General features: G+C 37.8%; 52 protein-coding genes, 1 tRNA gene, 1 riboswitch and 1 other annotated feature (1 of these 55 running past the window's edge). Of the genes, 30 read left to right on the forward strand and 23 right to left on the reverse strand.

Annotated elements, in window-relative coordinates; translation table 11 throughout:
- The first annotated feature begins 16 nt into the window (after positions 1–16).
- The 6 genes from ACIQ1H_RS00005 to ACIQ1H_RS00030 all read left to right on the forward strand — a co-directional run bounded on the left by ACIQ1H_RS00005 (position 17) and on the right by ACIQ1H_RS00030 (position 4,456).
- Positions 17–88, forward strand: a tRNA-Glu gene (locus ACIQ1H_RS00005).
- 188 nt (positions 89–276) lie between these two features.
- A complete protein-coding gene (locus tag ACIQ1H_RS00010; RefSeq protein ID WP_402885466.1) occupies positions 277–1,488 on the forward strand; it encodes a diaminopropionate ammonia-lyase in 1,212 nt (403 codons plus the stop codon).
- A 243-nt stretch (positions 1,489–1,731) separates the two neighbouring features.
- Positions 1,732–2,070 (forward strand): DUF7683 domain-containing protein, encoded by a 339-nt coding sequence (locus tag ACIQ1H_RS00015; protein ID WP_402885469.1) that lies wholly within the window; start codon positions 1,732–1,734, stop codon positions 2,068–2,070.
- Between the two features lie 110 nt (positions 2,071–2,180).
- On the forward strand, positions 2,181–2,942 hold the full coding sequence (locus ACIQ1H_RS00020) for a MerR family transcriptional regulator (RefSeq protein ID WP_402885470.1): 762 nt from the start codon (positions 2,181–2,183) through the stop codon (positions 2,940–2,942).
- A 73-nt stretch (positions 2,943–3,015) separates the two neighbouring features.
- Entirely contained in the window at positions 3,016–3,465 is a 450-nt protein-coding gene (locus ACIQ1H_RS00025) for a TraR/DksA C4-type zinc finger protein (RefSeq protein WP_173477637.1), read from the forward strand.
- Positions 3,466–3,529: 64 nt separating this feature from the next.
- Complete coding sequence (locus ACIQ1H_RS00030) at positions 3,530–4,456, forward strand: dipeptidase (RefSeq protein ID WP_173477636.1); 927 nt, start codon at positions 3,530–3,532, stop codon at positions 4,454–4,456.
- Between the two features lie 340 nt (positions 4,457–4,796).
- Here ACIQ1H_RS00030 and ACIQ1H_RS00035 read toward each other — a convergent pair whose 3' ends face one another.
- Positions 4,797–5,717: a 1,4-dihydroxy-2-naphthoate polyprenyltransferase gene (locus ACIQ1H_RS00035; protein WP_173477635.1), complete on the reverse strand. Its 921-nt coding sequence runs from the start codon at positions 5,715–5,717 to the stop codon at positions 4,797–4,799.
- 363 nt (positions 5,718–6,080) lie between these two features.
- Here ACIQ1H_RS00035 and ACIQ1H_RS00040 point away from each other — a divergent pair, with 363 nt between their 5' ends.
- The 6 genes from ACIQ1H_RS00040 (at position 6,081) to ACIQ1H_RS00065 (ending at position 14,117) form a co-directional block, all read left to right on the forward strand.
- Positions 6,081–7,466 carry an isochorismate synthase gene (locus tag ACIQ1H_RS00040; RefSeq protein ID WP_402885474.1) on the forward strand — a complete coding sequence of 462 codons (1,386 nt, stop codon included), beginning with the start codon at positions 6,081–6,083 and terminating at the stop codon, positions 7,464–7,466.
- Positions 7,459–9,183: a 2-succinyl-5-enolpyruvyl-6-hydroxy-3-cyclohexene-1-carboxylic-acid synthase gene (menD, locus tag ACIQ1H_RS00045; protein ID WP_402885477.1), complete on the forward strand. Its 1,725-nt coding sequence runs from the start codon at positions 7,459–7,461 to the stop codon at positions 9,181–9,183. Before ACIQ1H_RS00040 ends, menD begins: the two co-directional genes overlap by 8 nt.
- A complete protein-coding gene (gene menH / locus ACIQ1H_RS00050; protein ID WP_402885478.1) occupies positions 9,171–9,980 on the forward strand; it encodes a 2-succinyl-6-hydroxy-2,4-cyclohexadiene-1-carboxylate synthase in 810 nt (269 codons plus the stop codon). Before menD ends, menH begins: the two co-directional genes overlap by 13 nt.
- Positions 9,981–10,040: 60 nt before the next feature.
- Positions 10,041–10,859 (forward strand): 1,4-dihydroxy-2-naphthoyl-CoA synthase, encoded by an 819-nt coding sequence (menB, locus tag ACIQ1H_RS00055; protein WP_173477631.1) that lies wholly within the window; start codon positions 10,041–10,043, stop codon positions 10,857–10,859.
- A 134-nt stretch (positions 10,860–10,993) separates the two neighbouring features.
- The gene (locus ACIQ1H_RS00060) at positions 10,994–12,433 is read left to right on the forward strand and encodes an o-succinylbenzoate--CoA ligase (RefSeq protein ID WP_402885483.1); all 1,440 of its coding nucleotides are present in this window, start codon (positions 10,994–10,996) and stop codon (positions 12,431–12,433) included.
- 535 nt (positions 12,434–12,968) lie between these two features.
- Positions 12,969–14,117, forward strand: a complete 1,149-nt coding sequence (locus tag ACIQ1H_RS00065; RefSeq protein WP_402885485.1) for a transglutaminase domain-containing protein — start codon at positions 12,969–12,971, stop codon at positions 14,115–14,117.
- Between the two features lie 44 nt (positions 14,118–14,161).
- Here ACIQ1H_RS00065 and ACIQ1H_RS00070 read toward each other — a convergent pair whose 3' ends face one another.
- The 4 genes from ACIQ1H_RS00070 to ytzI all read right to left on the reverse strand — a co-directional run bounded on the left by ACIQ1H_RS00070 (position 14,162) and on the right by ytzI (position 16,070).
- Positions 14,162–15,217, reverse strand: coding sequence for a metal ABC transporter solute-binding protein, Zn/Mn family (locus ACIQ1H_RS00070; protein WP_402885487.1), 1,056 nt, complete (start codon positions 15,215–15,217; stop codon positions 14,162–14,164).
- Between the two features lie 107 nt (positions 15,218–15,324).
- Positions 15,325–15,558 (reverse strand): membrane protein insertion efficiency factor YidD, encoded by a 234-nt coding sequence (yidD, locus tag ACIQ1H_RS00075; RefSeq protein ID WP_402885490.1) that lies wholly within the window; start codon positions 15,556–15,558, stop codon positions 15,325–15,327.
- Positions 15,555–15,716 (reverse strand): hypothetical protein, encoded by a 162-nt coding sequence (locus ACIQ1H_RS00080; protein ID WP_173477629.1) that lies wholly within the window; start codon positions 15,714–15,716, stop codon positions 15,555–15,557. Before ACIQ1H_RS00080 ends, yidD begins: the two co-directional genes overlap by 4 nt.
- Positions 15,717–15,929: 213 nt before the next feature.
- Entirely contained in the window at positions 15,930–16,070 is a 141-nt protein-coding gene (gene ytzI / locus ACIQ1H_RS00085; protein ID WP_402885494.1) for a YtzI protein, read from the reverse strand.
- 133 nt (positions 16,071–16,203) lie between these two features.
- Between ytzI and ACIQ1H_RS00090 the strand changes: the two genes are divergently transcribed.
- On the forward strand, positions 16,204–16,521 hold the full coding sequence (locus tag ACIQ1H_RS00090; protein ID WP_401009140.1) for a transposase: 318 nt from the start codon (positions 16,204–16,206) through the stop codon (positions 16,519–16,521).
- A 34-nt stretch (positions 16,522–16,555) separates the two neighbouring features.
- Here the strand turns inward: ACIQ1H_RS00090 and ACIQ1H_RS00095 are convergent, their stop codons facing one another.
- Positions 16,556–18,025, reverse strand: coding sequence for an L-lactate permease (locus tag ACIQ1H_RS00095; RefSeq protein ID WP_402885496.1), 1,470 nt, complete (start codon positions 18,023–18,025; stop codon positions 16,556–16,558).
- A gap of 257 nt (positions 18,026–18,282) precedes the next feature.
- Here ACIQ1H_RS00095 and ACIQ1H_RS00100 point away from each other — a divergent pair, with 257 nt between their 5' ends.
- From ACIQ1H_RS00100 to ACIQ1H_RS00110, 3 genes are read left to right on the forward strand one after another with little or no spacing between them, the layout of a single operon-like run.
- Positions 18,283–18,843, forward strand: coding sequence for a helix-turn-helix domain-containing protein (locus ACIQ1H_RS00100; RefSeq protein ID WP_402885498.1), 561 nt, complete (start codon positions 18,283–18,285; stop codon positions 18,841–18,843).
- 59 nt (positions 18,844–18,902) lie between these two features.
- The gene (locus ACIQ1H_RS00105; RefSeq protein ID WP_402885499.1) at positions 18,903–19,370 is read left to right on the forward strand and encodes an NUDIX domain-containing protein; all 468 of its coding nucleotides are present in this window, start codon (positions 18,903–18,905) and stop codon (positions 19,368–19,370) included.
- Positions 19,354–20,130 carry an alpha/beta hydrolase family protein gene (locus tag ACIQ1H_RS00110; protein ID WP_402885502.1) on the forward strand — a complete coding sequence of 259 codons (777 nt, stop codon included), beginning with the start codon at positions 19,354–19,356 and terminating at the stop codon, positions 20,128–20,130. Before ACIQ1H_RS00105 ends, ACIQ1H_RS00110 begins: the two co-directional genes overlap by 17 nt.
- 259 nt (positions 20,131–20,389) lie before the next feature.
- Here the strand turns inward: ACIQ1H_RS00110 and ACIQ1H_RS00115 are convergent, their stop codons facing one another.
- Both ACIQ1H_RS00115 and pckA read right to left on the reverse strand, forming a co-directional pair.
- Positions 20,390–21,349 (reverse strand): alpha/beta hydrolase, encoded by a 960-nt coding sequence (locus ACIQ1H_RS00115; protein WP_402885503.1) that lies wholly within the window; start codon positions 21,347–21,349, stop codon positions 20,390–20,392.
- Between the two features lie 103 nt (positions 21,350–21,452).
- A complete protein-coding gene (gene pckA, locus ACIQ1H_RS00120; RefSeq protein WP_173477622.1) occupies positions 21,453–23,039 on the reverse strand; it encodes a phosphoenolpyruvate carboxykinase (ATP) in 1,587 nt (528 codons plus the stop codon).
- 202 nt (positions 23,040–23,241) lie between these two features.
- Positions 23,242–23,360, forward strand: a riboswitch (SAM riboswitch).
- A 253-nt stretch (positions 23,361–23,613) separates the two neighbouring features.
- On the opposite strand from pckA, the gene metK reads away from it, so the two are divergent.
- A complete protein-coding gene (gene metK / locus ACIQ1H_RS00125) occupies positions 23,614–24,810 on the forward strand; it encodes a methionine adenosyltransferase (RefSeq protein WP_402885506.1) in 1,197 nt (398 codons plus the stop codon).
- A gap of 293 nt (positions 24,811–25,103) precedes the next feature.
- Here metK and ACIQ1H_RS00130 read toward each other — a convergent pair whose 3' ends face one another.
- On the reverse strand, positions 25,104–25,616 hold the full coding sequence (locus ACIQ1H_RS00130) for a gamma carbonic anhydrase (RefSeq protein WP_139860748.1): 513 nt from the start codon (positions 25,614–25,616) through the stop codon (positions 25,104–25,106).
- 135 nt (positions 25,617–25,751) lie between these two features.
- On the opposite strand from ACIQ1H_RS00130, the gene ACIQ1H_RS00135 reads away from it, so the two are divergent.
- Positions 25,752–26,558, forward strand: coding sequence for an alpha/beta hydrolase (locus tag ACIQ1H_RS00135; RefSeq protein ID WP_402885509.1), 807 nt, complete (start codon positions 25,752–25,754; stop codon positions 26,556–26,558).
- Between the two features lie 129 nt (positions 26,559–26,687).
- Positions 26,688–28,196 carry an alanine/glycine:cation symporter family protein gene (locus ACIQ1H_RS00140; RefSeq protein ID WP_402885512.1) on the forward strand — a complete coding sequence of 503 codons (1,509 nt, stop codon included), beginning with the start codon at positions 26,688–26,690 and terminating at the stop codon, positions 28,194–28,196.
- A gap of 439 nt (positions 28,197–28,635) precedes the next feature.
- On the opposite strand, the gene mnmM is transcribed toward ACIQ1H_RS00140, so the two are convergent.
- Together mnmM and mnmL are read right to left on the reverse strand one after the other, a co-directional pair.
- Positions 28,636–29,214, reverse strand: coding sequence for a tRNA 5-(aminomethyl)-2-thiouridylate-methyltransferase MnmM (mnmM, locus tag ACIQ1H_RS00145; RefSeq protein WP_402885515.1), 579 nt, complete (start codon positions 29,212–29,214; stop codon positions 28,636–28,638).
- Positions 29,211–30,167 carry a tRNA modification radical SAM protein MnmL/YtqA gene (gene mnmL / locus ACIQ1H_RS00150; RefSeq protein WP_173477618.1) on the reverse strand — a complete coding sequence of 319 codons (957 nt, stop codon included), beginning with the start codon at positions 30,165–30,167 and terminating at the stop codon, positions 29,211–29,213. Before mnmL ends, mnmM begins: the two co-directional genes overlap by 4 nt.
- Before the next feature lie 294 nt (positions 30,168–30,461).
- On the opposite strand from mnmL, the gene ACIQ1H_RS00155 reads away from it, so the two are divergent.
- From ACIQ1H_RS00155 to ACIQ1H_RS00165, 3 genes are all read left to right on the forward strand, one after another.
- Positions 30,462–31,652 carry an MDR family MFS transporter gene (locus tag ACIQ1H_RS00155; protein ID WP_173477617.1) on the forward strand — a complete coding sequence of 397 codons (1,191 nt, stop codon included), beginning with the start codon at positions 30,462–30,464 and terminating at the stop codon, positions 31,650–31,652.
- 131 nt (positions 31,653–31,783) lie between these two features.
- Positions 31,784–32,131: an ArsR/SmtB family transcription factor gene (locus ACIQ1H_RS00160; RefSeq protein ID WP_173477616.1), complete on the forward strand. Its 348-nt coding sequence runs from the start codon at positions 31,784–31,786 to the stop codon at positions 32,129–32,131.
- A 95-nt stretch (positions 32,132–32,226) separates the two neighbouring features.
- The gene (locus ACIQ1H_RS00165; RefSeq protein ID WP_402885521.1) at positions 32,227–34,008 is read left to right on the forward strand and encodes a SulP family inorganic anion transporter; all 1,782 of its coding nucleotides are present in this window, start codon (positions 32,227–32,229) and stop codon (positions 34,006–34,008) included.
- A 44-nt stretch (positions 34,009–34,052) separates the two neighbouring features.
- Here the strand turns inward: ACIQ1H_RS00165 and ACIQ1H_RS00170 are convergent, their stop codons facing one another.
- Positions 34,053–34,616 (reverse strand): transposase, encoded by a 564-nt coding sequence (locus tag ACIQ1H_RS00170; protein WP_402885524.1) that lies wholly within the window; start codon positions 34,614–34,616, stop codon positions 34,053–34,055.
- A gap of 252 nt (positions 34,617–34,868) precedes the next feature.
- Positions 34,869–35,082 (forward strand) — a binding site (T-box leader).
- Positions 35,083–35,173: 91 nt separating this feature from the next.
- On the opposite strand from ACIQ1H_RS00170, the gene leuS reads away from it, so the two are divergent.
- From leuS to ACIQ1H_RS00195, 4 genes are all read left to right on the forward strand, one after another.
- Entirely contained in the window at positions 35,174–37,591 is a 2,418-nt protein-coding gene (gene leuS / locus ACIQ1H_RS00175) for a leucine--tRNA ligase (protein ID WP_402885526.1), read from the forward strand.
- A 228-nt stretch (positions 37,592–37,819) separates the two neighbouring features.
- The gene (locus ACIQ1H_RS23010; protein ID WP_483869764.1) at positions 37,820–39,571 is read left to right on the forward strand and encodes a methyl-accepting chemotaxis protein; all 1,752 of its coding nucleotides are present in this window, start codon (positions 37,820–37,822) and stop codon (positions 39,569–39,571) included.
- 139 nt (positions 39,572–39,710) lie between these two features.
- Entirely contained in the window at positions 39,711–40,232 is a 522-nt protein-coding gene (locus tag ACIQ1H_RS00190; RefSeq protein WP_402885529.1) for a sigma-70 family RNA polymerase sigma factor, read from the forward strand.
- The gene (locus ACIQ1H_RS00195; protein WP_402885531.1) at positions 40,219–41,157 is read left to right on the forward strand and encodes a hypothetical protein; all 939 of its coding nucleotides are present in this window, start codon (positions 40,219–40,221) and stop codon (positions 41,155–41,157) included. Before ACIQ1H_RS00190 ends, ACIQ1H_RS00195 begins: the two co-directional genes overlap by 14 nt.
- A gap of 384 nt (positions 41,158–41,541) precedes the next feature.
- On the opposite strand, the gene ACIQ1H_RS00200 is transcribed toward ACIQ1H_RS00195, so the two are convergent.
- Genes ACIQ1H_RS00200 through nikC form a run of 7 tightly spaced genes read right to left on the reverse strand, consistent with a single transcriptional unit; the run spans position 41,542 to position 48,189 of the window.
- Positions 41,542–42,807 (reverse strand): permease, encoded by a 1,266-nt coding sequence (locus ACIQ1H_RS00200; protein WP_402885534.1) that lies wholly within the window; start codon positions 42,805–42,807, stop codon positions 41,542–41,544.
- A 5-nt stretch (positions 42,808–42,812) separates the two neighbouring features.
- Positions 42,813–43,511: a response regulator transcription factor gene (locus tag ACIQ1H_RS00205; protein WP_173477609.1), complete on the reverse strand. Its 699-nt coding sequence runs from the start codon at positions 43,509–43,511 to the stop codon at positions 42,813–42,815.
- Between the two features lie 38 nt (positions 43,512–43,549).
- The gene (locus ACIQ1H_RS00210) at positions 43,550–44,293 is read right to left on the reverse strand and encodes a sensor histidine kinase (protein ID WP_402885537.1); all 744 of its coding nucleotides are present in this window, start codon (positions 44,291–44,293) and stop codon (positions 43,550–43,552) included.
- A 42-nt stretch (positions 44,294–44,335) separates the two neighbouring features.
- On the reverse strand, positions 44,336–45,328 hold the full coding sequence (locus ACIQ1H_RS00215) for an ABC transporter ATP-binding protein (protein WP_173477607.1): 993 nt from the start codon (positions 45,326–45,328) through the stop codon (positions 44,336–44,338).
- Entirely contained in the window at positions 45,325–46,338 is a 1,014-nt protein-coding gene (locus ACIQ1H_RS00220; RefSeq protein WP_402885541.1) for an ABC transporter ATP-binding protein, read from the reverse strand. Before ACIQ1H_RS00220 ends, ACIQ1H_RS00215 begins: the two co-directional genes overlap by 4 nt.
- Positions 46,339–46,351: 13 nt before the next feature.
- Positions 46,352–47,272 carry a nickel ABC transporter permease gene (gene nikB / locus ACIQ1H_RS00225; RefSeq protein ID WP_173477605.1) on the reverse strand — a complete coding sequence of 307 codons (921 nt, stop codon included), beginning with the start codon at positions 47,270–47,272 and terminating at the stop codon, positions 46,352–46,354.
- 14 nt (positions 47,273–47,286) lie between these two features.
- Complete coding sequence (gene nikC / locus ACIQ1H_RS00230) at positions 47,287–48,189, reverse strand: nickel transporter permease (protein ID WP_402885545.1); 903 nt, start codon at positions 48,187–48,189, stop codon at positions 47,287–47,289.
- Between the two features lie 179 nt (positions 48,190–48,368).
- Here nikC and ACIQ1H_RS00235 point away from each other — a divergent pair, with 179 nt between their 5' ends.
- The 4 genes from ACIQ1H_RS00235 to ACIQ1H_RS00250 all read left to right on the forward strand — a co-directional run bounded on the left by ACIQ1H_RS00235 (position 48,369) and on the right by ACIQ1H_RS00250 (position 53,623).
- A complete protein-coding gene (locus ACIQ1H_RS00235; protein WP_402885547.1) occupies positions 48,369–49,928 on the forward strand; it encodes a glutathione ABC transporter substrate-binding protein in 1,560 nt (519 codons plus the stop codon).
- A gap of 58 nt (positions 49,929–49,986) precedes the next feature.
- Complete coding sequence (locus ACIQ1H_RS00240) at positions 49,987–51,237, forward strand: amidohydrolase family protein (protein ID WP_402885550.1); 1,251 nt, start codon at positions 49,987–49,989, stop codon at positions 51,235–51,237.
- Positions 51,234–52,445 (forward strand): amidohydrolase, encoded by a 1,212-nt coding sequence (locus ACIQ1H_RS00245; RefSeq protein ID WP_402885551.1) that lies wholly within the window; start codon positions 51,234–51,236, stop codon positions 52,443–52,445. The genes ACIQ1H_RS00240 and ACIQ1H_RS00245 overlap by 4 nt, the downstream gene beginning before the upstream one ends.
- 287 nt (positions 52,446–52,732) lie before the next feature.
- Positions 52,733–53,623 carry a DMT family transporter gene (locus ACIQ1H_RS00250; protein WP_402885554.1) on the forward strand — a complete coding sequence of 297 codons (891 nt, stop codon included), beginning with the start codon at positions 52,733–52,735 and terminating at the stop codon, positions 53,621–53,623.
- Positions 53,624–54,213: 590 nt separating this feature from the next.
- Here ACIQ1H_RS00250 and ACIQ1H_RS00255 read toward each other — a convergent pair.
- The 4 genes from ACIQ1H_RS00255 to ACIQ1H_RS00270 all read right to left on the reverse strand — a co-directional run.
- Positions 54,214–55,413, reverse strand: coding sequence for an MFS transporter (locus ACIQ1H_RS00255; RefSeq protein WP_402885557.1), 1,200 nt, complete (start codon positions 55,411–55,413; stop codon positions 54,214–54,216).
- A gap of 10 nt (positions 55,414–55,423) precedes the next feature.
- Entirely contained in the window at positions 55,424–56,692 is a 1,269-nt protein-coding gene (locus ACIQ1H_RS00260) for a TRAP transporter large permease (protein ID WP_402885560.1), read from the reverse strand.
- Complete coding sequence (locus ACIQ1H_RS00265) at positions 56,673–57,170, reverse strand: TRAP transporter small permease (RefSeq protein WP_402885562.1); 498 nt, start codon at positions 57,168–57,170, stop codon at positions 56,673–56,675. Before ACIQ1H_RS00265 ends, ACIQ1H_RS00260 begins: the two co-directional genes overlap by 20 nt.
- A gap of 126 nt (positions 57,171–57,296) precedes the next feature.
- Positions 57,297–57,671: the end of a DctP family TRAP transporter solute-binding subunit gene (locus ACIQ1H_RS00270; RefSeq protein ID WP_402885565.1), read on the reverse strand. The gene runs 672 nt beyond the window's last position; 375 of the gene's 1,047 nt are visible here — the last part of the coding sequence; its start codon lies beyond the right edge, outside the window; it ends in the stop codon at positions 57,297–57,299.

Genomic DNA, 57,671 nt, shown 5'->3' on the forward strand with positions numbered 1-57,671 from the left:
CTCCTTCTCCGCCATTGGCCCCTTGGTCAAGCGGTTAAGACACCGCCCTTTCACGGCGGTAACACGGGTTCGAATCCCGTAGGGGTCATACTAAAACGCAGTAAATGTGAATATCACATTTACTGCGTTTTTTTGTTAGAGTGAAAGATAGCTAATAAATAAAGCGAAATTTTACGACTTATATAGAATAGTATCTACTATAGTACATACTATTATTCTTTTTAATTGAATTTTCAGGTAATATAGTAATGAACGCTAAAATAGAGGGGGATAAGGATGAGCCATAACTTGAAATGGGTAGACAATCAACAATTTCATTTACAGGAAAACATAGAGCGAGTAGAACATGCACTACAAAGTTTTACAGTGGAACAGGTTAATCGTGTGGAACGATTTCATCGTACATATGAAGGTTTTAAACAGACACCTTTACGTAGTTTAGATTTTTTAGCATCGCATATAGGGGTCAATAAAATTTTCATAAAGGATGAGTCATTTCGATTTGGCTTAAATGCATTTAAGGTTTTAGGCGGTATTTATGCAATAGGCCAGTATGTTGCTAAATTGCTTGGTAAAAATATTGACGAACTGTCATTCGAACAATTAAAGTCGTCTGAAGTAAAAGCACAACTAGGCGATTTAACATTTATTTCAACAACAGATGGCAATCATGGACGAGGGGTTGCATGGGCAGCTAGAGAACTAGGCTGCAAGGCGCGTATTTATATGCCTGCTGGCAGCGCGGAAGAGCGTTTGCAAAATATTAAGAACGAAGGGGCATACGCAGAAATCACGACAATGAATTATGATGATACCGTGCGTTATACGTCACAGCTTGCAGATAGCAATGGCTGGGTTATTATACAGGATACGATGTGGGAAGGATACGAAGAAATTCCTTTATGGATTATGCAAGGCTATACAACATTAGCAAAAGAAATAGTCAATCAATTAGAAGAAGCACCGACACATGTATTTTTACAGGCAGGAGTAGGTTCATTTGCTGGAGCGATCGTCGCTTTTCTCCAACAATTTTATGGACGGAAGATAACATTTGTGTTGGTAGAGCCAGATGTAGCGAACTGCTTTTATGAGAGCTTTAAACTTGGCACTGACCATTTTGTTACTGTCGGTGGAGAGATGCAAACAATTATGGCAGGGCTAGCGTGTGGAGAGCCGAATCCTTTGGCCTGGGATATTTTAAAAGCGTATACGAAAGTAAGTATTTGCTGTGATGAAACGACAGCTGCAACGGGCATGCGTGTGTTAGCAAATCCACTTGGTTCGGATCATCGCATTGTTGCAGGAGAATCAGGTGCAGCACCGTTCGGATGTTTTTATGAGATAATGACGAATGAGGATTATGCAGAATTAAAGGCGAAATTACAGCTAAATGCACAATCAAATATACTCTTTGTGAATACAGAGGGAGACACGGACGTAGAAAACTACCGAAATATTGTGTGGCATGGTAAGTATGCAAAATAGTACAAGTGAGCATCTCTTTGTTGATTGAGATGCTTTTTTATATTAATTCTTGCAAATTATTTTTATTAAGTTCAAGCGTCAGTTGCTCCATTAGTTGTTGTTTTAGCTACAGTAGCTAGGTATGGTTTTACTAGAGAATAGGCGATTAATAATATACAAAATATAGAAATCTTTCAAAGGGGTTTTCTATTTTGTCATTTCATCGCTACAGATTTTTTTGTCCATTTTGGAGATGACTATTATATGTTTATTGGAACAAATCATTATCAAGAGGAACCATTACAATTTGCTCGGGAACATCATTTATTTGTAGAAGAAAAGATTTCTCCATTTTATATTCGTGAAGAGAGCATCGAAAGAATGATCATGTGGACGCCAATTCATGAAGATACCGTAGTAGGTGAGGAAATACTAACGGACATTTCACTAGAGGAATATAGGGAAATATTGCGCCTTTCCACTATTCATCCAGTTGTCGGGGTCTTTCCAATTACAGCGAGTAACCAACCATTTTTTCAAAAAAATTTAAAACATAAAATGGATATGAATAAGTATCAATATTATCTAAGTGCGGGGGATTGATGATAAGCGCTGTGGCAGGTAGTAAAGTGGCCACAGCTTTTTTTTATTTAAATAGCCCTTGACCTTAACGCAACGTCAAGGTTTACAGTATGGATATGGAGGTGAGAGCAATGGAATATACGATTCAGCAACTTGCAAAATTGTCTGGGGTCAGTACGAGAACGTTACGCTACTATGATGAAATCGACTTGCTAAAACCAGCAAGAACGAACGAGGCAGGCTATCGCTTTTATGGTCAACATGAAGTCGATATACTTCAGCAAATTTTGTTTTATAGAGCACTCGATATGAAACTAGTGACGATACACAACATTATTCATGCACCTGATTTTCAACATACGGCTGCATTAAAAACACATCGTGATGCTTTACTACAACGAAAAAAACAGCTAGATCAATTATTAAAAACAGTGGAACAAACAATTCAATCGATTGAGGGGGAACGTCCAATGACGAACGAAGAGAAATTTGATGGCTTTAAAGAGCAGCTAATTGAGGAAAATGAAAAGCAATATGGTAAAGAAATTCGTGCAAACTATGGTCAAGAAACAGTTGATGCATCGAATGCAAAATTTAGAAATTTAACAGAGGAGCAGTATAAAGCAATGCAACAATTAGAACAGCAATTATTTGAACGATTAAAAGAGGCAATGGCAATAGGAGATGTGAAAAATGATGTTTCAATGGAAGTTGCAGAGCTTCATAAGCGCTGGTTGAGCTTTTCGTGGCCGCAATATACAAAGGAAGCACATGCTGGTTTAGCACAAATGTATGTAGCAGATGACCGCTTTACAGCTTATTACGATAAGCATGTATCTGTTGGGGCTACTCAATTTCTGCATGATGTAATCAGAGAATATACACAAAACTAAAGGAATCCTTCTCATACTGATGTTTTAGAAATAAGTATTTAGGAAAAAATGAATGTATGAGGAGGAGATTTTCATGGAACAACAAATGATAGAAAAGTTTAAAAAACAATTGCAGCAGGAATTACAGGAAATAGAGCAGCAGCTAGAGGAATCAGAGCGACCACAGGCAACAGAGCTCTCCAATTATGATAATCATCCAGCTGATAATGCGAGTGATCTAACTGATCAGCTTACAGAAATGGCTATTGATGAGCATCGTAGTGACCATGCGGAGGAAATCAAAAACGCCCTGCAAGCTATTGAAGATGGAACGTACGGCAAGTGCGCAGAATGTGGGGAAGAAATTCCGCTAGGTCGATTAGAAGCGATGCCCCATGCATTGACATGTGTAGAGCATGCGGAGCAACGAGAGGAACAAATACGACCAGTAGAAGAGGATGTACTATCATCCTTACCAAAATCCGATGATTTCGAAGAACTTGAGGAATTTGGTTCGTCAGATACGCCATCAGATAAAATGTGAAAAATACGAGCATTTCTTCCTAATTATTCCCTTGAACAGTATAATAGCTTTATGGGGTGATAACATGGAAATAATTGATTTACATTGTGATGTATTGTATAAGCTAACAACGCTAGATGCGCCAAAATTTGCGGATGATGTACGATTACATGCAAGTAAAGAAAGATTACAATTAGGGCAAGTAAAGGCGCAGGTATTCGCTATTTTTATCGACCCTGCGACACCACAAAATATGCAATTTTTAGAGGTCATGCGTCAAATTGAAGCCTTTCATACACAAGTATTACAAACTGAAGGCATGGTGCATATTACAGAATGGTCACAACTAGATACTTTAGCGCCTCATGAAATTGGTGCTATTCTAAGTTTAGAAGGCTGTAGCGCAATTGGCGATGATATGACAAAGCTTTCAGCAATTTTGGATGCAGGTGTAAAGTTAGTAGGACTTACATGGAATGAAGAAAATGCTGTAGCCTATGGCGCAGAGCAGGATGCTAGTCTAGGGTTAAAACCTTTCGGTAAAGAGGTTGTCAATATGCTAAATGCGCGGGATATTATTATTGATGTATCCCACTTAAACGAGCAAGGATTCTGGGATTTGCTGCCGCTGGCAAAACATCTTGTCGCAAGTCATAGCAATGCACGTGCGATTTGTGACCATCCACGTAATTTAACAGATCAACAAGCAAAGGCACTTATAGAGCATGGGGGTCATATACATGTAGTCTACTTCCCCAAATTTATTGGTGACAATGCAACAATGGATGATTTAATTGCGCATGTAAAACATCTGGCGAGTATTGTTGGGATTGACCATCTCGGAGTAGGATCTGATTTTGATGGCATCAATGTAACAGTTAAAGGCCTAGCGCATGCAGGTGAGGCGCAAAATTTATTGGAGCAACTACGAGAGCATTTTACAGATGAAGAAGTTCGTGGAATAGCGCACAATAATTTTAGACAATATATAAAAAAAGCAGCAACCAAATAAGGTTGTTGCTTTAGAGTTTTGACAAAAGGAACAAGAATTTCGCTCTTGATGCCTTTTGTCATTTTTATTATTTGGAAATGGCATTTTGCTAACAAAGTGAATAAACTCTTCAAGCGTATCATCTCTTTTAAGTAGCTTGCCATGTTGCATCTTCTACATTTTCCATGTTCCGCATAATCACTTTATTTAGTTGATTGGAGCGGAGGGCGGCGACTCCTGCGGGAACGTACAGAACGTAAGACGCAACAAACCGCGCGCTAGCGAGGGTTGCGGCTTACGTGTGTGCCCGCGGAAAGCGTCCGCACGCAGCGGAAATCAACTGCAGTACTATTTGTGCATATTAATAAAAGAAATAATTTACTAATAATCCGAGTCCTAATAGGAAACCGAAGAATGTATTTGTTTGCGCTGTATATTTCATCGCTGGCATTACTTCCTTGGCTTCTTTTTTATCGCGGAAAATTTGGATAGCACGTAGCGGCTTCGGAATACTTAGGAAAATAATAAGCGCCCAAAAAGTAATACCGTCAATTGCTACTAATGCAATTACCCATAGGTAGGAAACGATAAAAAAGCCAGATAGTACAGAAATAGCACGGTCACGACCTACTAAGATGGCAAGCGTTTTCCGTCCACCTTCTGTATCGCCAACAATATCACGAATATTATTAGATAGCATAATGCCACCTACTAAAATCATACTCGGAACAGAGAGTAAAACCGCATCCAATGTTACAGTACGTGTTTGAATAAAAAAGGCAATTAAGACAATACCCATACCCATGACTGCCCCTGAAACAAGCTCTCCAAATGGCGAATATGCGATAGGATAAGGTCCTCCTGTATATAGAAAACCAATCAGCATACAAACTAGTCCAACTGCAGCAAGCCACCAAGAAGTTGAGGCACAAATATAAATGCCAAGAAGCATGGCTAGTGCATAAAAGCTTAAAGCAATCAACATAATTGTTCTCGGCTGTACACCGTGACGGACAATTGTGCCGCCAATGCCGACAGAATGTTCATTATCTAATCCTAGCTTGTAATCATAATATTCGTTGAACATATTCGTTGCTGCTTGAATTAGCATACTAGCTATCAGCATCGCAAAAAATAGTCCAAAATTAATTGTTTCTTTTTCAATTGCTAGAGCAATTGCTGTTCCTAAAAATACTGGAACGAATGAAGCGGTTAAAGTATGTGGGCGCGTTAAATGCCACCAAACTTTAAAACCCCTATCAGCTTCAATGACTTTGGTCATAAGGTCTTTCTCTCCTTCAACTATTGTAGACTCTTCTTATTTTATACGAAGAAAGAGAAAATGGATAGGTTCACAGCTTATTACATACAGTTATGTTTAAAAAAATGATACAATAGTACATGCATTTGAGAGATGGGAATACAAATTAAGCTAATCGTAGCAGTAGAAAGATTAAAGCCGTCAAACAAATAGGACGGCTATTTTAGCGCAACAAGTAATGCGAAAGACGGATGTCACAGGTCTTTTTGTGTGTGAAATCGAAGCGACAGACGTATGATGTTATGTACGTGGAATTTAAAGCAACACGTACAATAGCACGAAACATAATTGATTATGTACATTGCAATAACGGAGGTAATTTTCATGCAACAGAAGTGGTACCAAGCCACAGAAGTAGAAGTGGACTCTTTGGGCCAAAACCTTCATTTTTATATGGAAACAATCGAAGTAAGTCGCTTATCAGCCCTTGCATTTTATGCAGCGGGCGAGGAGCGTTATAAAGGTGAACGATTTTATTGGCAAAATAGAGAAAAAACAATGACATTAGTAGGGCTGGGACATGCCCACACAATTCAAAATAACGCAAAAAGCGACCGCTTTGATGCTGTAGAAGCTGAATGGAAAAGCTTAACGAAAAATTGCGTAAAAGGACAAGCAGAACTACAACCCATTTTATTTGGTGGTTTTACATTTGATCCGCAAAATAATGTGAATGGTGAGTGGACAGACTTCCCAGAAGCTTATTTTGCCTTGGCAACGTATCAGCTAGTATTACGTGATGACAAAGCCTATGTAAGCATAAATCTTATCGCAACAGCTACGCAGGCAGATGAACAATTAGAGGCGCTGCGTAAAGAGCGAGATCATTTAATCCATGCTGCGCAAGTAAAAGAAGTGAAAATGTATGTAAAGCCTGAAATAACGAATTATTTTGAGCCATATAAGGACCCATATTTAGCGTCAATTGACCAGGTGACTGCACTAATTAAAGCAAAGCAAGCAGATAAAGTAGTCATTGCACGTTCACTTGCACTTCAATTTAAGGAGCAAGTATCGTCACCTCAAGTATTAGCTCAAATTATTCATGAACAGCCTGAAAGTTATTTGTTTGGGCTAGAGAGGGACGATTTATTATTTTTTGGAGCATCTCCAGAGCGCCTTGTGAAGGTAGCAAATGGTCTTGCATACTCATCATGCGTCGCAGGGTCAATTCAACGAGGTAAAACAGCTGAGGAAGATGACGCTTTTGGACAAAGCTTATTAAATGATCCTAAAAATGGTGGCGAGCATCAATACGTAGTCGATATGATTGCGGATACGTTCCGTAAAAACTGTGTTGCGATGAAAATACCAGATGGACCGCGTTTATTAAAAATAAGAGATATCCAACATTTATATACACCTGTTGAAGGTCAGCTTAACAATGAGGCAACTATATTACAGTTAACGAAGCATTTGCACCCAACGCCAGCTTTAGGCGGTGTGCCAAGAAAAGAGGCCATGACTGCTATACGTAAATACGAGCCAATGAACCGTGGGCTTTATGCTGCGCCAATTGGGTGGCTAGATGCAGAAGGCAATGGGGAATTTGCGGTTGCGATTCGTTCTGCTGCGTTAATAAAAGATAAAGCTTATTTATATGCAGGTGGCGGTATTGTAGCTGATTCAGAGCCACAATCTGAATATGAGGAAACATTAGTGAAATTCCGTCCAATGCTTCGAGCGTTAGGAGGACAAGTACATGAGTGAACGAAAAATATTGACTGATTATGTTTATAAAATGGTTGCATCACTAGTGCAGGCGGGTGTCCAGCATGTTGTTGTAAGCCCTGGATCACGGTCAACACCACTAGCTTATGCTTTTGCCTCTACAAAGCAACTAACGATGTACCGTCAAGTAGATGAACGAGCTGCTGCATTTTTTGCACTAGGAATTGCTAAAGCTACTGCTAAGCCTGTTGTATTGTTATGTACATCAGGTACTGCTGCAGCCAACTATTATCCTGCGATTGTAGAAGCAAGTTATGCGCGAGTACCTTTAATTGTTATAACGGCCGATCGCCCACATGAATTACGTGAGGTAGGGGCACCACAAGCTATTAATCAGACAAATTTATATGGAGCACATGTAAAGTGGAGTGTCGATTTTCCACTTCCAGATGGTGCTGCACCGACATTGCCTTTTATTGAGCGTCATATCGCACGTGCAGTAGCCATTGCGACAAGTGCACCTTTTGGTCCAGTGCATATGAATGTACCGTTCCGTGAACCGTTACTTATTGATTTTTGTGATGAGCTTCCTGATGTTACATTTAAGCAAAGTATTATTGGACAGTTAACACCACCTAAGGATGCACAGCTAGAACTTACATCTATATTACGACAAACGAAAAAAGGGTTTGTCATTGTTGGTGAGCTTCCATTAGGGACAGATTTAACTGTTATGTGGGAGTTTGTACGCCAATTAAAATGGCCGATTATTGTTGAAAGTTTATCAAATATGCGAACTTCTGTGCCAACTGATTGCCTGCCATATGTAATTACAACCTATGATGCAATTATGAAAAACGATGACTTTAAAGTGCTTGTTGAACCTGAAACAGTTCTTCGCATAGGAGCTCAGCCTGTATCGAAGTTTATTATGCAGTTTATTACAAAATCGCAGCCACAAGCTTATATTGTTGTTGATGAAGATCCGATGTTCCGTGATTCTACAGGGGTATCAACTCATTTCTTACATGCAAGCATTGGTGAATGGCTTATTCAATTAGACCTTTCTGAAACAGCGCTCGAAGCGGCCTATTTAGCTGAATGGCAAGATGCCAATGACATTGCACTAGAGTATATTGAGCATTATGCAGAAGGCGCAATTGACGAGGGAGCAATGGTGAGTCGCTTACTTGAAGTAATTCCAAATGGTAGTGATGTATTCGTCAGCAGTAGTATGCCAATACGAGATATTGATACATTCCTTATGACAACATCAAAAGATATTCGTATTTTTGCGAACCGTGGGGCAAATGGTATTGATGGCGTTGTATCGACTGCGATGGGATTAAGTCAAGGAAATAATCGTGAAACCTATTTGCTCATTGGAGATTTAGCTTTTTTACATGATGTCAATGGGCTAATTGCTTCACGCTATCAAGCATGCAATATGACCGTTATTGTGATGAATAACGATGGTGGCGGTATTTTCTCTTATTTACCACAATCAACTGTAGAGGCTCATTATGAGAATCTATTCGGTACACCGACTGCGCTCGAATTTCAAGATATTGCTCGCATGTATGACATGGACTATATTTGTATCGAGGATATTGCACAGTTAGTACCAAAATTTAATATGGTGAAAAAAGGACCATTACGTTTAATCGAAATTTTTACAGATCGTGAAGAAAACGTTTATGCACATCGCGCTCTTTGGAATCGTATTAATGCAGGATTAAAAGCATGGCAAAGCTAATTATTCGTGGTCTTGAGACACATGTAGATATTTGGAATGAAGCTGCAGGGCAAACAATTGTTGCATTGCATGGCTTTACAGGAAGTACCGCTACATGGCAAAGTTTAGCGAAGAATCTTCCTCATATGCGAATCGTAGCAATTGATTTAATTGGTCATGGTCAAACAGCTGTGCCGGAACAAGAGAGCCGCTTTACAATGGATGAACAATTGCGTGATTTAGAGGACATTGTTAGTCAATTACAATTAGAGACATTTACATTGCTTGGCTATTCAATGGGGGGACGGATTGCATTATCCTATGCAATCGAATACCCGCATCGCGTGGAGAAGTTATTGTTAGAAAGTGCTTCTCCTGGTTTGCGAACACTCAAAGAGCGTATGGAGCGTTGTGAGCGTGATGATGCGTTAGCCACGAAAATTATGAATAATGGTGTGCTGTCTTTCGTGAATGCGTGGGAAAATATACCGTTGTTTGAATCGCAAAAGCGGTTATCTCATAATGCAAGACAAGCGGTTCGAACAGAGCGACTGGCCCAAAATGAGACGGGCTTGGCTGGCAGCTTACGTGGAATGGGAACTGGTGTACAGCCATCTAATTGGGACAAGTTAACACAATTAGAATTACCTGTGCTATTACTGACTGGTTCGTTAGATAGTAAATTTTGTAATATTGCTTTAGAAATGAAAGCGTTATTAAAAAATGGAAATCATATAACAGTAAATGACGCTGGACATGCAATTCATGTGGAAAATCCAGCTGAATTTGCTACAATAGTAAATGAGTATTTAACGTAATGATTTTTACGTTAGCGCCTCATCTAGTTATGAGGCGAATTTTAATTAGGAGGTATTTCAATGTCACGTCAATGGACTACATTACATACTTACGAAGACATTAAGTATGAGTTTTATAACGGTATCGCTAAAGTAACGATTAACCGTCCTGAAGTGCGTAATGCATTTCGACCAAAAACTGTTATGGAAATGATTGATGCATTTTCTCGTGCTCGAGATGATAAAAATGTAGGTGTTATCATTTTAACAGGTGAAGGCGAGCAAGCTTTCTGTTCAGGTGGTGACCAAAAGGTACGTGGCCATGGTGGCTATGTAGGTGATGATGAAATTCCACGCTTAAACGTACTTGATTTACAACGTTTAATCCGTGTTATTCCTAAACCAGTAGTAGCGATGGTTGCTGGTTATGCAATCGGTGGAGGACACGTATTACATGTTGTATGTGACCTTACAATTGCAGCAGACAATGCTCGTTTCGGACAAACTGGTCCAAAAGTTGGTTCATTTGATGCTGGTTACGGTTCAGGCTATCTTGCACGCATTATCGGTCATAAAAAGGCTCGTGAAATTTGGTACCTTTGCCGTCAATACGATGCACAACAAGCGCTTGATATGGGCTTAGTAAATACAGTTGTTCCTTATGCACAATTAGAAGACGAAACTGTGCAATGGTGTGAAGAAATGCTACAAATGTCTCCTACAGCTTTACGCTTCTTAAAAGCAGCTATGAATGCTGATACAGACGGCTTAGCTGGTCTTCAACAAATGGCAGGCGATGCTACACTTCTTTACTACACTACTGATGAAGCAAAAGAAGGTCGTGACGCATTTAAAGAAAAACGTCAGCCAGACTTCGGTCAATTCCCAAGATTCCCTTGATTTGAATGGTGCAGGCTCGTATCTCTTTGTAGATACGAGCTTTTTCTATTTTTATAAAAGGGGAAACAGACGAATAGACCAATGATAGAAAAAGCGGTACCATTATCATTGTAAATGATCGGAGGAAGCAAATAATGTACCCAAACTGGATTTTGCAGCGTGCGTATGTAACACCATTACGGAGCGCTCTCACATACGAAGGACAAACATGGACGTTTCAACAATTAAATGAGCTATCTTTAAAACGCGCTCGGCAATTAACAACGCTGGATATTAAGCAAGGGGAACGTATCGCGATTATGGGACCGAGTACGCCTGCACTTGTCGTTATGATGTATGCTTGTATGCATTTGCAATGTGAAATGGTCATGCTTAATCGTAGGCTTTCACAAGCCGAAATCGCTTATCAACTAGAAGATTCACAAGCAGAGGCTGTGCTCGTTGCAGATGAAGATGTAGAAAAATTACCACCACAGACGTCTTATTATTTATTTTCTGCCATTGAGAATGGGACAGAACAGCATGTTGATATTGCAAAAGAATGGTCACTCAATCAAACAACATCTATTATGTATACATCTGGGACGACTGGCTTTCCAAAGGGAGTTCGCCAAACGGTTGGCAATCACCAGGCAAGTGCAACGGCTTCTGTTCTTAACATAGGTTTACAAGCAGATGATGTTTGGTTGTGTGCAGTACCATTATTCCATATAAGTGGATTTTCTATTTTAGTGCGTTCATTACTATACGGCAATAAAGTACAGCTATACGAGCATTTTAATGTAGATGCTATTGCACAAAACATAATAGATGGCGATGTCACACATATGTCGGTAGTCGCTGTAACATTAGAACGTATTTTAAATACATTGGAGCTAAACAAGGCACAGGCGTCACCACAATTTAAATTGATGCTAGCTGGTGGTGGCCCTGTACCAGTAGATTATTTAAAACGAGCAAGTGCACTACATTTAGCTGTAGCACAAACATATGGTATGACAGAAACTTCATCGCAAACAGCTACACTAGCGAGTGAAGATGCCATGAAAAAAGTTGGTTCTGCAGGAAAGCCATTATTTTTTAATCAAATAAAAATTTTAGCCCCAAATGCGCAAGGTGAAGGTGAAATATGTATTAAAGGCCCACATGTAACACCAGGGTATATTGGACGCTTTGCTGAAAGAAGTGCAACCGAGGAGGGATGGCTTCATACTGGAGACATTGGCTACATGGATGAGGAAGGCTATTTATTTGTTGTCGATCGTCGAGCAGATTTAATTATTTCAGGTGGTGAAAATATTTATCCAGCTGAGATAGAAAATGTGTTATTGGCGCATCCTGCTGTTCAAGAAGCGGGGGTGTGTGGCATTGATGATGATAAATGGGGGCAAGTTCCAATAGCTTTTGTTGTTTTAAAGGAACAGCTAGCTATGGAAATTTTACAGCAGTATTGTGAAAACAATCTTGCTAAATATAAAGTCCCAAAACAATTCATTATAATCGATGAACTTCCGCGGAATGGAGCAAATAAGCTACTAAGAAGAAAATTATTAGATTTACTTCCAAGTGAATAACTTTCATTAAATTACAATGCCTTACAAAGGGCTTCGTTTAAAAGAAAACAGCATGCTAGAAGCGCACTTCTAGCATGCTGTTTTTGTATGTAGTGCCAGTCACTCAAACAATTTTGAATTTTATGTCATATTCGAGTAAAAATCCACGAAGACTTCTGCGGCTTACAACGTGCCTGCGGAAAGCGCAGTGGATTTTTTCGATTTGAGAAGTCGTTATTTTGATAGGTGTCTATACTATAGTGCCCGTCATTCAACACTTCGCCACAAAGCGCAGTCAATTTTTTAAGACATAGAAATTCGGGTATTATGCTGATATAGAAGTAAAGATCAATAGTCCTGTGATTTCAAGTACAGGCGACGCATTTTGCCGACATTGCTTTGCATTATTCTCCTCGTCACTGTTTTGCTACGTCCTTTTCCACCATGCTATGTCATTAAATTTTCCAATCCTCCATTTTTTTAGATTAAATTAATGATTCATTAACATAATAAGTAATGAGCGGCATAAACTATTTAGTAAAGGAGAATGACTCATATGAGAAAATATATATATAATGTTGTCATTATATTATTTGTTTTACAAATGAGTCATGTGCAAGTATTCGCAAATTATGAAAAACAAAATATAGCAACGGCTAATTCAATAGAAACATTACAACAGCAAATTCAGAATGAAGTGTTGCAACTGTCTACTGAATTTGATATTCGATACACTGGTAATATATCTGACTTAAAAGACCAACTAACAAAGCTTATTAAACATGCCATTACCGATCCATATATTTACGCCAATATTTCTAGTTTTAAATGGAAATATGATGGCTACGCAAATAATATTGTCATTCAATTTCAATTTACCTATCATATCTCACAGGAAGAGGAGGCATTTGTCGAGCAAACATTGACAACTATTGTTGGATCTATGCATGGATTAAGCAAGCTGGAGAAAATACAAGCTGCACATGATTATATCGTCTTAACTTCTGAGTATTCAAAGGATAGTGTAGGAAGTCAATATTCCCCTTACACATTGCTTACTGAACACAAAGGTGTTTGTCAGGCCTATGCTTTAGTACTATATCGGATGTTAGAGATGCTAGATTTTGAAGTACAATATGTACCAGGTAAAGTGGGAGAACAATTGCATGCATGGGTATTAGTGAAGCTAGATAATGAATGGTACCATATTGATGTTACATGGGATGATCCATTGCCAGATCATAAAGGTGAGGTTCGCTATAATTACTTTCTTGTTTCCGATAAGCAATTAGCAAAAGACCATACTTGGGATTATGCAAGTTTTCCAGCGGCAACAAGTGAAAAATATGCTGATTGGCAGCAACTAACTAAAGTTGAAGTTCTTACGAAACCTTTAACAAACCATTTTAACTTTAATAGTGGGCTCGCTATGCTAGATAAAAATACACATATTATTAAACAATTAGTAGAACCATCTCCACTACTATTGAAGCAAGACGAAAAAAGCAGCAAGTCTGTTCAAATAGTTTTCGATGCACAAAATGATAAAATTATTCTAGAGAGAAGTTTTACGCTTCGTCCAGTTGTTGCATTTGTAAAGACGAACGCTAAGAATGGACAAAAGAGCATTATTAGCGTTGACAGAACTGAGAAGAGAATGCCACAAGAAAAATACGTCATAATAAAGGAGGTGTCCCTTGTATAGTTGGGGCACCTCCTTCTTCAAATTACCATGTACGGTTGTTTGGATTACTGATGCTCATTAAGAGCTTTCTCTAATGTTTGCAAATTTTTCTTCATCAATGTAAAGTACGTTTCCTTATTTTTTACATCATCGTTTGTTAACACACTTAAATTATGAAGTACAAGTGATTGAGCACCAACTTCTTTTTGAATGACTTCTGCTAATTTTGAAGAAACATTTTGCTCGAATAAAATGTAATGAATATTTAAGTCATTTGCTTTATCGACGATAGCTGTTAGCTCTTTTTGAGATGGTTCATTTTGAGAGTTTAAGCCTGCAATTGGGACTTGTGTTAAACCATATTGGCCAGCAATGTAGCCAAATGCTGCATGCGATACAAAAAATGTTTTGTCTTGAGTTGCATCAGCCATTGCTTTATATTCACTGTCTAACTCTTGTAGCTCTTTGACTAGAGCTTCATAATTTGCTGTAAAAGTCGCTTCTTGGGCTGGCATTTTTTCAACTAATGTATTTTTAATAGATAGTGCTAAATCTTGACTAATAATAGGCGAAAGCCAAACGTGTGGATCGACACTACCATGATCATGAGCTTCATGCTCGTCATGGTGATCTTCCTCCGTTGCATCATGCTCATGGTCAGCATGATCTTCCTCCGTTGCATTGTGCTCATGCTCATGGTCAGCTTCTTCTTCTTCGTCATGCGAATGACCAGTGCTAACCGCTAATTTTTCGTCCGAAATTTGAGCTGCAGTTGCAACCATTGTTACATCTTCTTTGGCTAACGTTTTTTTAGCATTTTCAACAAAGCCCTCTAGCCCTAAGCCGATGTAAAAGAATATATTTGCATCTGCTAATTTCATCATATCTTTTTGTGTTGGCTCAAATGTATGCTCGTTTGCACCAGGAGGATAAATAGAGGACACTTCTACATATTCGCCCCCAATTCGCTCTGTAAAGTAGCTCAATGGATAGACTGTTGTATAGACAGACAACTTGTCTTTATTGTCCGCCGTCTGTTTTGCTGTTGATGATTTATCACCGCAGGCAACTGTAAATAGTGCAAGCACAGTAATCAGGAAAAATAGAAATACTTTTTTCATATAATAGATACCTCTTTCAAATAGTAATCATTACGATTTATTTTTTTTGACAGTTTCTATAATAACGTACATCGGAAAAAAGTACAAGAAAAAATGACCTTCGAAAATTAATTCTTTTTCGAAGGCCATTTATCGGGCACAGGATCAAAGCCACCAGGATGAAGTGGTTGGCATTTTAAAATGCGCATTACGGTTAGTATGAGTCCTTTAATAGCACCGTGCTTCTGAAAAGCTTCTAATCCGTAGGAGGAGCATGTTGGATAGAAACGGCACGTTGGTGGCGTCATAGGTGAGATGAATTTTCTGTAAAACTGAATGAGCCATATAAAGGGATATTTCATGCTTGACCATCCTTATGATGTGAATTTGTTTGCTCAGGCTTAGCATCGATTGTTTGGGTAAAAAAGTCGCCTTTTTTCTTAAGAATAACAATGACGGAAACTCCAAACATTAGCATCATCATAGCAATCATAATTATTATTGGTAATGGCACACCCATTGTTTTCACTCCAATTTCTTTTCGTTATTGTAATTTCAAGTTTTCGAGCAAGCTCGAAAAAATCTGGACGCAATTACGCTTTGGCGTAATTGATCAACTAGATTCATTAGGATGAATCTAGTTAATGCTTCCGGCGGATGTCACAGATTTTTAGAGGAGCAGTTCGAGCAAGCTCGAAAAAATCTGGACACAATTACGCCTTAGCGTAATTGATTAATCTTGATGAAAATTTTGTTCAGGCTTTTCATCTACCGTATGTTTAAAGGCATAGGCACGGTTGACACTTATTATCGTAGCAGTTGTAACTAAAATAACGATAATAATTGCTACCGTTAAGAGCGAGACCAAACTCATTGCAATCACTCCGTTCTTGTTCATTATACCTATTATAAAATAGATGCTCTAGTTTAGTTGTGAAGGAAGTTTGACATTCCAGCGAATAAAACAAACGCTTTACCACCATACTATGGAAAAAGGGGTGTTATAAATGGATCGTCAGCGTGTATATTTTTCCCTTGCCCATAAAACATATTATACAAATCCATATGAGGGTCAATGGAATTTCGAGCTTAATGTAGATCGACAAGCATTGGATGTTTTCGAAAAAATATTTCAACAAATGCAACTGTTAGAAATTGCGAATGGATGGCGTGCGCAATTACCTTATTTACAATATCATTTGGATAGAGAAAATGACGAATTAGATTTACGATTAAAGAAAATTTACGCACTCATTCACGAATATGGAGACGATGATACAAAGGAATTTGTTGAACAGCTCCCGTATTTTAATAAACGTGTCTAGCTTTTTGTGCTAGACATTTTTTATGTTGAATATCTCACTGTAGGAATAGTAAATGGATAACGATTTCTATAAAAATAATAGCAAGTGTGCCTAGACCAACCATAGCTAATTTTATTTGAATAGTGTTTTCAAGTGTAGTTATTTTACAAACAGAACAGCTTAAGGCGACTCGAGATGGGTTTACCATTGTCATTAAAGATGAACTAACATTTTGGATGCAAGCGAGTAAAGTGGAAGAAGCTCCAATTTGTACAGCAGTTTCTGTTTGTAAGCGAATAAACATCGTATTTGAAGCCGTATTACTGCCAGTTAAAAATCCGCCCGTAGCGCCAATTAAAGGTGTAATAAATATAAAAAGTGAACCAAAAGAGTTTGCAGCAGTTAAAGAAAGTAGTTGTATCATCTTTGCCTCCGACATCATTTCAGAAACAACAATATATAAAAAAGTAGTAAGCAATACTGGATAACATTTATTGATAGTTAACTTAATGCTATCGAGTATGGATGTTTTATTTAAACGGAAGAGTAAGCATGTAAAAAGACAAACAATGAAGAGAAAAAATCCTGGTGAATATAGAAAAGATAACTGAAAATGATACGACGGTATTGTTATCGTCAATAAATGACTTAAAAAACCTTGAATGGGTGGAATGGTTCTAGAAACAAATAATAGAACAATTAATAGCAAATAGGGAGAAATATTTTTTATAAATGCATTAGAAGGATTTTGATTGCCCCTCTTGTGTAAAGTAATCATAATAAAAATAGTTGAAACAACAGTTAAAGAGCCAACTAAACCTGCAAGCTCGACACTGATAAAACGATTACAAATCCACACGCTAAAGCCTAATAACAATCCTATCCAAAGTATTTGCACTTGTTTCTTTTTCATGGCTTTTTTTCCTACCCCAATGTAAGTAACGAGGAAGGCGAAATAAATATAAAGAGGGATGCACATTAGGGCACTACCGACACCTAGATCTTCTAATGGAATGTTTCCTAATGATGCACCAATAATTGTACCCATCGCTAGTGTACCCCAAGGAATTATACATAAACTAATTAATGCTATGAGGGAAGATTGAATAGCATTAAATTTTAAAGCTATTAAAATAGGTGCAATAACAATTACCGCTAAGCCAAACCCACTTACCGATTCAATTAAAGGTGAGAGGCCTAGAGCCAACAATAACACCTGATATGTTTTGTCATCGGTAGAGGTAGCAATGGCCGAAGCAATTTTTTGTATAGCCCCTGATTTCTCCATTAAATGAAATAATAAAATACCAAAAAATAAAATATAAATTACTGGCACTGTTGTAAGAAAACTTTTAATGAAAGGTTTAGGAAGTAACTCGACGCTTGTGTGAAAGGCAGGAGAAATAGCGATACCTGTTGTAAGCATGCAAGCTATAATACCTGTATAAATAGAAGATTTTTTTAAAATAAATATCATAAATAAAATACTAACTAAAGGTAATAGTGCTAAAATGACTTTTAACATTAAACATCACTCCTATGTATAATTAATTCACTATAGTATATTTTATTTTAACTAAAGTGTAAATATGTATTGCTAGTCATTGTTTCTAGAATAAGGGTATACATTTTATAAGTTGATTGTTGTAGAACATGTGCAATATCATAGTAGAAGGACAGTCTCTGACTAGAAAATAAATTTTCACTATAGTAAAAATAATAATAGGGCGAACTAAAATGAATAAGATCGCTTAAACTGCAGTAGTGAGAGGAGCTTTTATAATGGGATTTGGAAAGCAAGTAAATGCTATTAGGAAAAAAAATAAGATGACATTGCAGGAGCTTTCAGCAGTAAGTAATGTGAGTGCCTCGATGCTATCTCAAATTGAAAGAGAAGAAAAAAATCCAACGATTCAAGTAGCCTGTCAAATTGCAGAGGCTTTAAATACAACTCTTTCTGCATTGTTAGATCAGCAAGATAAAAGGGATATTGTCGTGATAAGAAAAGATGAACGCCCAATCTATGTCGACGAAAAATCTGGGTTTCAACGCCACTTATTATCACCTTCTGTTCCTTCTAGAGGCATTGAGTTTGTTTTAAATATCATTCCTGCAAATAAAGAATCAGGCATTTTCCCAGCTCATAAATCAGGAGTGAAAGAGTATATTTTTGTTAAAAGCGGAAAGTTACGTGTTGAATTAGGACGTGGCGCTTTTTGTGAAGAATTAGACGCAGGAGATTCCTTCTTTTTTGAAGCAGATACAGAGCATCGCTTTATTAATAAGACGAATGAAGAATGTCACTATTTCCTTGTGATTGATTCCTCGCAGTATATGAAATAATAAGTCAGCAAAATGTAATGAATACATTCGTTACAATATAATAATAGGAGTGGAATGGAATGTTTTCATTTACAGATTTAAATGGTTTTCAAGTAGATTTAAGCTTTACAAGAGGGGAGTTTGAAGTGGAGCCAAAGCATGTACTCATCTTGTTAAAGCATAAAAATAAATGGCTATGCACGATTCATAAGCGACGTGGCGTGGAAGTGCCAGGTGGTAAGGTAGAACCTGGCGAAACTTTAGAACAAGCTGCTGTTAGAGAAGTATTTGAAGAAACTGGTGTACATGTGAAAAATCTTTGTTGGTTTGCAGAATATGCTGTCCACGGAGATCAATTATTTTGTAAAACAGTATTTACTGCGCAATTTGTAAGTCAAGACAAAGTGGAGTTTGATTTGGAGACTTCAGGTATGGTTTGGCTCACAGATGATGAGTTTGCTAACCATCCAAATTTAAGCTTTCATATGAAAGATGAAGGTATGCAAAAAATGCTAGAGGAGCTGAAGCGCTATGACGATCAATGGTGAAATAGTTGAAAAACGTCCATACCCTTCACCGAATCCAGCTATTCGCTTATCCGAAATTACTTATGTATCACTTGGATTACGGGTTAAAGGCTTGCTAGCGGAGCCTAAGGCAGAAGGTACATACGATGGTTTTTTATATTTACGTGGTGGAATGCAAAGCATCGGTATGGTAAGACCAGCACGTATTGCCCAGTTCGCCGCACAAGGTTTTATCGTTTTTGCCCCTTATTATCGTGGGAACAGAGGTGGGGAAGGGCGTGATGAGTTTGCAGGTCAGGATCGTTATGATGCAGTCCATGGAGTAGATGTGCTAAAGCAATATTGTAATGATAATATTCATGTGTTTGGCTTTTCACGCGGAGGTATTATGGCACTGTGGACGGCAATTTTGCGTAAAGATATTACATCTGTTGTTACATGGGCAGGGGTGTCGGATGCGACAGCAACTTATTGGGAGCGTACGGATATGCGCCGTATGATGAAGCGTGTAATTGGAGGTACGCCTAATCGTGTACCAGAGGAATATGATGCACGTACACCATTATTTGAAGTTGAACACATTACAGCACCTGTGCTTATTATTCACGGCTATCGTGATGAAAATGTCGATATTGAACATGCAAGGCAATTAGCATTTTACTTAGAAGATGCCAATAAAACGTATGAAACATGGTATGATCATCGTTTTGCACACCAATATCCACCTGCTCAAAATCGTGAAACTGTGCGTGATTTGTGTAAATGGATGAAGAAACAATGAGAAGCAAATAAAGGGACAATTGTGCGAGATGGTGACTGGCACTAATTGTGTGTGTCTGGAATTGTTTGAGTGACAGTCACAAAATTTTTATAAAAATCCACTGTGCATTCTGTGGGCTATAGGGAAGCTGCAACCGTCGCTAGATGCGTCATGTGTTGCAGCTTGCGCTATTTGGTTACCATAGAAGCGTTCGTGGATTTTTATTATATTAGTTGTAAGAAATAGGACTAGTATAGTGAATTGTTTGAGTGACAGGCACTTATTCGTTTACGTAGGCACTTAAGAAGGTTTGAATTGTTTCCCAATATATTGCTCCTGCGACATTTTCAGCTCTACCGTGTCCAGCCCCTTCGACTAGTAATTTTTCTTTTGGCACATTGGCAGCTTCATAGACTTCATCTAGCATAGAAGAAGGCACGAATGTGTCAGTACTACCATGGATAAATAGCATCGGTGTTTGTGATTTAGCTACTTGTTTTACCGTATCGGCTTCACCAAGCGTATAGTCTGCTTTGATTTTCGTTACAGCTGAAGCAAAATTCATGATTGGAAATGCAGGCAAATGGAAGATTGCTTTAAGCTGATACGAAAATTCGCCCCAAACAGAAGAATAGCCACAATCCTCGATAATTGCCTTTACGTTTTTAGGTAATTCTTCGCCAGAGGCCATCATCACTGTGGCTCCGCCCATCGATACTCCAAAAAGGACAATTTCAGCCTCATTATTTAATTGCACCGTATTGTTAATCCATGACACGACATCTAAGCGATCATGCCAGCCCATTCCAATATAGTCTCCTTCACTTTTGCCATGGCCTCTCGCATCAGGAATAAGTATATTGTAGCCCATGTCGTAAAAGTTTTTTGCATACTTGGTCATCTGTAAACCATCACTTGAATATCCATGGAAGATGATGGCCCATTTATTTGAATCATTTTGATTTTTAATGGAATAGGCATGTAGCTTATGTTGATCGAAAGATGGAATCGTTGTTTCTTCGTAATGACTGTTGAACCATGTTTCACGAGCTTCTTTCTCTTTCACTTCATTCGGATTAGAATCAATTAAATTATGTGGGGCATCCAGAACGGCTGTTTTATCAGATTGTGGATTTAACGCCAAGTTATAAAAGTAATTGCCTGCAATAAATCCAGCTCCAATAAATAACACGACTAATGATACTAGGATGCCAACTAGTATTTTGTATTTTTTTTTCATATGTATCCTCCAATACTATCCAAAAAATGAACATTTGAAGATTATTTTTTATAGAAGTGGGTAAAAAAAAGGGAACGAATAAATCGTTCCCTTAGTCGCATTATTATTTTAATGGACCACCAAGTTTAGTGATTGCTTCAGAAACGTTTGAGAATTTCTTGAAGTTATCATTGAATAAACCAGCAAGTTCAGCAGCTTTTACATCATAAGCAGCTTTGTCTGCCCAAGCATCGCGAGGGTTAAGAACTTCTGAAGGTACACCTTCAACTGCTGTAGGGATGTGTAAGCCAAATACAGCGTCCTGTGTCGTTTCAACATTGTTCAGTTTGCCATCGATTGCAGCACGTACCATTGTACGAGTGTATGAAAGCTTCATACGGCTACCTGTACCGTATTCGCCACCAGTCCAACCAGTGTTTACAAGGAATACTTGTGCGCCATGCTCATCGATTTTTTGACCTAACATTTCAGCGTAAACAGTTGCTGGAAGTGGAAGGAATGGAGAACCGAAACATGTAGAGAATACTGGCTCTGGCTCTGTTACACCACGTTCAGTACCTGCTAGCTTCGAAGTGAAACCACTTAGGAAGTGATACATTGCTTGTTCTTTTGTTAATTTACTGATTGGAGGTAACACACCAAATGCATCAGCAGTTAAGAAGACGATTGTTTTTGGATGACCTGCAACAGATGGATCAACAATATTTTCAATAAATTGGATCGGGTAAGCAACACGTGTGTTTTCTGTTAATGAAACATCATCGTAGTCACAAACACGAGTTTCAGGATCTACAGCTACGTTTTCTAGAACAGAACCGAAGCGGATTGCGTTATAGATTTCAGGTTCTTTTTCAGCAGAAAGGTTAATTGTTTTTGCATAGCAACCACCTTCAATATTGAATACGCCGTTGTCAGACCAGCCGTGCTCATCATCACCGATTAATTTGCGGGCAGGGTCAGCTGATAAAGTTGTTTTACCAGTACCAGATAAACCGAAGAATAATGCCACATCGCCAGCTTCACCTACGTTTGCTGAACAGTGCATTGATAGGATGCCTTGTTGTGGTAATAGGTAGTTCATAATACCGAAAATAGATTTTTTCATTTCACCAGCATATTCAGTACCACCGATTAGGATGATTTTCTTTTCAAGTGATACAATAATGAAAGTTTCAGAAGATGTACCATCGATAGCTGGATCCGCTTTAAAGTTAGGAGCTGAAATAACTGTGAATTCAGCAACATGAGAAGCTAATTCTTCTTGTGTTGGACGGATAAATAATTGATGGGCGAAAAGATTGTGCCAAGCATATTCATTGATTACTTGGATGCTTAATTGTGAATCTTTGTCAGCACCAGCAAAACCTTTGAATACGAATAATTCGTCACGTTCTTTTAAGTATTTAACTACTTTTACATATAAGTTATCGAACACTTCCGAAGAAATTGGTTGGTTTACTTTACCCCAGTCAATTTTATCTTTTGTGCTTTCTTCTTCTACCGTATATTTATCTTTAGGTGAACGACCAGTGTATTTGCCAGTTTCTGCACGAACTGCGCCATCTACTGTTAACATTGCTTCACCACGAGATGTAGCTTTTTCCGCTAATTGTGGTACTGAAAGTTGAACGTTAATGTTCCCACCGTTTAATAATTCCTTCAGTTCGTTTGCAATTTCTACTGAATTCATCGATTAAATACCATCCTTTTTTATAATATTCCCTTGAGTTTGAGGGAGTTTTTCTTAATTTCAAAAATAGTATAACACAATTGCTTTAATAATCTATACTAATTCAAAAATTATTTTCGTGTTTTAATTAACTTTCAACAAAAAGTCATAAAATAATTGACAACGTTCGACCTTTTACGTAAGATGAGGAATTGAACGGATACTCTTATCCCGAGCTGGTGGAGGGTCAGGCCCTGTGAAACCCGGCAACCTGCATGAACTATTTCACGACATGCGCTGGTGCCAACCTGATGCAAGGGGAAAACCCTTGAACGATAAGAGTGAAAGGTTACGAAGTCATTATTCCTTTCCTCATGTAAAGACGTGAGAAAAGGATTTTTTTATTTTCATAATGAATGTAAAGGTAAGTATATACAATTCTTTCCTTATTATAATGACGGATCTTTCGAAATCCTCATGTTAAAAGCAACAACGGCTTGAAAGTTCTATCCTTCAGGAGCGAACTTGACATGGGTAATGAGTACCGTATTAATTTCGCAAATGCTATTTGTAAGAGTAATAGGAGGAAAACCAAATGACAAACCGTCGATTGTTTACATCAGAGAGTGTAACAGAAGGACATCCTGACAAAATTTGTGACCAAATTTCGGATGCCATTTTAGATGCCATTTTAAAAGAAGATCCAAATGCACGTGTAGCGTGTGAAACAACTGTAACGACAGGATTAGTACTAGTAGCAGGAGAAATCACTACTTCTACTTATGTAGATATTAAAGGTATCGTGCGTGATACTGTAGCAGAAATCGGCTACACACGCGGTAAATATGGCTTTGATGCTGAAAACTTAGCAGTACTAGTAGCAATTGGTGAACAATCACCAGACATTGCCCAAGGTGTAGACCAAGCATTAGAAGCGCGTGAAGGTTCTATGACTGATGCAGATATTGAAGCAATTGGTGCAGGTGACCAAGGATTAATGTTTGGTTACGCTTGTAACGAAACACCTGAATTAATGCCTTTACCAATTAGTTTAGCGCATAAATTAGCTCGTCGTTTAACAGAAGTTCGTAAATCAGGTGAACTAGCATATTTACGTCCAGACGGTAAAACACAGGTGACAATTGAGTATGATGAACACAACATCCCAGTACGTGTCGATACGATTGTTATTTCAACACAGCATGATGAAGAAGCGACACTAGAGCAAATTCAATCAGATTTAAAAGAGTTAGTAATAGCTCCTGTAGTACCTAATGAGCTATTAGATGCTCAGACAAAATATTTCATTAACCCAACAGGTCGTTTTGTTATTGGTGGACCTAAAGGAGATGCTGGTCTTACAGGACGTAAAATCATCGTTGATACATACGGTGGCTATGCACGTCATGGTGGTGGAGCATTCTCTGGTAAGGATGCTACAAAAGTGGACCGTTCTGCTGCATATGCAGCGCGTTATGTAGCTAAAAATATTGTTGCTGCTGGTTTAGCAGAACGTGCTGAAGTACAACTTGCTTATGCCATTGGTGTAGCACAACCCGTATCAATCGCAGTAGATACATTTGGTACAGGAAAAGTAAGCGAAAGCGATATCGTAAAATGGGTTCGCGATCTATTTGATCTACGTCCAGCAGGCATTATTAAAATGCTTGATCTACGTCGCCCAATTTATAAACAAACGGCAGCTTATGGTCACTTTGGCCGTACAGATTTAAATGTGCCTTGGGAAAATACGGACAAGGCAGATGCTTTAAGAGAAAAAGCAGGTCTATAAGCAATGGAAAGGGGCTACTTCATGGCCCCTTTCTAACTTGCTTCAGCATTCATACCTCACGTTTAAAAGTTGGGTTTGAATGCTGAAGCAAGTTACAGATTTTTTGAAGAGCTTGTCAAGCATACAAAAAATCTGGACGGCAATTATGGATAGGCGTAAATGATTGCAAAAAAATTCGCGTCTTTCCGTTTACAGTTGGAAGGAAATCGCGAATTTATTTTTTATCCTGTATAAATGTGTTTCTACAAGAGCACCTACACCTATATCGGCAGCCCTCGTATTTAGGGCATTCATTATTTTTGAAGAGATTTGTAATATTGACCTTTTTCGGCGTATTCTCTAACGATACGTTCCATGTCTTCTTTATCTTCAGCATTTAATTCACGTACGACTTTTGCTGGACGACCTAATGCTAAGCAATTAGGAGGAATGACTTTACCTGGAGGTACAAGACTACCCGCACCAATAAAAGCACCTTCTCCTATCTCTGCCCCATCCAACACGATTGATCCCATACCTATTAATGCATTTTTTCGAATTGTACAGCTATGTAAAGTTACTTGGTGTCCAACTGTTACTTCATCTTCGATTATTAATGGATATTTTGGACTTTGATGTAGACAGCAAAGATCTTGGATGCTTACTCGTTTACCAATTATTGTTGGCGATACATCGCCTCGAATAACAGTATTAAACCAAATAGTGGTTTCGGCACCAATCGTTACGTCACCAGTAACGGTTGCATAGTCAGCAATAAATACCGATGGATCGATATTAGGGGTCTTGTCTTTAAACGGATAAATCATGCTAAACGCCTCTTTTCTTTCTTTGATGTAGTATTATCGTATCAAATGCGCAATTTTATGCAAATATAATTTTATAATGACGAGAATATTTCGTTATAATCAGTGTGTAACTATTTATTTAGGAGGACTATGTGAATGTGGAAATGGGAAGCTGATGGACAAGCGAAGGCTGTGATTGCTATTGTTCACGGTGCTTATGAAAATCACCGTTGGTACGCATGGCTTATTGAAAAACTCAGAATGGAAGGCTTCCACGTAGTCATGGGGGATTTACCAAATCATGGGGCAAATGCAAAACTATCACGAGTCCATGATGAGGACTTTAAAGAGTATAACAAATATACAAGGCATTTAATTGAAAATGCTTTTTCATATGATTTGCCAGTGTTTTTAATAGGGCATGGACTAGGAGCAACGTTATTATTGCATACAATGCATAAGAGAAAATATGAATGTGCAGGTATTGTTTTAACTTCGCCTTGGCTACATTTGAAACTACAGCCTGGTAAGTTGTCAAATGCATTAACTAGCTTAAGTGCTTTAACGGCAAGTGTTAAAATGACACATGATATTTCTTTTGACAAATTAACGCGCAGTATTGAAGGCAGAGATGAAATGAGGGACGAGTTTCCTTTTAAGACAGTTATATCAGTGAAGTGGTATCGCGAACTCCAGCAAATGATGCGCAATTTAGCCGTCATGCCTAAAGCAGAATTTCCGAATACGCCTATGCTTATTATGACTGGCGAAAAAGATAGTATTACGGAAACGAGACAAACACGTAATTGGCTACATCAGCAAGAGTTTGCAGAATTCCAATTTAAGGAATGGGCAAAATGCTATCATAATCTATTCCATGAAATAGAGCGTGAAGAGATTTTTGTCTATATCCGAGATTTTGTTAATAATGCTTTGCGTAGAATTGGATATATAATTCAATAGAATGTTTCCCCTTCGAAAAATATTGTTGAATAAGATGTATAGTAACTTGAAAATAATGTTGTAATTTTCAGAAAAATGTAATACTATAATGTCTTAAAGTAAGAATATTCATATTTTGGGAGGGGTAAAATGGAAGGTATTGTAAGTTTTCTGAACAGTATTTTATGGGGACCGTGGTTTATTTATGGTATTTTATTGATTGGTTTATTCTTTTCGATTATTACACGGTTCCTACAAGTAAGACTCATTAAGGATATGTTCGTCTTAATGTTTAAAGGAGAAAAATCAGAAAAAGGAATTTCTTCTTTCCAGGCGATGTCGATTGCATTATCAGGCCGTGTAGGTACAGGTAATATTGCTGGTACGGCAACTGCAATCGCAATGGGGGGGCCTGGTGCAATTTTTTGGATGTGGGCAATTGCCTTCATCGGTGCTGCGACAGCTTATGTTGAGTCGACATTAGCACAAATTTATAAAGAAGAGAAAGATACCGAATACCGTGGTGGTCCAGCCTTTTACATTGAGAAAGGAATGGGGCAAAAGTGGTTTGCGGTAATTTTTGCGATTGCTGCGTTAATCGCAATGCTAATATTAATGCCTGGCGTTCAATCAAATGCAATTTCTGTTGCTGTTGAAAACGCTTTCGGAATGGATCCTTGGATTACAGGAATAATTATTATTGTATTATTAGGTGCCATTATTTTCGGTGGGGTTAAATCGATTGCAAATGTTGCACAAGTAGTTGTACCGTTCATGGCTTTAGCTTATATTTTAATGGCAATAGTTATTATTTTCATGAATATTTCTCAAGTACCTGCTGTATTTTCTTTAATTTTCTCTAGTGCTTTTGGTGCACAGGAAATATTTGGAGGTATTATTGGTTCAGCAATCGCTTGGGGGGTTAAGCGTGGGATTTATTCAAACGAAGCTGGTCAAGGAACTGGAGCGCATCCAGCTGCAGCTGCAGAAGTTTCGCATCCCGCTAAACAAGGTATTGTGCAAGCGGCTTCTGTGTACATTGATACATTATTAGTTTGTTCAGCTACTGCATTTATGATTTTATTTACAGGTATGTATAATGTTCAAAATGAAAATGCTGCTGAAGGTACAGATCCATTTATTTACGTTGGGGAATTTAATCAAAACGGTCTTACAGGAGACGAGCAAATTACGTTTGCGAAAAGTATTAAAGAAGGTGCTGCGTTTACACAATATGCAGTGGAAACTTCATTGCCAGGGATTGGTTCAGAATTCGTAGCGATTGCATTATTCTTCTTTGCATTTACGACAATCATGGCGTATTACTATATAGCGGAGACGAATGTGGCCTATTTATTCTCAGGGCAAACCGAAAAGATTTTTATTTGGATAGCTAAGATTGCCTTTTTAATTGCTACATTTTATGGAACGGTTCGTACATCGGACCTTGCATGGGCAATGGGAGATGTTGGCTTAGGTTTAATGGTATGGATTAATGTTATAGCTATCTTAATTATTATGAAACCTGCGATTCTAGCATTAAAAGATTACGAGAAACAGAAAAAAGAGGGCAAAGACCCTGTATTTGATCCTCGTAAACTAGGAATTAAAGGTGCAGATTTCTGGATTGAATACAATGATAAACGAAAAAATAAATAATGGATAAAAAGGGTCCTCTCATGAATGAGAGGACTTTTTCCTTTAGCTGCCGTTGATTTCCGCTACGGGCGGCCGCTTTCCGCGGGCACATCGTAAGCCGCAACCCTCGATAGCGCGCGGTTTGTTGCGTCTTACGTACTGTGCTGTTCCCGCAGGAGTCGTCCGCCCTTCACTCCAATCATTTCGTATCCAATCCTCAGCTCTAATCAATTGAACAATATCAAAAGGATAAAAAATTGACAAAAGTATCAGGAGTCACCTGTTTAATGTCTTTTGTCTATGATTTTGATGAATAAGTAGAATGCTATCATATAAGACATCTAGCTAAAGTTATATAGAAACAGTATTTTCTTTATTAAAAAGTATTCCATCATAATTCTTTATAATTCTGAAAAAGAAAAAAGCCCGAAATTTTAAGTTCGGGCTTTTGTATCAGGCGTTAATCGGTAGGTAAGTCTTTCATTTTTTCTAGGGCAATAACAAATGGTGGATCGTTTTGTTGGTTTAGAAATTCGTATTTTAACACATGTACATTTTTTTGTGGTAAATGACTGACAAATTCAATAACCGCGTCTCGTTCTTCTTTGCCACCATGATGACCATGGTAGATAACAAGGACAATTAAGCCTCCGATTTTAAGGAGTTGTAGTAAATCTTTAATCGCTTGTATCGTTGTATTCGGTTTTGTCACGATATCATGATCACTACCAGGTAAATAGCCAAGATTGAAAATTGCAGCAGCTACTGGCTTTTGCACATGTTTGGTAATATTTTCGTGCCCAGTATGTAGCACTAGGGCGCGGTGCTCTAACGCGTTATCTAGCAGACGATGCAAAGTAGCGTCGACAGCACTTTTTTGCACATCAAAAGCATACACTTGTCCGTTATCACCAACAAGCTGTGCTAAAAATAATGTGTCGTGACCATTTCCTGCTGTGGCATCTACAACTGTATCGCCTTCTTGTATCGTGTTTTCTAATAAATGCTGAGCATATTGTAAAACTCGTTGAAGCTTCATTTTGTTACCTCAGCATTATAAAATTTACCTTGCCAACTGCCACGTCGTTCTAATTCCGCATCAATCCCATTTAGTACTTCCCATTTATTGACACTCCACATCGGTCCAATCATTAAATCGATTGGTCCATCACCTGTTATACGATGAATAACCATTTGGGGTGGCAAGATTTCTAACTGATCGGCTACTAATTTTGTATAAACATCCTGGTCTAAAAATTCTAGCATGCCTTTTTCATATTGTTTGACCATTGGTGTCCCTTTTAAAAGGTGAAGTAAATGAATTTTAATGCCTTGGACATCGAGCTTAGCAACCGCGCGGGCAGTTTCCATCATCATGTCATAGTCTTCCAGTGGCAGACCATTAATAATATGAGAACATACGCGAATCCCATGTTTACGCAGTTTTTCAACACCTTCCACATATGTTGCATAATCATGTGCACGATTAATGAGATTTGCTGTTTTTTCATGAACTGTTTGAAGTCCAAGTTCTATCCATAAATAAGTACGTTCGTTTAGTTCAGCTAAATATTCAACAACATCATCTGGTAGGCAGTCTGGACGTGTCGCAATTGAAAGTCCTACTACACCTTCTTGTGCTAATGCTGCTTCAAATTTCTCTTTTAAAACAGGCAGCGGTGCATGGGTATTTGTATATGCTTGAAAGTAAGCCATATACTTGCCATCTTTCCATTTTTGATGCATTTTGTCACGGATTTCGGCAAACTGCACATCAATTGGGTCTACTTTATTACCCGCAAAGTCTCCTGATCCAGCAGCACTACAAAATGTACAACCCCCAAATGCAACGGTACCATCACGGTTTGGGCAATCAAAGCCTGCATCGAGCGCTACTTTAAATACTTTGTGGCCGAACTGATCTCGTAAATATCGATTCCATGTATAATATCTTTTCCCCTCTGTGGGAAAAGGAAAGTTTATTTCTGTCATGTATTTCACTCCTCTAACGTTATATTTTATCATGTGCGTCAGGTTCCGTCATGGATAAGAATTTTTATATGGAAGTATAGTTGCATTGCAAGTTTATTCACTTAAATAACCACTGTATTTCTAGTTGAGAGGAAAGTACATATAGCTCTGTTATAGCCAGAGCGCAATGCAGAAAAATGTATATTCAAAAAAGGAATATTTTATGAAGAAAAGGTAAATTTATTTTCCTTGTACTTTTTTATTTTTCAGCATAAACTAGCTATTTAGAGAAACGAAATAATGGAGGTCAAGAATATGCCAAAAAGTGTTTGGTTTTTAATTATCGGTATGCTTGTGAACACGACGGGCAACTCTTTTTTATGGCCTTTAAATGCCATTTATATGCATGACTACTTAGGAAAGTCACTAGCAATGGCTGGCTTTATTTTAATGTTAAATTCAGCTGCAGGTGTGTTAGGGAATCTTTTAGGTGGCTATTTATTTGATAGAATTGGTGGCTACAAGTCTATTATGCTAGGTATTCTTTTAACAGTTGCCTCGTTAGTCGGCTTAACGATTTGGCATGGCTGGCCTCATTATGTGTGGTTTTTAACCGTACTTGGTTTTAGTGGAGGCATTGTATTTCCAGGTATGTTTGCACTAGCAGGAGCTGCTTGGCCTGAGGGTGGACGTAAAGCATTCAATGCGATTTATTTAGCACAAAATGTTGGGGTTGCTGTTGGTCCCGCATTAGCTGGAATTGTTGCAGATTATCAATTTGATTATGTCTTTGTTGTCAATTTAGCAATGTATATTTTATTTTTCTTTATCGCGTTGATTACATTTAGAGGAATAGATTCAGAAAATATTGCACTGAAAAATGTAGTAAGTGAGAGTAAACGCATTACAAATAAAGCACCATTTTACGCGCTATTAATTTTAAGTATTTCTTCCGTATTATGCTGGCTTGCGTATTCACAATGGAGTGCGACAATTTCATCGTATACGCAGGATTTAGGTTTAGGATTAAAACAATATAGTTTACTTTGGACTATAAATGGACTACTAATTGTCGTTGGGCAACCTTTAATCGCGCCACTTGTGAGACGCTGGGAGCATCAAATAAAAAGACAGCTAGTATTTGGTATTACGCTCATAGCAGCTTCATTTGGAATAATAGCATTTGCTGAAGATTTTAAAATGTTTGCAGCTGCAATGGTCGTATTAACATTTGGCGAAATGTTTTATACACCAGCGTTACCGACCATTGCGAATCAGCTTGCACCAAAAGGGCGCGAAGGTTTCTACCAAGGAATTATTAATAGTGCGGCAACAGCAGGCCGTATGATAGGTCCTTTATTTGGTGGGATAATGGTTGATCAGTTTGGTATGATTGCGCTTGTTTCTATTTTAGTTGTCATCGTATTAATAGGGATCTTCCCATGTTTAATGTATGACCGACCATTACTTTCAAGTGGCAGGCACGCAAACAATTCTGAAAATTAAAGACTAATTTTAGTAAAGCGAATGTAAATCATTCGCTTTTTATTTTTGCGATTGAAATCAACCTCACAAAAAGATACAATCATACATATTCAAATATTTGAATATGTAAACATAATAATGGGGGGATTAACGTGGAAGAAGGCTTACAACAGTTTAAAGCCGATTTTTTTAAAGCTTTAGCACACCCGTTACGAATTAGAATTCTTGAATTATTGGTGGATGGTAAGAAAAGTGTGAACGAGATTCAAAGTTGTCTTGAGAAAGAGGGCTCAGCGGTGTCACAGCAACTAAGTGTATTACGGGCAAAAAATATTGTGTATGGCACGAAAGAAGGGAAAAAAGTTTACTATTCTTTAAGTGATCCGATGATTGTTGAGTTGCTGCGTGTTGCCAAAGACATTTTTAACAACCATTTAATTCATACAATTTCAAGATTAGAAGAAATGACCGTCAGTGAAAATGATGAAGAGATGATATAGGGTCATATTTTTATTCCCCCTTAGAAAACAGCCTAGTAGGAAAGAAACACGGTCTGGATTCAAAGAATTTATTATTTCGAAGGGAAGATTACTGTATGAAATCACTGTTTACGGGGCGGTATGAAGGGTATTCAGCTGATCATTTTAAAAAGGATTTATTGTCTGGAATTATTGTTGGTATTGTTGCAATTCCTTTAGCAATGTCATTTGCCATAGCTTCTGGTGTAAAACCAGAGTACGGTATTTATACAGCATGTATTGCAGGCATACTGATTTCACTATTTGGTGGTTCGAAATATCAAATTGGTGGACCTACTGGTGCTTTTGTGCCCATTTTATTAGGAATTGTATTATCATACGGCTATGAAAATCTATTGATTGCAGGGTTAATGGCGGGTGTCTTGCTATGCTTAATGGGCATTTTTAAGCTTGGCACTCTTATCAAATTTATTCCACGTCCTGTAACGATCGGATTTACTGCTGGTATTGCGGTTATTATTTTTACGGGACAAATTGCAAATTTTTTAGGGCTGACCAATATTACGCGGCATGAATATTTTATCGCAAATATGAAAGAGCTCTTTCTGCACATCGGTACAACAAATTATTATAGTATTTTCATAGCGATCATTTGTCTTGTAATGATACTAGTGACACCGAAAGTTTTTCCGAAAGTACCTGGCCCATTAGTAGGCATTATAGTTTCGACGCTTGTTGCTAGCTTCTTTTTTTCGGGACAAGTTGCAACAATTGCTACAGCTTACGGTCAAATACCAAATACATTGCCAGAGATTAAAATACCTGAAATTACGTTAGAGCGATTGCAATTATTAATAGGGCCAGCATTTGTCATCGCTATGTTGGGGGGGATTGAATCTCTTTTATCAGCGGTCGTTGCGGATGGAATGACAAATAGTAAGCATAATAGCAATCGTGAGCTAGTAGGGCAAGGTATAGCGAATATCATTACACCTTTATTTGGTGGAATTCCTGCTACAGGGGCCATTGCGCGTACGGCAACAAATATAAAAACGGGTGCAACATCCCCGATGTCAGGTATTATTCATGGTGTTTTTGTATTAGTAACGCTGTTGTTATTGGCACCTTTTGCATCGCATATTCCGTTAGCTAGTATGGCACCAATTTTGATGGTCGTTGCGTGGAATATGAGTGAACGGAAGCATTTCGCACATATTGTGAAAGCGAAATCAGGAGATTCACTCGTTTTAATGATTACATTTTTACTTACGGTTTTCACTAGCCTAACGGTAGCTGTAGAAGTAGGACTTGGTTTGGCAGTTGTGTTATTTGTTAAACAAATGAGTGAAAAGTTGGTTGTAGATAAGGTTTTACCAGACCATACAAAAAACAATGGCAAAGTACAGCCGCATGTTGTCAATCAAAAGCATGATTGCCCTCAAATTAGTATTTATTCAATTGAAGGACCGTTATTTTTTGGTGCAGCACAAACATTTGAGCAAACATTGCTACATTCAATGCATGCTCATCCAAAAGTTTTAATTTTGCGTATGAGTAAAGTGCCTTTTATGGACTCTACTGGGGAGTCCTATTTTAGCAATATTGTTCAAAGCTTCAAAATGCGAGGTGGCACTGTGTTAGTAACGGGTATCCATGAAGAATTAAAAGGGGCACTGTTACGAAATGGTCTATACGATCAAATTGGAAAAGATAATTTCTATGAACATACAGGCGATGCTATCAACAGGGCATTGAAGGATTTGGATATGAACAAATGCTACGGATGCAAACATTTTGCCTTCCGTGAATGCGTAGACCTTTCCTCAAACGACCCTCGAGTGACAGGCACAGAAAAAATTCTGACAATTGAAGTTGGCTTGAATAAAAGCTCCACATGATGAATTTTCATGTGGAGCTTTTTTAGTTCGTGTTGCAAAAACAATTACTCGTTTTGTTGAACCTCGCAATATTGACAATAGCATGGAGAGTGAAACTGTGAGGTTTGAAGTATACAATTTTTGAGAATACTCGTATTAAGAAATGGGTAATCTGGTGATGTATTATGCTTATAGTGATGATAGGAGCTATATGGATAATCCTCCATGTTCGCAACAATAGGTGGAGCTGTTGAAATAGGATTACGGTGGATATAGCGGCTAACACTGAGCATATCTAGTTGTGAGGGAACAAGATCTGCAAAGTAGCGACTCTCGTACAGATGACCGCAATATTGATATTTCTTTTTAAAGTAATTACTGTAACGCCAATTAATGATCGCCATCAATTTCCCTAGTGGAACATCCTTTGACTGAATCAGAAGATGGTAGTGGTTAGACATAAGGCAATAAGCGACAATGCTAAAAGTGTGTTTTTGATAAGCATATTGCAGTATACGAAAAAAAGCATCGTAATCAGCAACATTCAAAAAAATCATTTGACGATTGTTACCACGCATAACGACGTGATTATAATGATGTGGAGACCAAAGTCGTTTTTTTCTTGGCACACAATACTACCTCCTTTGTCGTTTTCTTTAGCATAAAAATGAAGATAAATAACGTCAAATGTACAAAAATCACCAAAATACCTAATATTTTAATTTTTTTAGCGAAAAAAGGCTGGAATTTTACAACGCTATCCAAAAAAGCATAGGAAATAATTTTTTTAGCTAATTGTGTGAGAATTGTGTGCGTGTCAGGCACCGATAAAAAGAGGCTTGTGCTTTTATGCACTTTCCATTAGAATAAATGCAATACATGTAAAGACAATGATGAGGAATAGTAAATTTGTGGTTCTTTTTTAGAGAGCTAGCGGTTGGTGGAAGCTAGTAGGGATGCAAATTGAACTCGCCTACTGAGTCTGCGTACATAAGTGTTATGTGTGCCGTCATTTCCGCGTTAAGGAAGCTTGAGCCGAGTGTAATCACTAATTTGGGTGGTACCGCGGGAGATAAGAATGCTCTCGTCCCTTTCTGACAAAGGAAGGGGCGAGTTTTTTTATTTTTTAAATATTTTGTCAATTCTTACGATAAGTGGTATTGAACATATATAAGGAGGAAATAGTATGAGCTTTAATCATCAACAAGTTGAAAAAAAGTGGCAGCAATATTGGGATGTCAACAAAACATTCAAAACAGAAAATGAAACGGATAAACCGAAATTTTATGCACTTGATATGTTCCCATATCCATCAGGAGCGGGACTTCACGTAGGGCATCCAGAAGGGTATACAGCAACTGATATCCTTTCACGTTTCAAACGTATGCAAGGCTTTAATGTTTTACATCCAATGGGATGGGATGCATTCGGTTTACCTGCAGAGCAATATGCTTTAGATACAGGAAATGATCCAGCAGAATTTACAGCAAAAAATATTGCAACATTTAAGCGTCAAATTCAAGAGTTAGGATTTAGCTATGATTGGGATCGTGAAATTAACACAACTGATCCTGAATACTACAAATGGACACAATGGATTTTCATTCAATTATATAAAAAAGGCTTAGCGTATGTAGATGAAGTGGCTGTAAACTGGTGCCCTGCATTAGGGACAGTGCTTGCCAATGAAGAAGTCATTGATGGAAAATCAGAGCGTGGAGGACATCCAGTAGAACGTCGTCCGATGAAACAATGGATGCTAAAAATTACTGCCTATGCGGATCGTCTAATCGATGATTTAGAAGAAGTTGATTGGCCAGAATCGATTAAAGATATGCAACGTAACTGGATTGGACGCTCTGAAGGTGCTGAAGTAACTTTTGGCATTGAAGGAACAGATAAAAACTTTACGGTATTTACTACACGTCCTGATACGTTATTCGGTGCTACTTATACAGTACTTGCGCCTGAACACAAACTAGTGGCTGAAATTACAACAGCTGAACAACAAGCTGCTGTAGAGGCGTATCTTGAAAAAGTAAAAATGAAATCAGACTTAGAACGTACTGATTTAGCTAAAGAAAAAACAGGTGTATTTACTGGAGCGTACGCAGTGAATCCTATTAACGGTAAAAAAATGCCGATCTGGATTGCTGATTATGTATTAGCTACGTATGGCACTGGTGCTATTATGGCTGTTCCTGCCCATGACGAACGTGATTATGAATTCGCTAAAGATTTTGGCTTAGACATCGTAGCTGTGCTTGAAGGTGGCGACATCGACAACGAAGCGTTCACAGGTGACGGTCAGCACATTAACTCGGACTTCCTTGATGGTTTAAACAAAGCAGATGGTATTGCGAAAGCGATTGAATGGTTAGAAGAAAAAGGTGTAGGTGAGAAAAAAATATCTTATCGTCTACGTGACTGGTTATTCTCTCGTCAACGTTATTGGGGAGAGCCAATTCCAATGATTCACTGGGAAGATGGCACAACAACTCCAGTACCAGAAGCAGAATTACCTTTAATGCTTCCGAAAACAGATAATATTCGTCCATCAGGAACAGGTGAATCACCATTAGCTAATATTACTGATTGGGTAAATGTTGTAAATCCTGAAACAGGGATGAAAGGTCGCCGTGAAACAAATACAATGCCTCAATGGGCAGGTTCTAGCTGGTACTTCTTACGTTATATTGATCCGAACAATACAGAAGCGATTGCTGATCCTGAGTTATTAAAACGTTGGTTACCAGTCGATATTTATATTGGGGGAGCAGAGCATGCAGTATTGCACTTACTATACGCACGCTTCTGGCACAAAGTACTGTATGACCTAGGTGTTGTTCACACGAAAGAGCCATTCCAAAAGTTATTTAACCAAGGCATGATTCTTGGTGAAGGTAATGAAAAAATGTCTAAATCAAAAGGCAATGTTGTAAACCCAGATGAGATTATTGAGTCTCACGGTGCAGATACACTTCGCCTTTATGAAATGTTCATGGGTCCATTAGAAGCTTCCGTTGCATGGTCTACGAATGGCTTAGATGGTGCTCGTCGATTCTTAGATCGTATTTGGCGTTTATTTGTTAATGAGGAAGACGGCACATTATCAGCGAAAGTTCAACATTCAGACGATAAGTTCCTAGAAAAGTCATATCACCAAACAGTGAAAAAAGTAACAGAAGACTACGAAGGTATTCGTTTTAATACAGCTATTTCACAAATGATGGTATTCATTAATGATTGCTACAAAGCAGAAGTACTTCCTACGGCTTACGCTGAAGGATTTGTGAAAATGCTAGCACCAATTGCACCACATGTCGCAGAGGAGCTATGGCAGCTGTTAGGTCATGATGCAACATTATCTTACGAGCAATGGCCAGCATACGATGAGTCTAAACTAGTAGACGATGAAGTAGAAGTGGCAGTACAAGTGGCAGGTAAAGTGCGTGCAAAAATCATCGTTGCAAAAGATGCTTCAAAAGAAGAAATTGAAAAAGTAGCATTAGCCGATGAAAAAGTACAAGAATACATGGCGGGTAAAGACTTGGTAAAAATTATTGTAATTCCAGGTAAACTTGTTAATATCGTTGTTAAATAAATAAAAGGAAGAACCGTGATTTCACGCTTATCATTAGCGTACTTCACGGTTTTTTTTCGCCAATTTCTAATAGTAAGTCTGGAGATAATGCGACATGATTTGACAAAACATAGGTAAAAAAGATATTAATTTAGATTTTTATAGCAAAATATGTATCTTTTGGCGTTAATAAAGGTTAAAATTCTCTATGTATATAGTAATGAAAATGATGCGAAAAGGAGAATATTTATGAAAAAATCACAGAGATTGAGCGATAAGGTATTATTGTTCGCTAGTATTGTGGTAGTCCTTATTGTAGGACTAGTGATAGGTATTTTATATATGAATACGAATAATTCAGTTGAAGGAGCAATAGGTCGTGATGGCGTATCGAAAGCACAAACTATCGCCTCGCTTGTAGATGTGGAATCATATAAAAAATTAATTGATTCTGATGATGATAAGTCAACGTTATATAAAGATTTGCGTGAAGAATTAAATACATTACGTATACATAATGGTCTTTTATATGCTTATGTTTTATATCCACCTACAGAGGGTGAAAATTTGAAATTTTTAGTCGACGGCTTACCATTAGATGAAGAAATGGCTGGCGCTATGGGGGATCCATCTGAGGTTCTTACATATAAAGATGGTCAAAAGGCTATCGATCAAAATGGCTATTATTCAGCTATACAAAAAAGTGAAACATACGGGTCTCTAATGTCAGCTATTACCCCATTAAAAGATAGTGAAGGAAATACGGTTGCCTTTGTCGGTGTAGATATGATGGCAAATGATGTGCAGGCTGTTCAAAGCGATGTGTTAAAACATACGATTCCTTATATTGTTATTATTTTATTAATTGGTGGCGTAATTTTAATTGGTATTATTCGCTTTTATACAAATCGCTTATTACAGCCTCTTGTTGTTTTAAAAGATGTAGCAGAGCAATTTGCTGATGGAGATATTCGCAGTGCTGAACAAGGCTTAGATGCAATTAAAGTAGCAGGAAACAATGAAATTTCTGCTTTTGCCAGAGCATTTACACAATCCATGTATAAATTAAAGGAAACATTCCATTTGATTCATGGGACTGCTCTTAATTTACAACAAGCCATTGATAATATTCATTCTTCGACGGGAACAGTGAGTAGTTCGAACAGTGAAGTGGCAAATAGTATTGTGACGATTGCAAGTGGTAGCGAACAGCAACGTGCTAACAATGAAGAAGTTGTTCGTGCGATGGAGGAAATGGTATCAGGCATTCAACGTATGGCAGACGCTACATCGAATGTGGCGGAGTCATCGAACGATATTACGGATCGTGTACAAACGGGAGTGGCAGATTCTGAAAATGTTGTATTTAAAATTCATCAAGTTGAGAAATCTGTTCTAGCAACTTCAGATCATGTGACGGAAATGGGTAAGCAATTCCGCTCTATTGAAGAAATGGTAGCTGTTATTACAAGTATTGCAGATCAAACTAATTTACTAGCATTAAATGCGGCGATTGAAGCAGCCCGTGCAGGTGAGGCAGGTAAGGGGTTTGCCGTAGTCGCTGATGAAGTAAGAAAATTAGCTGAAATGTCTCGTGTTTCAGCTGAAAATATTCAAAATCAATTACAAAGTTTTAGCATTACGACAACAAAGGCATTGGAAGAGATGCAGACTAGCGCTACAAGTGTGAAAGATGGTAGTGAAGAAGTAGGCAAAATTGGCCAAGCATTAGTTATGATCTTACAAGCTGTGCAAAGCGTCAACCAAGAAATACAAGAAAACTCTGCTATTATTGAGCAAATGTCAGCAAGCTCAGAGGAAGTATTGGCATCTGCTGAACAAATGAATAATGTCATTATTATGAATGCAAATCGTGCAGAAAGTGTTGCACAGGCTTCAGACCAACAAATGACGATTGTCCATGATTTAGAGTCTGTCGTGGAAGAGCTAGAAAACAGCTCTAAAAAGATGTTCGATGCTATCAATCATTTTAAAATTTAACGACTTGCGTAGAGACTTTAACAATTGGCAAAGTATACTTAAGAAAAAAGTGCCTGAAAAATAGGCACTTTTTTTCATTTTAGTGAAACTATCTTAAAAGATTTTACGACTATAGGGTGAGTGTAAAGGGGGGGCTTTAGTGAATGAGCATTTAACAGCCATTATGGAAGAGCACGGCGAATATTGCCTTCGTGTGGCTTATTTATATGTGCGAGACTGGTCGATTGCAGAAGAAATCGTACAGGATGTATTTCTCGCCTATTACTTGCAACAGCACCGCTTTGAGCAAAGAGCTTCGCTTAAAACCTATTTAGTTAAAATTACAGTACATAAAAGCCATGATTATTTAAGAAGTTGGAAAAATAAACGACATCAATTATTTGGCAAGTTTCATTTTGGTGTAAGTAAAGGGACTCCAGAAAAAGATCTCATCAAAGCGGATGAACGAGTGACGTTGAAAGCAGCTTTATTTGAGCTACCCATAAGTTATAGGGAAGTGTTAATTCTTTATTATTATCAGGAATTAAAAGTGCGTGAAATTGCAGAAGTGCTTAGTTGTACTGAAAATACTGTGAAAACAAGGTTACGTAGAGCGAGACAAATGCTACAAGACAAACTCGAACGAAGCGATTGGGAGGTGCTTGGAGATGACATCTTTTAAAAAGAAGCTGGATAAAGAAATTGGAGAATCACCACGTTTTACGAAAGCGTTACAGGAGCGTATTGTCCAGAGCGCAGAGCAACAACAGCAGCCTAAACAAAATGGCGGTTGGCAGTACCCCACAATTATAGTTGCAGCAATTGTGACGCTACTTTTTTTAATCGCCAGTGGACCGTGGCAACGAACAGAGTATACTCAGCATGCTTCTATTGTTGAACTAGCACAAAATGAAGAAATACAACAATTGTCCATTGTACAAAATTGGGATGAAGATTCATTTAATGCTGGTAGAATAGGTTGGGTTATAGGGCAACAAGAGTACTTAAAAGGGGCTGACACGAAGCTTCTAGAAAGCATACTTCAGAAGGCAGTTGTAGCACAGAAATCGGATGATTATTATGTAGTGCGAGATTTTTGGATAGAATTTAGTAATGGGCAAGCAGTTAAGCTAAAAATGTTAAAAAATAATGAACAAATCGCCTTTCTCGATGTAAAGACCAATCAGTTTTATAAGGTCAATGATGAGGAGGCTACATTAGCATTTGCAGACTTTGATTTTCAGGATATTGACTTTAACTTTATAGCATTTCTTATATGGATCGGCGTTATTATACTAGTAGGTTGGGTAGCTGATAGGGCGGTTCGTTGGAAATTTAACATCCCAAAAGAGCCGAAGTATGTAAGTGACAACCATCAACGCACGGTTTTTATTTTTAAGTTCATAAACTTTATTGCGTTTGCTACATTTAATCTAAAAGGTTGGATTATATATATTGCTGCTGATTTTACGCTTATTTTTATATTATTGTTGATTAATACAGCAATCGAATATTATTTTGGGCGACATGAAAAAAGGCATTACTTGGCATTAACAACTACGATTTTTTCGTTTATTGTATTTATCGCTTTTGTCATTTGGGTTTAAAAACATCTAAGCTTGTCCGCAAAAGGGTTCTTACTATCACCTTGACCATACTGTCCGGACTCGATTTATATTGGCATATTCCCCCTTAATTTATAGTAGACTGCTAGCAATACATATAAAGTTGATTGGAGTGGAGGACGGGCGACTCCTGCGGGAACAGCACAGTACGTAAGACGCAACAGACCGCGCGTTAGCGAGGGTTGCGGCTTACGATGTGCCCGCGGAAAGCGCCCGCACGAAGCGGAAATCAAAGGCAGTAGTCATCCCCTATATTAGTTTTAAATAAAAAAGACTATAGACAAATTCGAAAAACTTCGAGTTTGTCTACAGTCTGAGATGTTTCGCTAGTTTGCGAAGCATCTTTTTTGTATTTGTATACGGAGGCTAATCGTCAGCTGTTGGCAAACGACTCGCCTGCTGAAGCATGAATTGAGTGATGCACGAGATGATAAAGCTTACGGCTAGACCATACAAGACACCAAATTGAATGCCCAAGCTACTACCAATCATAATAGAGAGCAATATGGCGAACCAGCTATGCTTATGAATCGTTCTCTTTGTAAATAGTAGAATAATGATAAACGGTAACATTGTAATATGGATAAAGGCAAAGCAATATATTACGCTTAAAATCGTTATTTTAATGGATAAAAATAGACTAAATAATAGCACCATTAAGCCTATTAAATAGTAATAATAGGGTTTACGTGTAGAAAAGAAGTGTTTTGTTGCACGCATTTCTACAATTAATGTAGTCACAATTGCCAAAATCGTTATTATAAGAAAAGCAAATGTAAGAAAACCTGGCTGCACCTCATATAAAAAAGTGAGCACTAAAATTTGAAATTGGCCGTATGAGCCACTATACAGTGCAATCATTAAAATTGCTGTAAAGGATAACGTTAATAAAGCTAAAACGACACCTGAAGAAAATAAGCTTCGGCGTACTTTTTTAGGTTTAATAAAGGCAACTAAATACCAAGTCGATTTATCAAACAGCACTTGTCCTAAAATAGCTAATTGGATGACAACATAAAACAACAGGATTTCACTGTTTTTAAAGTAAAATAAATATGGATGGTATAAACGAATTCCTTCATAAACAGTGCTTGCTCCATTTTGCACAAAATAAAAAATAGGGATAAAAATGAGTAGAGAAAATAACAGTATAATAAATAACGTATCTAGCCATAATATCCCTTTTAAAGACATGAAACGGTCCAATACTAACATGCCAACTAGAAACATTGCTAAAGTAATTGGCACTGGTATATTGAACATAATAGTTGATAATACACTAATACTAATGAATTGAATGAGCCAAATTTCAATGCCTGTAAGCAAGTAAAACAGCCGTATGACTTTTAAATTGATTCCACTTAGTTTTTCATGCATTTTCATCATCAAAAAACTTTGTTGGTGTTGGCTTTGTGAATAGCCGCTGTTATTTAAAAAAGAACCGAGAACGATAAACGAAATGGCTGTTGCTATTGTATAGCAAATACCCGCCATAAAACCATAAGAAATAAGTGCGGATGGGGAGGATAATAAAAAATTACCACTAATCCATCTTGCTAATAATATGATAACACCCGCTGTCGTACTTAAACTTGCTAGCGGTACAAGAAGTGAAAGTTTTTTAAAATACATATGTTTTACTGCCCTTTATACTTTTGTGATACTTTGTATTGACGTGGCGACTGATGATATTTTTTCTTAAATGCGACACTGAAATAATGCTGACTATTAAAACCACAACTTTCAGCAATCGTAGACATACTGGCTTCCATGTTGTCATTCATCTTTTTTATAGCCATCTCTAAACGGTAATTATTAATATACTCGTTAATGCCAATCGATTGCTCCTCTAAAAATTTACGGCTTAAATAGCTTGGATTTAAATGAATTTTTTCAGCAATAATATTGAGTGTAAGTTTTTCATAATAATTTTCATGAATATAGGAAAGTGCACTTTGAATGGCATCATGGTTGGAACTCCACACTTTATATTTTTCAACAATAGCATTTAATTCACTCGCAATAACTGGCTTTGTTAAATAATCCGTCACCCCGATGCGTAGAGCTTTTTGTGCGTATTCAAAGGTCTGAAATGCCGTGACCATAATAATATCTAATTCATAAAGATCTTTTAATTCCTTGCTCAACGTTATACCATCCTTTCCAGGCATTTGGATGTCTAAAAAGGCGATGGTCATACGATGCTTTTTTGCTAATTGTAATGCTTGAGAAGCATCGAGAGCCGTGTGAAATTTCCAATTTGGAAAATGTGGCTTTAATAAATAAATCATTTGTTCTAGTTCTAATGGCTCGTCATCAGCGATTAATATATTCATGTTGCTTCATCCTTTCCTTTAGGACTTACTTCTATTGCTTACGCAGGAACATGAATAGTAACGGTATAAATTTCCTTCTCGCTAACGGTCGAAAATAAAATATTTTCAAGCCCGTATATAAGTTGGAGACGTTTTTGAACATTTTCAAGTCCATAGCCTTGCTGCAATGCATCTTCAGTATGGTTAAGTGCCGAATCAATTGGCTGTGTATTTTTTATTTCAAGCAATAATATATTGTCCATTTTTTTTATATAAATAGATAGCTCTGCAGGTCCGATGTGCTTCTCAAAGCCATGTTTAAAGGCATTTTCAATAATTGTTTGAAAAATAAACGGCGGTATTTTGACTGAGAGAGCATCATTATCGATAAATTTATTGACGGTTAAACGATGACCGAAACGTAGCTGCTGAATATTTAAATAGCTCTCAACAAATTGGACCTCGTTTTTTAAAGCGATTAAGACATCGTGATCATTATATTTAAATTTAAAAAACGTTGCTAAAGCTTCAATACCTGCAACTAAATCTTCTTTACGATTAATGCGGGCTAGGCTTAACAAAGAATTTAAAGCATTAAAAAAGAAGTGTGGTTGTATTTGCTGATTCAGTTGAAGTATATTCGCACGCTGCAAATCCTGCTCTAGCTCCAAATGTCTTTTTTCTTCTTCAAGACTATCAATCTGTTTTTCAAAAATAAATATAAATGTAAGCAGAAAAGCTCCAATGATTGGAGCGATTACACATAGGAGAATATATATGTTGAATGTTTCTAGTTGTAACATAATGAAAATGACCTCTCCTGTTTAGTATAAGTGTAAGTTACATTAAACTAAATTTTCTGCAAAATGGCAAGCTACCTGATGCGTCTGATTTATTTCCCGTAGCGCTGGGATTTCCACTTTACATTTATCGGTTGCAAACGGACAACGTGTATGAAAGCTACAGCCTGAAGGAGGATTTAGAGGGGATGGAATATCTCCCTTCAAAATAATGCGTTCCTTCCGATGCTGCTTATCGATAATCGGTATAGACGAAAATAGTGCTTTTGTATAAGGGTGAAGCGGCTGAGAGAAAAGGGAATGCTTGTCGGCTATTTCGACAACTTTTCCGAGATACATTACCATAACCCGATCAGATATATGTCGCACGACACTTAAATCATGCGAAATAAATAAAAACGTCAAATCTAAATCACGCTGTAGTTTTTTTAGTAAATTTAATATTTGAGCTTGAATAGACACATCTAATGCAGATACCGATTCATCACAAATAATAATTTTTGGATTGACTGCAAGTGCTCTCGCAATACCGATACGTTGTCGCTGTCCACCAGAAAATTCATGTGGATAGCGCTCGAGGTATTCTGGACGTAAACCAACGAGAGTCATTAATTCTAGCATTCGTGACTCCTGTTGCGCTGGCGGTACAATTTTTTGAATAGACATCGCCTCTGTCAGCATTTTGCGAATTGTTCTGCGCGGATTAAGGGAAGCGTAAGGGTCCTGAAAAATAATTTGCATATCCTTTCTTGCAGCCCGCAGTTCTTTTTTATTCATCTCTACTAAGTTTTTGCCGAACAATAATACTTCTCCTGATGTCGGTTCATCCAATCGTAAAATAGCACGACCTGTTGTCGATTTCCCACAGCCTGATTCCCCAACAATGCTTAGCGTTTCACCTGGCATAATATTGAAAGAAACACCATCTACAGCTTTCACAACTTGCTGTGGACCAAAGAGTTTTTCTTTTTTTAAGAAAAAATGCTGTTTTAAGTCGTTTACTTGTAATAATGGTTGCGCGTTTTTATTCATCGTCATACTACCATCTCCTCCTTCACTGATTCACCTTGCCATTTTTCACTATACATCCAGCATCTTACCTTCTTATCGGACTCTACTGTAATGAGCTCTGGTTGCTGCACACGACATAGCTCCGTTGCAAACGGACAGCGTTCAGCATAACGGCAGCCATTCGGATAGTGATATGGACTTGGTACAGTACCGTGGATTGTCGATAGCTCTTCTTGATCTTCATAAAGTTTTGGTAATGATTGAATTAAACCCTTTGTATAAGGATGGAGAGGCTTCTCAAAAAGGCTATCTGTAGAGCCTTCTTCTACTACTTGGCCCGCATACATTACCGCAATTTTATCGCAAATTTCCGCTACTACTCCGAGGTCATGTGTGATAAAAATAATGCTCATTCCTAATTGCTGTTGTAAGTTTCGAATAATATCAATAATCTGTGCTTGAATCGTTACATCTAGCGCGGTTGTTGGCTCGTCAGCAATTAATACATCTGGTGTGCAAGCTAAAGCCATTGCAATCATAATACGCTGTCGCATTCCACCACTTAATTGATAAGGCTCCTGCTTTGCTCTTTTTTCTGGAGCTGGTATGCCGACTAGACGAATCATTTCAACTGCCTGTTGCCAAGCTTCCTTACGGGACAACCCTTGATGTAAACGTATTGTTTCAGCAATTTGCTCACCAACTGTTAAGACGGGATTTAGGCTCGTCATCGGCTCCTGGAATATCATTGATATTTTATTGCCCCTAATTTTCCGTAGCTCTTCTTCTGACAGTTTCATTAAATCTGTATTGTTTAGTAGTATTTCACCATTAATGATTTTACCTGGTGGTGAAGGTACTAATCTGAGGAGAGAAAGAGAAGTCATGGATTTCCCACAACCCGATTCACCAACAATGCCTAACGTTTCTCCTTTATGAAGTGTAAACGATACGCCATCTACAGCCTTTGCGACCCCTTCACTAGAATAAAAATATGTTTGTAAGTTTTTTACTTCCAATACAGTATCTCGTTTCATGATCATTTCCCCCCTAATTTAAATCAATTCGTTTATTAAATATTCTGTATAAAATATCGACAAAGAGATTGATAACAACAAATATTAATGAAGCTACAAGTACGCCGCCTTGTACAACGGGTATATCTCGAGTACGAATAGCATCCACAATCATACGACCAAGTCCGTTTACGGCAAAAACAGATTCAACTAATACTGTTCCTCCAAGTAAAGTACCAAACTGTAATCCTACTACTGTAATGACAGGTATTAACGCATTGCGTAATGCGTGTTTTAAAATGATAACGTAACCTTTTAATCCCTTTGCTTTTGCTGTACGGATGTAATCTTGATTGACAACTTCAAGCATACTGGAGCGTGTCATTCGTGCGACAATAGCAGCACCTCCAGCACCGAGTGTAATGGCTGGTAAAATAATATGCTTTGCACTTTCCCATCCTGCTACAGGCAGCCAATGGAGCTGTACTGAAAATACATACATTAATAAAATGCCAAGCCAAAAGCTTGGTAGAGAAATGCCGAGTAGCGCAACAATCATTAACCCAACATCTAAAATTGAATAGGGACGTATTGCTGAAATAATTCCTGCAATAAGACCTAACACAATGGTAATTAAAATACTATATATCGCCAGCTCAATTGTAATCGGTAAGCGTGCCGTAATTTCCTCAAAAACTGGTTGCTTATTTTTTAAGGAATTCCCCATATCGCCATGTAAAAGATTGTTTATATATTCTCCGTATTGAACATATAAAGGTTTGTTTAACCCTAAGTTTTCGCGTAATTCTTCAACCGTTTCATTTGAAGCACCTTCACCAGCTAAAATCAACGCAGGATCACCAGGAATCATCTGCATAATTAAAAACACAACGAGTGTTACACCTAATGTAACAGGGATAATTTGCGCAATTCGTTTTAAGATAAATAGTGTCATATCGCTACACTCCTTTAATTTTTCATTCTCGGATCAAGTGCATCTCGTAAACCATCTCCAAATAAGTTAAAGCCGAGGACAAGTATCGAAATCATCAGCCCAGGAAACATCGCCATATATGGAGCAGTAAAAATAAAATCTCTACCGTTAGAGAGCATGGCTCCCCATTCTGGTGATGGAGGCTGAGCACCTAAACCTAAAAATGATAAGCCGGCTGCTGATAAAATGGCTGTAGCTAAACGCATAGATGCTTGCACAATAATTGGTGATAAAATATTAGGGAAAACATGCTTCGCTAAAATTGTCACATCGTTCGCACCAAGTGTTCGGACAGCATCAATGTATTCCAATTTTTTAACTTCCATCGTAGAACCGCGCACGATACGAGCGAACATCGGTATTGAGAAAAAGCCAACAGCAATTGTGACATTAATTAGGCTTGGTCCTAATGCACTGACAATCGCCAATGCTAGTAAAATACCAGGGAAGGCGAGCATGATATCTAAAATTCGGCTAATAATGGAATCAATCCATCTGCCATAATAGCCTGCAATAAGCCCTAATAACGTGCCAATCGTTCCACCAAAAAGTACGGCTGAAAAACCGACACCAATTGACAGGCGTGAACCATATAGTATTCGACTAAAAATATCACGACCTTTATCATCCGTCCCCATTAAATGATCCAAGCTAGGTGCCTGCAATTTTTGATCCAACTGCACATCATATGGATCGTAAGGAGCAAAGATTGGCCCGATAAGAAACATAATTAAATAAAGAAGAATAATGATACCACCTGCAACAGCTGCTTTATTTTTTTTAATTTTGTTAAGAAAACCAATCATATTTTTTTTCCGAGATGCTTTGCGAGCATCCGATAATAGCGAATGATCTATCGTTGTAGTTACTTTCTCCATAATGATTTCTCCTTTTTTTAGATGTGATATCAATTTATTGAAAAGAGAACAGAAAGTAAATATTCCAGAACGTATTAGTCAGAAAATTTAAAAAACAAGTAAAGATTTTAAAAAACAAGTAAATTTTATTTCTTTATAATTCGAAATGTAAGCAACAATTTAACAAGGAGGAGTAATTTATGAAGAAAATGAAATTGTTTTTATTTTTAGCGCTTATGACTGTCGTTATTTTGCAAGCTTGTTCGACCGCAAGTAACAATAGTACAGAGGGATCAAAGGAAGGATCGAAAAGTGTAGGAGGGGAACTTATCGTTTTAAGAGCTTCAGATGCTACAAGTCTTGACCCACACTTTATTACAGATATTCCTTCAGCAAATATTATTCATGGGAAAGTCTATGAAACATTAGTAGCTTTTGATAGAGATCGAAAAATTGTTCCGTTACTAGCAAAATCATGGGAGCAAAAGGATGAGTTAACGTGGACCTTTACTTTAAATGAGGGCATTAAGTTCCATGATGGTGAAGATTTTAATGCTGAGGCAGTAAAAGCGACATTCAATCGTATTTTAGATCCAGCGACAGGCTCACCACAACGCGATAAGCTATCTATGATTAGCGAAGTTGTAGTAGATGATACGTATGTTGTGACATTAAAATTAAAAAATCCATATGCACCACTTCTTTCGATTTTAGCGAGCCAAGAAGGTAGCATAATTAGCCCGAAGGCCATTACGGAATCAGCAGATCAGTTGGCAACAAATCCAGTAGGCACGGGTCCATTTATTTTTGAATCTTGGAAAACAGGTCAAGCAATTACATTAAATACAAATAAGGATTATTGGGGTACTGTACCGAAAATTGATAAAGTGACATTTAAAATCGTCCCTGAAGATTCAACTCGTTTAGCGATGATCGAAAGTGGGGAGGCCCATATTGCCGATCAAGTGCCAGTGACCGATATCGCTAGAATTGAAAATTCTTCAACAATGAATTTATTCCGCACAGAAGGACTTGCTGTTGAATTTATCGGTTTTAATGTGAAAGACTCGTTATTATCGAATGTCAAAGTACGTCAGGCAATTAGCTATGCTGTTGACCGCGAGGCAATTATAAGTGGGATTTATAATAATGTAGGTACACTTGCAAATTCAGCAATGAGTCCAAAAGTTATAGGTTATTCAAATGAAACAAAGGCCTATGATTATGATGTTGTAAAGGCAAAACAACTGTTAAAAGAGGCAGGGATTAAAGAAGGCACTAAACTGAAATTACTGACAAGTGATCGCAAAGAGCGCATTAATATGGCTGAGGTTGTGCAATCTCAATTAAAAGGTATTGGCTTAGATGTAGAAATTCAAGTAATGGAATACGGTGCATTTATTTCAGAAATTACGAAAGAACAGCATCAATTATTTATTAGTGGCTGGGGTAATGTAACTGGTGACGCTGATTATAACCAATACAATCTGTTCCACACAGCTTCAATGGGCGCACCAGGAAATCACTTCTATTATAGTAATCCAGAAATTGATAAGTTAATTGAAGAAGGTCGTACGGAATCAGACCAAGCTACTCGTAATGACATCTACAAAAAAGCGATGCAATTAGAGTTAGATGAAGCGGTATATATTCCTGTTCGAAATTATGAGCATTTAGCAGTTTATAGTAATGCTGTAAAGGGCTTTTGGTTAGATGCGTCCAATTACACAATGCTTAGCGGAGTGGAAATTGTCCAATAAGGCTATAGGGCACTTGTTTTATGAACAATCATCAAAATACGAATTAGGAGAGTAAACTATGAGCACAATATTGCTAAAAAATGTGAGATTAGAAGAAGCTTTTGAACATGATAACGAGCACATTGTTGCGACTCGTACAGCTATTTATGATGTCCTAATTGAAGATGGGCAAGTAAAAAAGGTAGATAAAAATATAGTAGTTTCCGAAGATGTTGAAGTGTTGGATGCCCAACATCAATTGTTAGTCCCTTCCTTCCGAGAAATGCATATTCATATTGATAAAACGTATTTTGGTGGGGAATGGCAAGCACCAAGACCCATTACAAAAGGAATATTAACACGCATTGAGGAAGAACAGACGCTATTACCGAAGCAATTACCAACGGCTGCTTATCGTGCTGAGGAAATGGTGAAATGGCTTATTGCTCAAGGGCATACACATATTCGTTCCCATTGTAATGTCGATCCACAAATTGGCACAAAGCATATTGAAATTACAAAGCAAGTGTTAGAGAAATATAAGGAACAAATTACGTATGATATTGTGGCCTTCCCGCAGCATGGTCTTCTTCGTTCAAATGTAGAAGGATTAATCCGAGAGGCAATGACAATGGGGGCAACATTAGTTGGCGGTGTTGATCCATCGATAGTGGATCGCAATATCGAAAAATCACTCCAAACGACAATGCAAATAGCTCAAGATTATAACACAGGGATAGATATTCATATTCATACTGCTAATACATTGGGCGAATTTGAGTTTTATAAATTGATCGATTTAACAAAGCAAGCCAAAAAAGAGGGGCAAGTGACAATTAGTCATGCAATGGCGCTCGCAGATTTAGCGCAGCCGCAATTAGAAAATCTAGTACATGCAATGGCTTCTGTGCAAATGGATGTGACAACTACAGTACCGATTGGGATTAATCGTTCTACAATTCCGATCCCTTATTTATATGAAAAAGGGGTGAAGGTATCAGTTGGGCATGATAGTTTAACAGATCATTGGTCCCCATATGGTACAGGCAATACTATTACAAAACTAAATGTGATGGCTGAAAGATTCCGTTTTATGGATGAATATTCTTTAAGTCGTGCATGGAAATATGCTTCTGGCGGTATCACTCCTTTGAATGATGAGGGGGAGCGTGTATGGCCAAAGGCTGGTGATGTCGCGAATATGTTGCTAGTAGATGGTGTTAGTACGGCACATGTTGTAGCTAGAAGATGTCCAATCTCTACTGTCATTTCGCAAGGCAAAATAATTCACCAGCAGGAAGTTGGAGAGTTGAAAGGAGAATACAGATGAAGCAGTGGCTTACAAACGTTCTACTTGAAACAGGCGAGTATATAAAAGATAATGATACAGTTGGTACAAAGGTCGAGCTTTTTAACATTGAAATTACTGAAGGTGTAATTTCGCAAATTATTCCAGCAACACAAGCAATTGATGCTTCTCAAAACGTTACAGATATGAAGGGCAAGCTTCTTTTACCAGCTTTTAAGGAAATGCATAATCATTTAGATAAAACATATTTATCATTACCTTGGAAAGCTGTCACACCCTCAAAAGATTTAAAAGATCGATTGGCACAAGAAGCAAGAGAGCTACCGATTTTAGCACATACGGGAAAACAGCGTGCTGTGGCAATGATTGAAAAAATTATTAGCAACGGAACGAATCATATTCGTACCCATGTAAATATAGATCCGTATATAGGGTTGAAAAATTTAGAGGGTGTATTAGCGGCATTAGATGATTATAAAAATATTGTAACAGCAGAGATCATTGCATTTCCGCAGCATGGCTTACTAAGAGATAATGTACCTCAGTTACTCCGTGAAGCATTACGCAACGGGGCAACAATGATTGGTGGGCTTGATCCTGCTGGAATTGATAATACGATTGAGCGCTCTCTCTACGAAACAATGGATATTGCCCATGAATTTAATGTCGATGTGGATATTCACTTACATGATGGCGGTCATGTCGGCTACTATACAATAGATAAATGGCTGGATATGGTGGAAGAGACAAACTACCAAGGTAGAACAGCAATAAGCCATGCCTTTGCATTAGGTGATGTATCAATAATGGAACAACATACTATTGCCAATCGCCTTGCCGAGCAACAAGTGAAAATCATGTCTACAGTGCCCTATAATATTAATCGTGTGATGCCACCAATTGATTTATTGTCAGAGCATGGAGTCGATGTGCATTTTGGTTGTGATGGATTTTTTGATTCATGGAGTCCATATGGTTCAGGCGATATTTTAGAAAAAGTAACGACGTTTGCAGACATTTCCCGAAAACTGGATGAGCGTTCTATTCGTCAAACATTAAAATACATTACAAATGGTAGGACGCCGTTAGATACAAATGGTCAAAAGGTTTGGCCAAATGTAAATGATGAGGCAAGCTTTGTATTTTTTGACGCAGTATCAAGCGCTGAAGTCATTGCAAGAAGACCTCTAGCACGTACGGTCATGTCTAAAGGAATATTTATTCGTTAAAAACATTGGAGAGGCATACCGAATTGTGCCGTTCTTATAATAAAATTATCTCCCTTAAATAATTTTATATAGATGAAAATCCACTTACATTCCTGTGCTGAAGTATCGCTTTCATGGTGATAGCGATACTTAGCAAAGGAAGGCAAAGCGGTTTTTTTAATTTGTAGCAATGTTTTCACTTGTTTCGGCATTTAGTGGCATTTAAACCTAGGCTGAATCAAGAGAAAATCTCGACGGTATTACGCCAAGACGTAAATGATTATTTTTCATGTGAGAAGGAGCAATAAATGAAACAACTAACAACATACATGATTTTATTTAGCTGTGTATTTTTTTGGGCTAGTAACTTTATAATAGGCGCTATTTTAATTCATCATTGGGAACCGATAGCGATTGCCATTTATAGGCTGATTGTCATTGTGCTATTTTTAGGGTGTATAAGTTGGCAATCTATCATCCATCTATCCGTTACGCGCCGCGATATTTTATTACTCATTGTAGCTGGCATTTTAGGTGTTGCGATTAATCACTATAGCTTTTATGCAAGTCTTCAGCATACTACGCCAATAACAGCAGCACTCATCTTAGCTTGTGCACCGATTGTTACGTCTTTACTTAATAAAATAATCTATAAAGAATATCGAAACAGTATTTTTTGGATTGGTGCTATTATTTCATTAGTTGGCGTTTCGATGATTATTACAAAAGGAGCATTTATCGGCATATCAATTGGTAAAGGTGAAATTTTAAGCTTGATTACGATGATGAGTTTTGCGCTGTTCCTAATTATTGTGAATGACCTTAGCGCCAGAATTTCAGCGGCGGCCATTACATTTTATACAAATTTAATTGGTCTAATGGTTCTCATGCCATTCGGAACGTCAATAGTAGCCCAGAAAAATATGCAAGTGGCATTTCCATATTGGTTACTGCTAATCGTTTCAGCCATCATTATTCATGGAATAAGTAATTTAATGTGGAATAGAAAAATGAAAGAAATAGGGTCGACAAATGCATCGCTTTTGTTAAATTTTGAACCAGCAATAGCGATGATTTTAAGTGCTATTATATTAAGTCAATTGCCAACTAGCATCCAAATTTACGGTTCTTTGTTGATTCTTTTAGGGATTATCCTTTGTATTTACTATAAAGAAATTAAAGGTTTAGTTTATAAATAAGGTGTACTGCACTGTTGATTTCCGCTATGGGCGGACGCTTTCCGCGGGCACAGCGTAAGCCGCAACCGTCGCAAATTGCGCCGGCTGTTGCGTCTTACGTTCCGTGCTGTTCCCGCAGGAGTCGCCCGCCCTTCGCTCCAATCAACAGAAAATTGTTTGAGTGCCTGGCACCTCTCTTAGATTCCTGGCATAATACCGGCTCCTAAAGCGTAAAAATCCACTGCGCTTTCCGCGGGCACACACGTAAGCCGCAACCCTCGCTAACGCGCGGTTTGTTGCGTCTTACGTTCTGTGCGTCCCCGCAGGAGTCTACGTGGATTTTTACTTGGTAAGTCGCACAAAGTAAGCCACAACCGTCGCTGTCGCGCCGCCTGTTGTGTCTTACGTGTTGTGCTGTTCCCGCAGGAGTCGCCCGCCCTGCGCATCAATCTATTGAAAATTGTATGCGTGCCTGACACTTAAAAAAACTTTAAAAGCGTAAAAATCCACTTCAATTTCCGCTGGCACAACGTATGCCGCAGGAGTCGACGTGGATTTTACTTGGATGGAGAATGGTATGCGTGCCAGGCACTAAAAATGGGCACTAAAAATTACTGTGTATCTTTTTTATACAATGTGTAATTTAGAAACAGTATATATATTATAGGAAGGAAAGCGGTTGTGATGACGATACCCAACCAATTAAAATGCAGCCATAATGGACTGAGTAACGTACTTCCGCAAGCAACACCAATATAATAAGAAACGAGATATAGGCTTGCCGCACTGCCTTTTTGATGGATTGCTGTGCGACTTACTGTTGCTGATGTTAAGGCATGGGCTGTGAAAAATCCTAAGCATGCTATGCAAAGCCCTACAATTACGATAATGAGTGAATCGCTTAATGTTAGAATTATTCCACTAACTAATAAAAAGACCCCATATGTTCGGACGCGATGAATGCCTATTTTTTCTGCAAGTGTGCTAGCGATGGGTGAACCGACGATACCTAAGCAATACGCTAAAAAAACAAACGATATCATTTTCAATGAAAGTGAAAAGGGCGGTTCAATTAAATAATACGGGATAAATGACCACAAACCACTAAAGGATGTTTGGAGTATAATTCCTAGTCCGAACAAGATAAGCAGTTTGGGATTTTTTATATGGAGCGCAAAGCCTTGTAAATCTTTTGAAATCGTCCGATTGTTGACCGTAAAATTTTTAGATTTTGGTAGTGTAAGTAACACCATTAAAAAAATTGCAAAACCTAACAAAGCTAGTGAACTAAACGCAGTCTCCCAAGAATAGTGTTCAGTTACATAGCCCATTAGGAGACGTCCAATTGTCCCCCCAAGCGCGTTACATGAAATATAGAGAGAAGTAGCAAATCCCATTGATTGGCTATCAATCTCTTCGCTAATATAGGCAAGTGCTGCAGCAGGAACGCCAGCAATCGCAAAGCCTTGAATAAAACGTAATAAAATAATAGTTAGAAAAGAATCAGTTAATGGCATAAAGAGAAAAGGAATGACAGTTAGAATGAGGGAAAGTCTAATGAAAAGTATTCTTCCATGTCGATCCGATAAAAAACCTAAAACAATTAAGCCGATAATAACAGATAATGTCGTAATCGAAACTGCAAGGCTAGCAAATGAAACTGAAACATGAAACTGTTCTGTAAAAAAGGGGAGCAATGGTTGTACTGAATACATCGCAGCAAAAACAAAAACCGATGCTCCTCCTAAACTAATAATAATTTGCCAAAATTGACGATCTTGAATCGAATACCCTTTTGTCCCTCTGTCCATAAGGAAGCCCTTATTTCATTTGCTCTGGTAACCAAAGCGACAATTGTGGTAGTACAACTACGATAGCTAAGAACACAATCATTAAAATAATAAATGGAATAACCCCTTTGACAACTTCGCCGAGTTTTTCCTTCGCAATACCACTTACTACGAAAAGGTTCAGACCTACTGGAGGTGTAATCATACCTAGCTCCATATTGATTGTCATAATAATTGCAAAGTGAATTAGGTTGATATCGAAATGGACAAGAATTGGTAGCAAAATTGGTAATGTAATTAAAATAATTGAAACCGCCTCTAAGAACATTCCCATAATAAAGAATAGTATATTTACAATAATCATGAAAATCCATTTGTTTAAATCACTTTCCGCAATCCAAGCCCCAACTTGCTGAGGAACTTGCGCGTTCGTTAAATATAACCCGAAGAGTGAAGCAGCACCGATAATTAAGAAAATCATCGCTGTAATATTAATAGATTCAACTAATACTTCACGGAAATCTTTTAACTTCATTTCACGGTAAATGAATAGAGATACGATTAAACCATAAAATACAGCAATAACTGCCGACTCAGTAGGTGTGACAACCCCAGAATAGATTGTTCCTAAAATTAAGAACGGTAAGAAGCCACCCCAAATGGCTTTTAATGATTTACGGCCACGCTCCTCCCAAGTGGCAGGTTTATCGCCATTGAAACCATTGCGCTTTGCATAGACGATGGCAGCAACGATTAAAATGCCTGTTAACGCAAGACCAGGAATAACACCAGCCATGAACAATTCCCCGATGGATTGTTCGGATGTAATACCGTAAATGATTAAAGGAACACTTGGAGGAATTAAAATTCCTAGCGTACCACCCGCTGCAACAAGTCCCATCGAGTAACGCTTTTTATATCCCGCAGAAATCATTGCAGGAATCATAATTGATCCAATTGCAGCGGCAGTTGCAGGTGAAGAACCTGAAATGGCTGCGAAAATAGCACAGGCAACAATCGTTACAACTGCAAGCCCTCCAGGCAGATGTCCAATCCAGGCACGTAATGCTTCAATTAAATATTTTGAAATCCCGCCACGTGCCATTAGTACACCAGCAAGAACGAATCCAGGAATGGCCATCATCGGGAATGAATCTAGCGCAGTGAAAATACGCTGAGGAATCATATTCATATTAAAATCGATTTGAAAGAACACTAAGATTGTTGAAAGTGCTAGGCTCACTGCGACTGGTACACGTAAAAATAATAAAACAAAGAAACTAAGTAAGAGGATTAGCATATTCTTCGTCCTTTCCTCGGATAATATTAACTAGTCTTTCTACGAATCTTAATAAAAATAAAACGCCAGAAATCGGTAGTACTAAGTAGACAACCCACATTGGAATACCGATATCAAGTGAAACCATGCCTGATGTAAAGCGATTCTCAACTAATACAAAACCGTAGTACGTATAAATTAAACAAAATACGATACTTAAACTAGTGGCGATAAAATCTAAAATGCGTTTATTTGATGGTTTTAATTTATCGTATAAAATGTCTACTTGGATGTGCTGATTGTGACGTAGTGCTAAGCCAAAGCCGAGGAACGTTCCCCAAATAATTGCGTAACGTGCTAATTCTTCTACCCAAGCTTGAGGTTCGTTAAAAACATAACGCATCATTACACCGTAGAAGATTAGTGCAATACCAGCTACGAAAAAGAATCCCGCAAGGATTTCCTCTAAATAACCCCAAACTTTATGTAAAACATTCATCCTGATGCCTCCTTAAAATATAAGATGATAAGATTATTCTTCTATAAAGTAAAACAAGTTTGTAAGCGATTTACTTTAAGAAAAAGAGTGAGTGTCGATTACTTATCGACACTCAATTGAAAGAGCTTATTTTAAATCACGAATACCGTTAATTAATTCTTCCGTAATAGCTTTACCAAACTCTTCGTAAACTGGCTCAAGCTCAGCTTTAATAGCATCTTTTTGAGCAGTCGTTAATTCAATTACTTCAATACCAGAGTTTTTAATGTTTTCGTATGATTTTGCATTCTCTTCAGAAGCTAATTCCCAAGCTAATGTTGTAGCTTCAGCTAAAGAATCCTCAACTGCTTTTAATAAATCTGCAGGGATCTTTTCCCAGAATGGTTTGTTAACAAAAATTGCATAGTCAAGACGACCATGTTCAGATACTGAGAAGTACTTTTGAACTTCTTGATACTTTTGTGTATCAAAGTTGTTGAATGTGTTTTCTTGTCCATCAAC

Source organism: Lysinibacillus sp. NPDC097279 (assembly GCF_044761745.1).
GTDB lineage: Bacteria > Bacillota > Bacilli > Bacillales_A > Planococcaceae > Lysinibacillus.

Bases quoted from the DNA above. Each gene is read 5' to 3' on its own strand.
- ACIQ1H_RS00010 (WP_402885466.1), top strand. From the start codon at position 277: ATGAGCCATAACTTGAAATGGGTAGACAATCAACAATTTCATTTACAG.
- ACIQ1H_RS00015 (WP_402885469.1), top strand. From the start codon at position 1,732: ATGTTTATTGGAACAAATCATTATCAAGAGGAACCATTACAATTTGCT.
- ACIQ1H_RS00020 (WP_402885470.1), top strand. From the start codon at position 2,181: ATGGAATATACGATTCAGCAACTTGCAAAATTGTCTGGGGTCAGTACG.
- ACIQ1H_RS00025 (WP_173477637.1), top strand. From the start codon at position 3,016: ATGGAACAACAAATGATAGAAAAGTTTAAAAAACAATTGCAGCAGGAA.
- ACIQ1H_RS00030 (WP_173477636.1), top strand. From the start codon at position 3,530: ATGGAAATAATTGATTTACATTGTGATGTATTGTATAAGCTAACAACG.
- ACIQ1H_RS00035 (WP_173477635.1), bottom strand. From the start codon at position 5,717: ATGACCAAAGTCATTGAAGCTGATAGGGGTTTTAAAGTTTGGTGGCAT.
- ACIQ1H_RS00040 (WP_402885474.1), top strand. From the start codon at position 6,081: ATGCAACAGAAGTGGTACCAAGCCACAGAAGTAGAAGTGGACTCTTTG.
- menD (WP_402885477.1), top strand. From the start codon at position 7,459: ATGAGTGAACGAAAAATATTGACTGATTATGTTTATAAAATGGTTGCA.
- menH (WP_402885478.1), top strand. From the start codon at position 9,171: ATGGCAAAGCTAATTATTCGTGGTCTTGAGACACATGTAGATATTTGG.
- menB (WP_173477631.1), top strand. From the start codon at position 10,041: ATGTCACGTCAATGGACTACATTACATACTTACGAAGACATTAAGTAT.
- ACIQ1H_RS00060 (WP_402885483.1), top strand. From the start codon at position 10,994: ATGTACCCAAACTGGATTTTGCAGCGTGCGTATGTAACACCATTACGG.
- ACIQ1H_RS00065 (WP_402885485.1), top strand. From the start codon at position 12,969: ATGAGAAAATATATATATAATGTTGTCATTATATTATTTGTTTTACAA.
- ACIQ1H_RS00070 (WP_402885487.1), bottom strand. From the start codon at position 15,217: ATGAAAAAAGTATTTCTATTTTTCCTGATTACTGTGCTTGCACTATTT.
- yidD (WP_402885490.1), bottom strand. From the start codon at position 15,558: ATGAAATATCCCTTTATATGGCTCATTCAGTTTTACAGAAAATTCATC.
- ACIQ1H_RS00080 (WP_173477629.1), bottom strand. From the start codon at position 15,716: ATGGGTGTGCCATTACCAATAATAATTATGATTGCTATGATGATGCTA.
- ytzI (WP_402885494.1), bottom strand. From the start codon at position 16,070: ATGAGTTTGGTCTCGCTCTTAACGGTAGCAATTATTATCGTTATTTTA.
- ACIQ1H_RS00090 (WP_401009140.1), top strand. From the start codon at position 16,204: ATGGATCGTCAGCGTGTATATTTTTCCCTTGCCCATAAAACATATTAT.
- ACIQ1H_RS00095 (WP_402885496.1), bottom strand. From the start codon at position 18,025: ATGTTAAAAGTCATTTTAGCACTATTACCTTTAGTTAGTATTTTATTT.
- ACIQ1H_RS00100 (WP_402885498.1), top strand. From the start codon at position 18,283: ATGGGATTTGGAAAGCAAGTAAATGCTATTAGGAAAAAAAATAAGATG.
- ACIQ1H_RS00105 (WP_402885499.1), top strand. From the start codon at position 18,903: ATGTTTTCATTTACAGATTTAAATGGTTTTCAAGTAGATTTAAGCTTT.
- ACIQ1H_RS00110 (WP_402885502.1), top strand. From the start codon at position 19,354: ATGACGATCAATGGTGAAATAGTTGAAAAACGTCCATACCCTTCACCG.
- ACIQ1H_RS00115 (WP_402885503.1), bottom strand. From the start codon at position 21,349: ATGAAAAAAAAATACAAAATACTAGTTGGCATCCTAGTATCATTAGTC.
- pckA (WP_173477622.1), bottom strand. From the start codon at position 23,039: ATGAATTCAGTAGAAATTGCAAACGAACTGAAGGAATTATTAAACGGT.
- metK (WP_402885506.1), top strand. From the start codon at position 23,614: ATGACAAACCGTCGATTGTTTACATCAGAGAGTGTAACAGAAGGACAT.
- ACIQ1H_RS00130 (WP_139860748.1), bottom strand. From the start codon at position 25,616: ATGATTTATCCGTTTAAAGACAAGACCCCTAATATCGATCCATCGGTA.
- ACIQ1H_RS00135 (WP_402885509.1), top strand. From the start codon at position 25,752: ATGTGGAAATGGGAAGCTGATGGACAAGCGAAGGCTGTGATTGCTATT.
- ACIQ1H_RS00140 (WP_402885512.1), top strand. From the start codon at position 26,688: ATGGAAGGTATTGTAAGTTTTCTGAACAGTATTTTATGGGGACCGTGG.
- mnmM (WP_402885515.1), bottom strand. From the start codon at position 29,214: ATGAAGCTTCAACGAGTTTTACAATATGCTCAGCATTTATTAGAAAAC.
- mnmL (WP_173477618.1), bottom strand. From the start codon at position 30,167: ATGACAGAAATAAACTTTCCTTTTCCCACAGAGGGGAAAAGATATTAT.
- ACIQ1H_RS00155 (WP_173477617.1), top strand. From the start codon at position 30,462: ATGCCAAAAAGTGTTTGGTTTTTAATTATCGGTATGCTTGTGAACACG.
- ACIQ1H_RS00165 (WP_402885521.1), top strand. From the start codon at position 32,227: ATGAAATCACTGTTTACGGGGCGGTATGAAGGGTATTCAGCTGATCAT.
- leuS (WP_402885526.1), top strand. From the start codon at position 35,174: ATGAGCTTTAATCATCAACAAGTTGAAAAAAAGTGGCAGCAATATTGG.
- ACIQ1H_RS23010 (WP_483869764.1), top strand. From the start codon at position 37,820: ATGAAAAAATCACAGAGATTGAGCGATAAGGTATTATTGTTCGCTAGT.
- ACIQ1H_RS00195 (WP_402885531.1), top strand. From the start codon at position 40,219: ATGACATCTTTTAAAAAGAAGCTGGATAAAGAAATTGGAGAATCACCA.
- ACIQ1H_RS00200 (WP_402885534.1), bottom strand. From the start codon at position 42,807: ATGTATTTTAAAAAACTTTCACTTCTTGTACCGCTAGCAAGTTTAAGT.
- ACIQ1H_RS00205 (WP_173477609.1), bottom strand. From the start codon at position 43,511: ATGAATATATTAATCGCTGATGACGAGCCATTAGAACTAGAACAAATG.
- ACIQ1H_RS00210 (WP_402885537.1), bottom strand. From the start codon at position 44,293: ATGTTACAACTAGAAACATTCAACATATATATTCTCCTATGTGTAATC.
- ACIQ1H_RS00215 (WP_173477607.1), bottom strand. From the start codon at position 45,328: ATGACGATGAATAAAAACGCGCAACCATTATTACAAGTAAACGACTTA.
- ACIQ1H_RS00220 (WP_402885541.1), bottom strand. From the start codon at position 46,338: ATGAAACGAGATACTGTATTGGAAGTAAAAAACTTACAAACATATTTT.
- nikB (WP_173477605.1), bottom strand. From the start codon at position 47,272: ATGACACTATTTATCTTAAAACGAATTGCGCAAATTATCCCTGTTACA.
- nikC (WP_402885545.1), bottom strand. From the start codon at position 48,189: ATGGAGAAAGTAACTACAACGATAGATCATTCGCTATTATCGGATGCT.
- ACIQ1H_RS00235 (WP_402885547.1), top strand. From the start codon at position 48,369: ATGAAGAAAATGAAATTGTTTTTATTTTTAGCGCTTATGACTGTCGTT.
- ACIQ1H_RS00240 (WP_402885550.1), top strand. From the start codon at position 49,987: ATGAGCACAATATTGCTAAAAAATGTGAGATTAGAAGAAGCTTTTGAA.
- ACIQ1H_RS00245 (WP_402885551.1), top strand. From the start codon at position 51,234: ATGAAGCAGTGGCTTACAAACGTTCTACTTGAAACAGGCGAGTATATA.
- ACIQ1H_RS00250 (WP_402885554.1), top strand. From the start codon at position 52,733: ATGAAACAACTAACAACATACATGATTTTATTTAGCTGTGTATTTTTT.
- ACIQ1H_RS00255 (WP_402885557.1), bottom strand. From the start codon at position 55,413: ATGGACAGAGGGACAAAAGGGTATTCGATTCAAGATCGTCAATTTTGG.
- ACIQ1H_RS00260 (WP_402885560.1), bottom strand. From the start codon at position 56,692: ATGCTAATCCTCTTACTTAGTTTCTTTGTTTTATTATTTTTACGTGTA.
- ACIQ1H_RS00265 (WP_402885562.1), bottom strand. From the start codon at position 57,170: ATGAATGTTTTACATAAAGTTTGGGGTTATTTAGAGGAAATCCTTGCG.